Genomic DNA, 56,189 nt, shown 5'->3' with positions numbered 1-56,189 from the left:
CACACGTTCTCGATGTCGTCGGCGCTGCTCGGGCCGCACGACGTCGTCGTCGCGATCTCGAATACGGGCCGCACGCGCGACATCGTCGACGCCGCGCGCTCCGCGCTCGCGTGCGGCGCGAAAGTCGTCGCGATCACGCAGAGCCATTCGCCGCTCGCGAAGCTCGCGACGGTCAGCCTCGCGTCGAACGTCGCCGAGGAAACGGACGTGTTCTCGCCGATGACGTCGCGGATGTCGCATCTCGCGATCGGCGACATTCTCGCGGTCGGCGTCGCGCTGTCGCGCGGGCCGGCGCTGATGGAACGGGTCGGCCGCGCGAAGGAAGCGATCACGCGGCGCCGGATCGACGACGGCACGAAGGATTGAACCGGCGCCGCGCGGAACCGCCCGTAAACGCACAACGGCACCCCGTGGGGTGCCGTCGTTCATCGACCGCCGGCCGTGCTTGCCGCGCCGCTCAGAACGGCTTGATCACCACCAGCGCGACCGCCGCGAGCATGCCGAGCACCGGCAGTTCGTTGAACACGCGATACCACTTGTCGGTGCGGCGGTTCTCGCCGCGCTCGAACACCCGCAGCAGGTGCCCGCAATACGCGTGGTAGATCACGAGCAGCAGCACGACCGTCACCTTCGCATGGATCCAGCCCTGCCCCTGCCCGATGCCGATCACGAGCCAGAGCCAGAGCCCGCAGGCCAGCGCGGGCACCGCGATCATCGTCATGAAGCGGAACAGCTTGCGCGCCATCAGCAGCAGGCGCCGCACCGCGGCCGGATCGGTCTCCATGGCCAGGTTCACGTAGATACGCGGCAGGTAGAACAGCCCCGCGAACCACGCGGCGATCAGAACGATGTGGAACGTCTTGACCCAGAGCATTGCCATTGGTGTTGCGCCTCGCTGTTGACTTACTGACGGCCTTCGCCGTGCCCGAGCACCACGTACTTCAGCGACGTGAGCCCTTCCAGGCCGACCGGCCCGCGCGCGTGCAGCTTGTCGTTCGAGATGCCGATTTCCGCGCCGAGGCCGAATTCGAAACCGTCCGCGAAGCGCGTCGACGCGTTGACCATCACGCTCGCCGAATCGACTTCGCGCAGGAACCGCATCGCGCGGTCGTGATCCTCGGTGACGATCGCATCCGTGTGATGCGAGCCGTAATGGTTGATGTGCTCGATCGCGGCGTCGAGCCCGTCGACGACCTTGATCGCGAGCACCGGCGCGAGATACTCGGTGTGCCAGTCTGCTTCGGTCGCGTCGACGAGCGGGCCGACGCCCGCGTCGGCGAGCACCGCGCGCGCGGCCGCATCGACGCGCAGTTCGACCTGCTTGTCGCGATACAGCTTGCCGAGCGGCGGCAGCACCTTCGCGGCGATGCCGCTCGCGACGAGCAGCGTCTCCATCGTGTTGCAGGTGCCGTAGCGGTGCGTCTTCGCGTTGTCGCAGACGGTCAGCGCGCGGTCGAGATCGGCGCGATCGTCGACGTACACGTGGCAGATGCCGTCGAGGTGCTTGATCATCGGCACGCGCGCCTCGTCGATCAGCCGTTCGATCAGGCTCTTGCCGCCGCGCGGCACGATCACGTCGACGTATTCGGTCATCGTGATCAGCTTGCCGACCGCAGCACGATCGGCCGTCGCGACGACCTGCACCGCGTCCTGCGGCAGCCCGGCCGCTTCGAGCCCTTCGCCGATCAGCTTCGCGAGCGCCGTGTTCGATTCGAGCGCTTCGGAGCCGCCGCGCAGGATCGTCGCGTTGCCCGACTTCAGGCACAGCGCGGCCGCGTCGATCGTCACGTTCGGGCGCGACTCGTAGATGATGCCGATCACGCCGAGCGGCACGCGCATCTGGCCGACCTGGATCCCGCTCGGGCGGAACTTGAGGTTGCCGATCTCGCCGATCGGATCGGCCAGCGACGCGACCTGGCGCAGCCCTTCCACCATCGTTTTCAGCGCCTTGTCCGACAACGTCAGGCGGTCGACGAACGCCGCATCGAGCCCTTTTTCACGGGCGCGGGCGACGTCGCGCGCATTCGCGTCCTTCAGCGCCTGCGCGTCGCGTTCGATCGCGCGGGCCACGGCGTCGAGCGCCGCGTTCTTCGCGGCCGTGCTGGCGCGCGCCATCGCGCGGGAAGCGTGCCGGGCGCGGCGGCCCAGGTCGGTCATGTACTGATCGATATCCATCGTGTGACTCGAGAAGCGAGCCGCGCGGAGCGGCATGAATTCGTGGGGAAGCGTGGATCGGCCATCCGGGGCCGGCCATTCGGGGGCGACGATCCGCGGGACAGCCCTCCGTGCAGGGCAGCGGCCGATATGCCGCGCCAGCCGTCGAAGCATTGTAAGCGGGTTGCGCGGCGCGCGCTGAAGGCCCGAACGGGGCTCAGCGCCGCCCGCGACCCGCGGTCGGCGGTCGCTCGCCGCGGGCGCCCGCGACCGTCATCGCGAGCTGGAACAACCCGTCCCACGGGTCCGGCGGCGGTTCGTCCTGCGTGCGGCGGCCCGGCGCGACGGCCGTGAGCCCCTTGACCTGCCGGTCGAGCTTCGCGGCGAACGCGAGCGCCTTTTCGAGCACCGCTTCCGACACGCGGTTCAGCGCAGGCGCGATCAACCGCTCGCGCGGCCCCCACACGCGGTTCTCGCGCAGCAGCGTCGCGAGCGGCTTGCCCGCCGTCGTGCCGCGCTTGATCCGCAGCAGCGTGCGCAGTTCCTCGACGACGGCCCACATCACGAGCACGATCGCCTCGCCTTCGCCCTTCAACCCGTCGATCATCCGCGCGAGCCGCGCGGCGTCGCCGGCGAGCATCGCCTCGTTCAGCTTGAACACGTCGTAGCGCGCGACGTTCAGCACCGCGTCGTGCACCTGCTCGAACGACAGCGCGCCTTGCGGATACAGCAGCCCGAGCTTCTGGATTTCCTGGTGCGCGGCGAGCAGGTTGCCCTCGACGCGCTCCGCGATGAACTGCAGCGCGCGACGCCCGTCATCGCCCGGCGCGGCACGCTGGCCCTGCATCGCGAGTCGCTGGCCGATCCAGTTCGGCAGTTGCGCACGGTCGACCGGATCGATCTTCAGCGCGACACCGCCGTTCTGCAGCGCGGTAAACCATGCGGATTTCTGCGTGGCCGCGTCGAGGCGCGGCAACGTGACGAGCAGCAGCGCGTCCGGATTGGGCGTGGCCGCGAGCGTCTTCAGCGCATCGGCGCCTTCCTTGCCGGGCTTGCCCGACGGAATGCGCAGCTCGATCAGCTGGCGCTCGCCGAACAGCGACATCGCCTGGGTCGCGCCGAGCAGCACGCTCCAGTCGAAGCCGCGCTCGACCGTATGCACCGAACGCTCGGTAAAGCCGGCCGCGCGCGCGGCCGCACGAATGCGGTCGCACGCTTCCTGCGCGAGCAGCGGCTCGTCGCCGTAGACGGTGTAGAGCCCGGCCAACCCCTTCGCGAGGTGCGGCTCCAGCGCATCAAGTCGCAATTGCATCGCTGCGTGCGCCCGCGATCAGAGCGGCGGCGGCGGCAGCGGCGCGCGCGGCGCCACGCCCGGCACCACGTCCTCCGGCGCCGGCGTCAGCGTGTGGACGATCGCGAGACGCCGCATCAGCTGGTCGACCGCGTCGTTCTGCATGTCGCCGTACAGGATGTCGGCTTCCTGCGCCTTCGCGTTCGTGTACTGGTCGCTGTACGTCATCGCGCGGTTCAGCGCGATCGCGCTCGGCGGGATCAGCACGGTGCCGTCCTTGCTCGTCAGCGTGTAGTTCAGCGTGTAGAACAGCGCGTATTCCTGCGCGGAGCCGTACTTGTTGAGTGTCAGCGTGTTCTGGCCACGCGACTCCCACATGCGCAGCACGGCGTCGGCGTCGTCCGCCGACTTGACGATCTTCGTGTCGCTGCCGGCCTGGACGAGGCGCGTGAGCCGCGCCTGGACGGGCGCCGGCGCACCGGCCACGAACAGGTGCTTGAACGCGTAGTCCTGCTGGCCGCGCAACTGGAAGCCGCATGCCGACAGCGCGACCGCGCTGCCGACGAGCATCAAAAACGATCTGCGGATCACCTTCGCTCCTTCTGGGTACGTCCGACGGCCGGCGGCCGTCAGACGACGATGTTCACGAGGCGGCCCGGCACGACGACGATCTTCTTCGCCGGCTTGCCGTCGCTGAATTTCGCGAATGCCTCGTCGGCCACCGCTGCCGCTTCGATCGCGTCGCGGCTCGCGTCCTTCGCGACCTTCAGCGCACCGCGCACCTTGCCGTTCACCTGCAGCACGAGTTCGATCTCGGCCTGCTCGAGCGCGGCCTCGTCGACCTTCGGCCACGGCGCATCGAGCAGCGGGCCGAATTCGTCCGCGTAGCCGAGTGTCTTCCACAGCTCGAACGTGACGTGCGGCACGACCGGGTACAGCACGCGCAGCAGTACGCCGTACGTCTCGCGCAGCACGGCGGGCGTCGCGCCCTTCGCGCCGTCGATCGCGTTCAGCATCTTCATCGCGGCCGACACGACCGTGTTGTACTGCAGGCGCTGGTAGTCGAAATCGGCCTGCTTCAGCACGCTGTAGATCTCGCGGCGCAGCGCCTTGTCGGCGTCGCCGAGCGCGGCGGCATCGAAACCCGCGCGCGCGGCGAGCGCTTCGCGGTTGCCGTAGCCGAAGCTCCACACGCGGCGCAGGAAGCGGCTCGCGCCCTCGACGCCCGCGCCCGACCACTCGAGCTGCTGCTCGGGCGGCGCCGCGAACATCGTGAACAGGCGCGCGGTATCGGCGCCGTACTGGTCGATCAGCAGTTGCGGATCGACACCGTTGTTCTTTGACTTCGACATCTTTTCGATACCGCCGAGCACGACCGGCTGGCCGTCCGCATTCAGCGTCGCGCCGACCGGGCGACCCTTGTCGTCGTGCGTGACCGTCACGTCGAGCGGGTTGTACCAGGTCTTCTTGCCCGCGGCGTCCTCGCGGTAGTACGTCTCGTTCAGCACCATCCCCTGCGTGAGCAGGTTCTTCGCCGGCTCGCCGAACTTCACGAGGCCGAGGTCGCGCATCACCTTGGTCCAGAAGCGCGAATACAGCAGGTGCAGGATCGCGTGCTCGATGCCGCCGATGTACTGATCCATCGGCATCCAGTAATCGGTGCGCGCGTCGACCATCGTCTCGGCGTCCGGCGCCGTGTAGCGCGAGAAGTACCACGACGAATCGACGAAGGTGTCCATCGTGTCGGTTTCGCGCTTCGCCGCCGCGCCGCATGTCGGGCACGTGCAGTTCAGGAACGCCTCGGACTTCGCGAGCGGGTTGCCCGAGCCGTCCGGCACGAGGTCTTCCGGCAGCACGACGGGCAGATCCTGCTCCGGCACCGGCACGTCGCCGCACGACGGGCAGTGGATGATCGGGATCGGCGTGCCCCAGTAGCGCTGGCGCGACACGCCCCAGTCGCGCAGGCGCCACGTGACCTGCTTGTCGCCGAAGCCGCCGGCCTTCAGGTCGGTGGCGACCGCGTCGACCGCTTCCGTGTAGCGCAGGCCGTCGTACTTGCCGCTGTTCACGCAGACCGCGGTTTCCTTGTCGCCGTACCACTCCTGCCACGCGTCGAGCGAGTACGTCTGCCCTTCGCTCGCGATCACCTGCTTGATCGGCAGCGCGTATTTCTTCGCGAACGCGAAATCGCGCTCGTCGTGGCCCGGCACGCCCATCACCGCGCCTTCGCCATAGCTCATCAGCACGTAGTTGCCGATCCACACCTCGACCGGCTCGCCGGTCAGCGGGTGCTTGACCGAGAAGCCGGTCGCGACGCCCTTCTTCTCCATCGTCGCGACGTCGGCCTCGGCGACGCCGCCGCGCTTGCACTCGTCGATGAACGCGAGCAGTTCCGGCTTGTCCTGCGCGAGGCGCGTGGCGAGCGGGTGCTCGGCCGCGATCGCGCAGAACGTGACGCCCATGATCGTGTCGGCGCGCGTCGTGAACACGCGCAACAGCTTCTGCTCGCCGTCGAGTTCGTACGGGAAGCCGAAGTTCACGCCGAAGCTCTTGCCGATCCAGTTCTGCTGCATGATCTTCACGCGCTCGGGCCAGCCGAGGCCGTCGAGGTCGTTCAGCAGCTCATCCGCGTACTGCGTGATGCGCAGGTAGTACATCGGGATCTCGCGCTTCTCGACGAGCGCGCCCGAACGCCAGCCGCGGCCGTCGATCACCTGCTCGTTCGCGAGCACGGTCTGGTCGACCGGATCCCAGTTCACGGTGCCCGTCTTCTTGTACGCGATGCCCTTCTCGAGCATCTTCAGGAACAGCCACTGGTTCCACTTGTAGTAGTCGGGCTTGCACGTCGCGATCTCGCGCGACCAGTCGATCGCGAGGCCCATCGACTGCATCTGGCCCTTCATGTAGTCGATGTTGTCGTAGGTCCACTTCGCAGGCGGCACGCCGTTCGCCATCGCGGCGTTCTCGGCCGGCATCCCGAACGCATCCCAGCCCATCGGCATCAGCGTGTTGTAGCCGTTCATCCGCAGATAGCGGTACATCACGTCGTTGATCGTGTAGTTGCGCACGTGACCCATGTGCAGCTTGCCGGACGGGTACGGCAGCATCGATACGCAGTAGAACTTCGGCTTCTGCGAATCTTCCCTCGTCTTGTAGGCATCGGCTGCGCGCCAGTCGCCCTGGGCGGCGGCTTCGACGTCGGCGGGTACGTATCTCTCGTGCATGGTGTGGTTCGGGCTAGGCTTTAAGCGGCGCGACGGCGCGCGCAGGATTGGATCGAAATCGTGCGTGCCCGGCGCAGGAACGGCTGAGCGGTTCCGGGCCGGGAAAAACGTCGATTATACCGCCCGTGCGGGCCCGCACGGCCGGTCTCTCGGGCCGGAGGGCCCGCAACGACGACGAATCAGGGTTTCGCGCCGGCAGCGGCCGGCGCGGCGACGGCCGCCGGCACGTCGGTCACGAAACCGATCCGCGTGAGGCCCGCGGCCTGCGCGGCGCCCATCACCTGCGCGATCACGTCGTAGCGCGTCGCGCGCGACGCGCGCAGCCGCAACTCGGGCGGCGCGGCGCCCGCGGCAGCGGCCCGGAAGCGCGCGGGCAGCGCGTCGAGCGCCACGGGCGCGTCGTCCCAGTAGAGCTTGCCCGCGTCGTCGATCGACAGGGTGACGGATTGCGGCGTGTCGCGCGCGACGCTGGCCGCGACCTTCGGCAGGTCGAGCCGGATCGCGTGCGTCATCAGCGGCGCGGTGATGATGAAGATGACGAGCAGCACGAGCATCACGTCGATCAGCGGCGTCATGTTGATCTCCGCCATCGGCGCGGACGTCTTGTGGTGCTCGAGCCCGCCGAATGCCATGGTCGTTCCTCCGGAGCCGGCGCGTCAGGCGCCCTGTCCCTGTGCGCACACGAATACGTGCAGATCGCGCGCGAAGCCGTCGAGTTCCTCGCTGAGCTGCCGGACGAGCCGGCCGAGGATGTTGTACGCGAGCACCGCGGGAATCGCGACGACCAGCCCGAACGCGGTCATGATCAGCGCCTCGCCGACCGGCCCCGCGACGTTCTCGATCTGCGCCTGCCCGCTCGCGGCGATGCTGCCGAGCGCGTGATAGATGCCCCAGACGGTGCCGAGCAGCCCGACGAACGGCGCGGTGCTGCCGATCGACGCGAGCAGCACCTGGCCGAATTCGAGGCGCCGCTGCGAGCGCAGCATCGCATGACGCAACGCGCGCAACACGCGTTCGCCGCGCTCGACGCGCGCGGCCAGCGCGGCCGGGTCGTGGTCGTCGGCCGCGTCGCGCGCGGCTTCGGCGAGCGGCACGAATACGCGCTCGCGATCGGCGCCGGCGAGCGCGGCGATACCCGCGTCGAGCGACGGCGCGCGCCAGAACGCGGCGAGCGCAAGCGGCCCCTGCCGCTTCGCGCGGACCAGCAGCCAGGCTTTCATGAAGAGGAAGCACCAGCTGGCGACGGACATCGCCAGCAGCACGTAGGAGACGGCGTGCGTGATCGCATCGCCGCTTTCGAGGTAGTGGACAACGCCGGTGGGAATCGCCATCGGAGTTTCCTCGCGGGATCAGCGCAGGCCGAGCACGTCCTGCATGTCGAACAGGCCGGCGCCGCGCGCCGACAGGAAGCGGACCGCGCGCAACGCGCCCTGCGCATACGACACGCGGCTCGACGACTTGTGCGTGATCTCGATGCGCTCGCCGATCCCGGCGAACAGCACGGTGTGGTCGCCGACGATGTCGCCGCCGCGCACCGCGGCAAAGCCGATCGACGACGGATCGCGCTCGCCCGTCACGCCGTGGCGGCCGTACACCGCGCAATCGTCGAGCGAGCGGCCGAGCGCGCCGGCGACGGCTTCGCCCATCATCAGCGCGGTGCCCGACGGCGCGTCGACCTTGTGGCGGTGATGCGCCTCGATGATCTCGATGTCGTAGCCGTGCGAGAAATGCTTCGCCGCGAATTCGAGCAGCTTCAGCGTGACGTTCACGCCGACGCTCATGTTCGCCGCGAACACGATGCCGACCTTGGCCGCAGCGGCCTGCAGCTCGGCCTTCTGCTCGGCGGTGAAGCCGGTCGTGCCGATCACGAGCTTCACGTCGTGGCGCAGCGCGGCCTCGATGTGGGCCATCGTGCCTTCCGGACGCGTGAAATCGATCAGGTAGTCGGCCTGCGCGAACACGGCGTCGAGGTCGTCGGTCAGCTTGATCCCGGTGTCCTTGCCGAGGAACGCACCGGCGTCCTGGCCGAGGAACGGCGAACCGGCGCGGTCGAGCGCGCCGACGAGCTGCGCGTCGGCATCGTTGAGAACGGCTTCGATCAGCATCCGGCCCATTCGGCCCGATGCGCCGGCAATCGCAATCTTCATGGCTTTCTACACGACAGGTCTAAAGGCGGGCGGCGCATGCCGCCCCGTTTCCGCATGCCGGCCGCTTACTGGGCCGGTGCGGTGAGCGGCTGGTTCTGCAGGTTGTCCGAGCCTTGCGGGCCGACCGGCGGCGCAGCCTCGTTCGACAAGTTCGGCTGCGGCGGACGATGGAACTGGAACTGCGGCTGGATCGCCGGCGCGGCGCCCGGCGGCTGCCCGCCCGGCACCGGCGCGCCGCCCGATGCCTGCGCGGACGGCGTGAATCGGCGCGACGCCGAACCCTGCCCCGACACCTGGTTGGTCGCGCGGTTCGCCGCGCGTGCCGCCTGGGCGTTCGCATCCGCATCCTGCTCGACCACCGCGCCGGACGCCGGCACCGCGGCCGGACTCGCGGCAGCGGCGGCCTGCGCGGCGCTCGCGGCGGCGGCTTCGGACGCCTTCTTCGCCGCGGCGGCGGCCTTCGCCTTCTTGCCGCCGCGGTCGCCGTCGATGTCGGCCAGCAGGTCGAGCTCGGACGGCAGGTTGTCGGCGCCGCTCCAGCTCGCCACGCGATCGCCCGCGAAGATCACCACGAGGTCACGCTGCTGGACGATCGACGTCGAGCCGCGCTTGAAATAGAACAGGTAATCCCAGCGATCCGCGTGGAACATGTCCGCCAGCAGCGGTGTGCCGAGCAGCGCGCGGACCTGCTCGCGCGTCATGCCGACCTGCAACTGTGCGGCTTTCTCCTGCGACACGAAGTTGCCTTGCACGACGGTGATCCGATACGGCGTGATGCTCTGCGCAATGCGCTGCGTCACGCTGTCGTACGACGAACAACCCGCCAGCGCGACAACGGCGGCGGCAGCGATGATGGCACTCCGCATGCGACTCCTCTGAAAGTGCGAAAGCGATTCTGGGATCATTTCCTTCACCGTGCTGGCCCGCGTGCAGGCCGCGCGTATATCTGGAACGGCGAAAAGCCGGTAACATTGAAGCCCTGCATTGTACTCTAGGGATGCCTAGCCATGACCAATCCGACGGATCTCAAGAATATCGGGCTAAAGGCCACCCTACCGCGCCTCAAGATTCTCGAGATCTTCCAGCAGAGCCCCGTGCGTCACCTGACGGCCGAAGACGTCTACCGCAACCTGCTCAACGAGCAGCTCGACATCGGGCTCGCCACCGTCTACCGCGTGCTCACGCAGTTCGAGCAGGCCGGCCTGCTCACGCGCAGCAACTTCGAATCCGGCAAGGCGGTGTTCGAGCTGAACGAAGGTTCGCACCACGACCACCTCGTGTGCCTCGATTGCGGCCGCGTCGAGGAATTCTTCGACGCCGAGATCGAAGGCCGCCAGCAGGCGATCGCGAAGGAGCGCGGCTTCCGGCTCCAGGAGCATTCGCTCGCGATGTACGGCTCGTGCACGACCGAGAACTGCCCGCACCGCAAGCACTGAATCGCGCCTCCCGCGCACGCGGCACGGCCCGGCCGGCATCTCGCCGCCCGGGCCGTCTGCTTTTTCGGCGTGCCTGCCGCGCGCCCGGAATGCTTACGAAAGCCCTTCGGCGCCCGCGCAGGCCGGCTCGAAATCGAGCGCCCACGCGCGTTCCAGCGGGATCTCGTCGCAGTTCGGCTGCGGGCCGCCGCGATCGACGATCACGAAATCGCTGACCGCGTCGAGCGCGAGCAGCGGATGGTGCCAGACGCCCTTCGCATAATTGACGCCCTGCCAGCCTTCGGCCAGGAACGCGCGCATCGCGTCGGGCCGGAATTCGCCGGCCGGCGCGACGACGATCGCGTAGCGCGACACCGCCGCGAGCGGGATGAACACCTGGCTGCCGTGCGGATGACGCTCCATCAGCGTGATCGCGACCGGCAGCGCACGCGGCTGCGCGCGAAACACGCTGACGAGCGGCCGGCCGCCGTCCGCGCAGACGTCGATCGTCGCGAGATCGTGAAAGCGCTCGGTCGTGCCGCCGTTGATCGGGAAATGCCGCGCGCCTTCGAGCTCGATCACGTCGCCGAACGGCGCGAACGCTTCGCGGGTCAGGCGCTCGACGCGCAGGATGGGAGTTCCGCTCATGCCGTTGCCCTCCGTCAAGCCGGCTCGCCCCACAGACGCAGGCGCGACACGCCGCCGTCCGGGAAGATGTTGAACCGCACGTGCGTGACGGGGCCGAGCGCCGCGAGCGAGTCGAACGTGTGCACGTGGTCCATCTGCAGCTTCTGCTCACCGAGCAGTTCGGCCCAGAACATCGCCTGCGTGACGAGCGAATCGTCGGTGCCGCCCGTCACGTGCGCGGCCTGCAGCGAGCAGCGATCGGGGAAATTGCCCTTGAAGAACGCCGTATCGACCTCGACGCGCCGGATGATGCCCGGCCGCGCGAGCGCGACGATCGCCCAGTCGTTGCCGGGTTCGCGGCGGCGCCGCGTTTCCCAGCCGTCACCCATGTTCGCGCCGCGCCCCGGCATCAGCATCTGCGAGGCCGGGCCGAAGTGCTGGTTGTTCGCGGCCACCAGGTAGCCGCCGTTCTCGATCGCCGCGAGATCGACGAGTTCGCCGGCCGGCACGTGGCGCCAGTCGCGCTGCGGCTGGCCGTACACGCGCAGCCGCGCGAGCCCGCCGTCCGGATACAGGTTCACGCGCAGGTGCGTGACCGGCCGCGCATCGTCGACGCTCACGTAGTGATGCGAATTGCCCTGCAGCGTCGTCGCGGGAACGATCGTGCGCCATGCGGCGTCGTCGGGCGGCGTGTCGCCGTCCACCGCGCAGGCCTCGATCGACGCGGCCGGCGGAAAGTTGCCGGTGAAGTGGCTCGTATCGAGATCGACGCCGTGGATCACGCCCGGCCGCGCGAGCCGGACCACGCAGAAGTCGTGGCCGGTCGTGCGCTTGCGGCGGGTTTCCCAGCCGTCCATCCACTTGCCGTGGTCGTCGTACTTGCCGGGAATGAACACGGCCGGCTCGGGATCGAGCATGCGCTCCTTCGGCGCGAAGAATTCGTCGCTGGCGAAGAGCGCCTGCGCGCCCAAGCGCGGGTCGGCGAGGTTCATGTAGCGCCGCGTGAAAGCCGGCGCGTTCGGATCGAGGATGGGGGCTGCCATGTCGTCTCCACTTTTTTTGGCAAGCGCCGACGCGTCGGCGCGCCGGTCGCATGAAGTTCGCTCGCGCGGTGCGGCCGGGGAAGCCGCACCGCGCGAGCGTCGTGTTCAAAGCGCGTGAGCCTGGTCGCCGGCGACCGGCGCGGCGCTGCCCGGCACATCGGCCACGTAGCGCAGCTCGCGGTTCAGCACGCGCTTCGCGCGGGCACGGTCGATGTCGTTCTCCCACACCGCGACCACCACCGTCGCGACGCAGTTGCCGATCAGGTTGGTCAGCGCGCGGGCGATGCCGACGAACCAGTCGACCGGCAGGATCAGCACGAGGCCGAGCACCGGAATCGCGGGAATCGCCGACAGCGTCGCCGCGAGAATCACGATCGCCGAGCCGGGGATGCCGTGCGCGCCTTTCGACGTGACGAGCGACACGAGCAGCACGACGATCAGGTCGTGCGTGGACAGCGGCGTGTTGGTGGCCTGCGCGATGAACAGCACCGCGAGCGTCAGGTAGATCGAGAAGCCGTCGAGGTTGAACGAATAGCCGGTCGGAATCACGAGGCCGACGGTCGAATCCTTGATGCCCATGTATTCGAGCTTGCTCATCACCTGCGGCAGCACCGCGTCCGACGACGCCGTGCCGAGCACGATCGACAGTTCCTCGCGCAGGTAGCGGATCAGCTTGAACACCGAGAAGCCCGCGAGCCGCATCACCGTGCCGAGCACGACCGTGACGAACACGAAGCAGCTCAGGTAGAACACCGCGACCAGGTAGCCGAGCTGCTTGAGCGACGCGACGCCGTACTTGCCGGTCGTGAACGCGATCGCGCCGAGCACGCCGAGCGGCGCGAGCTTGATGATGAAGCCGATGATCCGGAAGAACACGTGCGACAGTTCCTCGATCAGCGAATTGACGCGCTGCGCCTTGTCGCCGAGCAGCGACAGCGCGGAGCCGAACAGCACCGCGAACACGAGGATCTGCAGGATGTCGCCCTTCGCGAACGCGTCGATCGCGGTCTCGGGGATGATCTTCATCAGGTAGCCGGCCGTGTCCTTCAGGCTTTCGGCGTTCTTCGCGTACGTCGACAGCGACGCCGCGTCGAGCGAGCGCAGGTCGATGTTCATCCCAACGCCCGGGCGCGTGACCCATGCGAGGACGAGCCCGATGCCGAGCGCGAGCGTCGTCATCACCTCGAAGTAGACGATGGCCTTCAGGCCGACCCGGCCGACCTTCTTCAGGTCGCCCGCATTGGCCATCCCGCTGACCACGACGCAGAACACGATCGGGCCGATGACCATCTTGATGAGCTTTAGGAAGCCGTCGCCGAGCGGACGCAGCGACTCGGCGAAGTGCGGGAAGAACGCGCCGAGCGCGACCCCCAGGATTAATGCGACGACTACCCGGCCAAACAGCGAATTGAGGAATTTCGACACGGCGCTCTCCCGATCCAACGGTTGCAGTTTCGTCTGTTCATACTGGTAAGACCAGTGATGTTATGGTGGATAGTAGGAAGCCGATATAGTGACGTCAAGGACGGACAAAATAGGGATTTCCCGCCCCTGCGCGTGTGCTGGCGGTGCCCCATAAGGGGGCGGATCGTGGCTTTCCCGTAGGCGGTCGTGCACCGGCTGCGTGCGGATTACAATGCCGGTCAGACCGGCCATCGTTCACATCATGAAAAATGTTCCGCATACCGTGACCGACACCGCCATCGCGACGATCCGCGACCGGATCGAGACGGGCGTGTACCCGGTCGGCAGCCTGCTGCCGGCCCAGCGCCAGCTCTCGGAGGAGCTGGAAATCAGCCGCGCGTCGCTGCGCGAGGCGCTGTCGACGCTCGAGGCGCTCGGGATGCTGCGCATCCGCGCGGGCAAGGGTGTATACGTCGAAAGCGCGCAGGCGTCGGCCGCGCATCCGTGGCAATTCGCCGAACAGTCGTCGCCGCCCGATACCTACCAGATGCGCTATGCGCTCGAAGGCTTCGCCGCGCAGATGGCCGCGCGCGTGGTCAGCGACGCCGACATCGCGTGGTTCGAGGACAACCTCGCCGACCTGCACGTCGCGCTGACGGAGAACGCGCTCGACGAAGCATCGCGGCTCGACTTCGACTTCCACATGCGGATCATCCATCTGGCCGGCAACGCGGCGATCGAGTCCATCCTGCGCAGCAGCGCGGACATCATGAAGGAAAGCCAGCGCATGCCGTTCTACCGGCGCGAACTGCTGCTGTCGACATGGCACGAGCATCGTGCGATCGTCGACGCGCTGATCGCGCGCGACGCGGGCGCCGCCGGCACCGCGATCGAAACGCACATCGCGAACGCCGCGCAGCGCGCGGGCGTCTTCTTCCCGACGCCTGGCGCGTAACCCTCCCGCGCCGCCTGGCCCTGCGTTCGGCCTTACCGGTCACCGTTCCGACGGAGCGCGATACGCGAGCACGCGCTCGATGAATGCACGCGCCGCGACGCTGCGGTACGCGCCCTTGCGCGTGAGCAGCGCGGCCGTGCGCGTCGGCAGCGGCGGATCGATCTCCAGCGCGCACAAGTCGGCGCTCTCGCGCGCGACAGCCTCGGGCAGCACCGTCGCGAGCCGGCCGCGCCGCACGAGCTCCAGCACCGCGCTGACCGTATTCGTCTCGATCGCGATCAACGGCTGCGCGCCGTGCTCGACGAAATACCGGTCGATGCGCTCGCGCGTCGCGAACGCACGGCTCAGCAGCACCAGCGGCTCGCCGCCGAGCTCGGCCGGCGTCAGCGCGCGGCGGCGGCGCGCGAGGCGGTGCGTGCGGCCCGTCACCAGTGCAAGCGGCTCGTCCCACAGCGGCAGCGCGTCGATCTCCGGCGCGCGCGGCGGCATGAAGGCGAAACCGGCGTCGAGCTGGTCGTCGGCGAGCAGCGCCTCGATGCGCGCCTGCGGCATCGCGTCGATCGTCAGTGCGATGTTCGGATGGTCGGCATGGAATGCGTCGATCAGCGAGCCGCTCAGGTAGGCCGCGAAAGTCGGCATCATCGCGAGCCGCAGCGAGCCGCTGCCGAGATCGGCGACGTCGTGCAGCGCGCGCTGCCCGGTCTCGAGCGCGTGCAGTGCGGCGCGCGCATGGCGCACATAGACCTCGCCGAATTCGGTGAGCTGCACCGTGCGGCCCGAACGGTCGAACAACTGCACGCCGAGCGTTTCCTCGAGCTGGCGCACCTGCTGCGACAGCGTCGGCTGCGACACGTGCAGCGCATCGGCCGCGCGCGTGAAACTGCGCTGCTCGGCGACGGCCAGGAAATAGCGGATGTGGCGGAGAAGCATCGCGACCAACGTATTGGTTTTTCCAATAGAGACCATAACGATCCAGTCTTGGACGCTATGGGTCGATTCCCGCATCATACGCACATCCGCTTCCGTGCAGTGCCGCTGTCGCCGCACCGGAGCGGCCCGCCCGGGCCCGCCCGGGCTCGGCCCGTCGCACGGCGGTCCGCCGCCCGCCCGATGCAGGCCGGGCGCGAACCGCCCGGCACGCATCGGCTCACCGCCGATCCGTCGACGCCGGCCCCGATTTCCGTCACCCCGCGCAACCGATGGCCCCGTGCCGCCGGCCGGCGCCGCTGTTTTTCGCGACCATGGAACCGCATCACGACAACCACCCTCCCCTTACCCGCGGCATGACGCTGCTGTTCGCCTGCGCGTGCGGCATCGTCATCGGCAACATCTATTACGCGCAGCCGCTCCTCGCCGCGATCGCGCACAGCTTCGGGCGCGCGCCGACCGAGCTCGGCTATCTCGTCACGCTGACGCAGCTCGGCTATGCGGCCAGCCTGCTGCTGATCGTCCCGCTGGGCGACGCGGTCAATCGCCATACGCTGATCGTGCGGCTGCTGATGCTCAACGTCGTCGCACTGATCGCGGTCACGTTCAGCACGAACTTCACGATGTTCGTCGTCGCGAACGTCGCGGTCGGCTTCGTCACCTGTTCGACACAGCTGCTCGTGCCGTTCGCGGCGTCGCTCGCCGACGCGCGCTCGCGCGGCCGCGCGGTCGGCACCGTGATGAGCGGGCTCCTGCTCGGTATCCTGCTCGCACGCGTCGCGGCCGGCGCGATCGCCGACTGGTTCGGCTGGCGCGCGGTGTACGGCATCGCCGCGGCGATGGTGCTCGCGCTGACCGGCGTGCTCGCCGTGAAGCTGCCGAAGGATCGCCGCGACGCGCGCGTCGACTATGCGGCGCTGATGAAGTCGCTCGTCGCGCTGGTGCGCGCGCAGCCGCCGATCGCGCTGCGCTCGACCTACGGCGCGCTCGTGTTCGCGTGCTTCAGCCTGCTGTGGACGGGTCTCACGTTTTTGCTGAGCCAACCGCCGTACAGCTATTCGGAAGGGCAGATCGGCCTGTTCGGGATCGTCGGCGCGGTCGGCGCGCTCGCGGCGACGTCGGCCGGCCGGCTCGTCGATCGCGGCCACGGCAATGCGGCCACCGGCCTGTTCGCGGCGGCCGTGCTCGCGTCGTTCGCGCTGATCGCGACCGGCTCGCATTCGCTCGCGGCGCTGATCGCGGGCATCCTGCTGCTTGACGTCGGCGTGCAGGGCATGCACATCTCGAACCAGAGCGTGATCTATGCGCTCGCGGGCAACGCACGCAGCCGCGTGACGACGATCTACCTGACGAGCTATTTCATCGGCGGCGCGTTCGGGTCGTTCGCGGCGAGCGTCGCGTACGGCCTCGACGGCTGGCGCGGCGTGTGCGTCGCGGGTGCCGCGCTGGCGGGCGCGCTGATCGCGCTGTGGCTCGCATCGCAACGTGTCGGCACGCGGCGGGTCACGCAGTGATGCCGCGGGCCGGCAATCCGTTTGCGCCGCACGACGAAAAAGGCACGCGCCGCGCATCGCGGGCGTGCCTTTTTGCCAAGGGTGCCGCGGCCGGCGCGACGCGCTGACGCCGCACCGTCACGCGGCCTCGTTCGCGAAATCGATCAGCACCTTCATCGCCCGCTGGCGATCGCCCGCCAGTTCGAACGCGAGGTTCGCATCGCGCATCGGGAACACGCGCGTGACGGCCGGCCGCAGGTCGACGCGCCCCGCGTTGATCAGCTGCACGGCCAGCGCGAATTCCGCATGAAAGCGGAACGAGCCGCAGATCGACAACTCCTTCGCGACCACGACGTTCTGCGGCAGGCTCACGTCGCCGCCGAGCCCGAGCTGCACGACGACACCGCGCGGCCGCATCACGTCCAGCCCGTCGCGCAGCGCGCGCGCATTGCCCGAACACTCGATCATCACGTCGAACGTGCCCTTGTCGGCGCCGTACCGTTCGACCCAACCGGCATCGGTCGCCGCGTTGATCGTGCGGTCCGCGCCGAGCGCGCGCGCCACTTCCAGCGGCGCGCCGACGACGTCGGTCGCGACGATCTCCGCCGCGCCGTGCACGCGCGCCGCCGCGACCGCCAGCACGCCGATCGGCCCGCAGCCCGACACGAGCACGCGCTTGCCGATCAGCGGGCCCGCGCGCGACACCGCATGCAGCCCGACCGCGAACGGCTCGGCAAGCGCTGCGAGCGACAGCGGCACGTGATCGGCGACCTTCACGCACTGCGCCGCGTCGCACACGAGCGCGTTGCGGAACGCACCCTGCACGTGCGGCATCCGCATCGCGCTGCCGTAGAAGCGCATGTCGAGACACTGGTTCGGCAGCCCTTCGAGACAGTAGCGGCACGCGCCGCACGGCCGGCTCGGATTGACCGCGACGCGATCGCCGGCCTTCACCGAGGTCACGTCCGGCGCCACTTCCGCGACCGTGCCGGCGACCTCGTGGCCGAGCACCATCGGCTGCTGCAGCCGGATCGCGCCGAAGCCGCCATGCCGGAAGTAATGCAGGTCGGAGCCGCAGATGCCGCCCATCGCGACGTCGACGCGCACCTGGCCCGGGCCGATCTCGCCCGCGTCCTGCTCCTCGACCCGCAGGTCGTTCGGCCCGTGGATCACGACACACATGCAACGCATACGCATGACACGCTCCTTGTCAGACGGCACTGGTCAGCCCGCCATCCACGAACAGCGTCTGGCCGTTCACGAAATCGGACGCGGCCGACGCGAGGAAGATCGCCGCGCCGCACAGCTCGTCGACCTGCCCCCAGCGGCCGGCCGGCGTGCGCTTGCACAGCCAGTCCGAAAACGCCGCATCGTCGACCAGCGCGCGATTCAGTTCGGTTTCGAAATAGCCGGGCGCGAGGCCGTTCGCCTGGATGCCGTGGCGCGCCCAGTCGGCGCACATCCCTTTGGTCAGCATCCGCACCGCGCCCTTGGTCGCCGCATACGGTGCGATCGTCGGCCGCGCGAGCTCGCTCTGCACCGAACAGATGTTGATGATTTTCCCGCGGCCGCGCGCGATCATGTGCCGCGCGACGGCCTGCGCGACGTTGAACACGCCGTCGAGATTCACGCGCATCAGTGCATGCCAGTCGTCCGGGTCGAATGCATCGAGCGGCGCGCGACGCTGGATGCCCGCGTTGTTCACGAGGATGTCGATCGCGCCGACGCGCGCCTCGACATCGTCGATCGCCGCGCGCACCTGCGCGTGCTCGGTCACGTCGAACAACGCGTGATCGGCCGCGAAGCCTTCGTCGCGGAAACGGCGCGCGAGCGTCGCGGCCTTCTCCTCATTGCGATCGTTGATGACGATTGCCGCACCGGCCTCCGCGAGTCCGCGGGCGAGCGTCAGCCCGATCCCGCGGCCGGAACCGGTAATCAGCGCGCGGCGGCCGTCGAGGCGGAACCGGTCAAGCGCGTTAGTCATGAATGTCTCCTCGTGCCGGTCGAGCCGGCTGCCCGTCGCGGCCGGTCTCGCATCGACGGTATCTTCCGCCGCAAGCGGGCGCCGCGCCAATGGTCTTTCTTGATCCGGTTATCATGAAAACTGATTACCGCCCTTTCGTGCCCGCCGCCCATGGAACTCAAGCAATTGCGCGCCTTCGTCACGCTCGCGGAAGATCTGCATTTCGGGCGCGCCGCGCAGCGCCTGTGCATCGTGCAGCCGGCGCTGAGCATGCAGATCAAGGCGCTCGAGGCGCAACTCGGCGCGCGCCTGTTCGAGCGCGACCGGCACAAGGTCGAACTGAGCGGCACGGGGCGCGTGTTCCTGCCCGAAGCGCGGGCGACGCTGCAGCAGGCCGCACGCGCGGAACAGATGGCACGGCTGTCGAGCCGCGGCGAAATCGGCACGCTGCGAATCGCGTTCGTGTCGTCGGTCTTGCCGGCGCTGCTGCCGGCCGTGCTGCGCACGATGCGCGAGCGCTATCCATTGATCGCGCTCGAACTGAAAGACATGCCGACGCCCGACCAGATCGCCGCGCTGCGCGAGCGCCGGATCGACTTCGGAATGATCCGGCTGCCGGCCGCGTATCCGGGCATCGACCTACGTGTGGTGCTCGAGGAAGGCTTCGTCGTCGCGCTGCCGCTCGACCATCCGCTCGCCGCGCACGATGCGATTTCGCCCGCCGCATTGCGCGGCCACCCCGCGTTCGTGCTCGCGCGCCGCTACGCGCCCGGCTTTCACGACGACATGCTGCTCGCATTGAGTCGCGCGGGCACGACGCTCGAGATCGCGCAGGAGTTCGGGGAATTCACGACGATGCTCGCGCTCGTCGCGGCGGGAATGGGGATCGGGCTGATCCCGGCGCAGGCGGCGAGCGCGCTGCCGCCGAACGTGCTCGCGCGGCCGCTCGATCTGGCCGGTCACCGCAGCGGCATCGGGCTCGCGTGGACCGATCTCGACAGCCCGCTGAAGCGGGCGTTCGTCGATGCGATCGAGCAGGTGACGGCCGATTCTCGGCCATAAAAAAGAGCATGCGCAAATTTCCGTAGACGTCGCGCACCGAGGCACATCAATCGTTCAAGTAAGCACAAGTGTCGCCTACGCACGAAAACGGCTAGGGTGCATAGAACTTCATGCGGTATCGGTACGGCGATCTCACCCGAAAACCATAGGTCGAACATGGCAACCAACGCAAACGTCACAGAGCGAAATTTTTACTCGGGCTCCAAATCCCAGTTACCGTATTTAGTTGAACAGTACAGTACGTTTCAACTTCCTCATCCCCCTAGCATCCCTGGCTTAATCAACGGCGTGCTGGTTGCAGTTGAAATCGAGAATCGCCTCCGACATCTGGCCATGTTAGTTGATGCGGCAACCGATGCCTATCAAGCCAAGGAAGTATTCAAATACTTTTTCACGGTCGAAGCGGTGCTCCTATCCATGCGGCGGGTAATCGACGATCTTGTCATGTCGCTTTACTGCAGATCCCGATCGGAAGAAGTAGTGAAAACTCGGCGCATTGAGGTTGACGGATATGGGATGCTATTTCGTTCCGGCAGGCCGACCGAGTTTGGCGCTGAAATTATCCGTGAGTACATTCAACCGAATGAAGAAATCGCCGAAATCCTCATAGAGTTATCGAATTCGTATAAGCATAGCTATCTACTGCCCGAAGCACGCGCATGGGGCGCCGATACTCCGACAGTAATTTCTATCTATGCCCATCGAAACGACTATTCAAAGTCCATAACCATTCACAATCACAGCTTGGGGCAACTGGTCATTGGTTTCAATTCACTCATTCAACGAATCGTACAAAACTCGCGCAAGCAAAATGTCTCGGGAAATGAAGGCAAGGAAGTTATCTAACGCCTAGCTTTTCAATCTATGCGGATGATTACCGGCAGACCTACGCCCAGTTCCTGTCCGCCGCTCACTTTGGCGTCAAATGTTCGTTCTTCTAGGCGACCACCATCAATTTTTGACCGAACGCGGCCAACCCGCCCCATGCTCTCCGAGAATTTGCGCCGGCCAATAAAAAACCCGGCCGGGAAGCCCCGGGCCGGGTTCGTTCGCCACGCCGGCTGCCTTCCAGCGGCCGCGCGACGTGCGGGATTACTTCGCGTTCGCGAATGCGACAGCCGTATCCAGCATGCGGTTCGAGAAACCCCACTCGTTGTCGTACCAGCTCGACACCTTCACGAGGCGGCCCGACACCTTGGTCAGCGTCGCGTCGAACGTCGACGAAGCCGGGTTGTGGTTGAAGTCGATCGACACCAGCGGTGCGTCGTTGTAGCCGAGGATGCCCTTCAGCGTGCCTTCCGACGCTTCCTTCATGATCGCGTTGACTTCCTCGACCGTCGTGTCGCGCTTCGCGATGAACGACAGATCGACGATCGACACGTTGATCGTCGGGACGCGGATCGCGTAGCCGTCGAGCTTGCCGTTCAGTTCCGGCAGCACCAGGCCGACGGCGGAAGCCGCGCCCGTCTTCGTCGGGATCTGGCTGTGCGTGGCCGAACGCGCGCGGCGCAGGTCTTCGTGATAGACGTCCGTCAGCACCTGGTCGTTCGTGTACGCGTGGATCGTCGTCATCAGGCCGGTTTCGAGGCCGATCCGGTCGTTCAGCGGCTTGACGAGCGGCGCGAGGCAGTTCGTCGTGCACGATGCGTTCGAGATGACCGTGTGCTCGGCCTTCAGCACGTTGTGGTTCACGCCGTAGACGATCGTCGCGTCGACGTCCTTGCCGCCCGGCGCCGAGATGATCACCTTCTTCGCGCCGCCCTTCAGGTGCGCGCTCGCCTTTTCCTTCGTCGTGAAGAAGCCCGTGCATTCCATCACGACGTCGACGCCCAGCTCGCCCCACGGCAGTTCGGCCGGGTTGCGGTTCGCCAGCACGCGGATCTTGTCGCCGTTCACGACGAGGTAGTCGCCGTCGACCGACACTTCGCCCGGGAACTTGCCGTGCGCGGTGTCGTACTGGGTCAGGTGCGCGTTGGTCTTCGCATCGCCCAGATCGTTGATCGCGACGATCTCGAGATCGTGCTTCTTGCCGTTTTCATAAAACGCGCGCAGCGTGTTGCGGCCGATACGGCCGTAGCCGTTGATTGCGACGCGAATCGTCATGGTCTATCTCCTGATGGCTGAAAAAATTCGGTTCGTGCAGCTTCACGGTGCGACGCGCGCAACGGGTGGCGCGCGTCGCGTATGCTTTCAGGCCAGCACGGCCTTCGCGGTTTCGACGACGTGCTCGACGGTGAAGCCGAAGTACTTGAACAGCACGCCGGCCGGCGCCGATTCGCCGAACGTGTCGATCCCGACGACGCCGCCGTCGAGGCCGACGTACTTGTGCCAGAAGCTCGTCACGCCCGCTTCGATCGCGACGCGGCGCACGCCGTGCGGCAGCACGCGTTCGCGGTATTCGGCGTCCTGGCGGTCGAACACGTTGGTCGACGGCATCGACACGACGCGTGCCGCGATGCCCTGCTGCGCGAGCGGCTCGACGGCCTTCATCGCGAGTTCGACTTCCGAGCCCGTCGCGATCAGGATGATCTTGCGCGCGACGATTTCCTCGTCCCAGTCCTTCAGCACGTAACCGCCCTTCTCGATGTTGGCGATCTGCGCATCGGTACGCGGGTTGAATGCGAGGTTCTGGCGGCTGAAGATCAGGCTCGACGGACGGTCTGCGGCAATCGCGTGGGTCCAGGCGACGGCCGTCTCGACCGTGTCGGCCGGGCGCCAGACGTCGTGGTTCGGGATCAGGCGCAGGCTCGACACGTGCTCGATCGACTGGTGCGTCGGGCCGTCTTCGCCGAGGCCGATCGAGTCGTGCGTGAACACGAAGATCGACGGCAGCTTCATCAGCGCGGCCACGCGCAGCGCGTTGCGGCTGTAGTCGGAGAACGTCAGGAACGTGCCGCCGAACGGCTTGTGGCCGCCGTGCAGCGCGAGGCCGTTGATCGCGGCGCTCATGCCGAATTCGCGCACGCCGTAGTTGATGTGGTTGCCGAGCAGCACGCCCGCGCCTTCCGGATTCGCGCGCACGGCCTTCGACGCCTTCCAGTTGGTCAGGTTCGAGCCGGTCAGGTCGGCCGAGCCGCCGAGCAGCTCGGGCAGCGCGGCGGCCAGCCCTTCGATCGCCTGCTGCGACGCCTTGCGGGTCGCGACCGTCTCGGCGCGCTCGTTCGCGCCGGCGATGATCGCGGCAGCCTTCTCGGCCCAGTCGGCCGGCAGCTTGTTGGCCATCCGGCGCTCGAATTCGGCGGCTTCTGCCGGGAACTTCGCGCGATAGGCCGCGAACGTCGCGTCCCATTCGGTTTCGGCGCGCTTGCCGGCTTCCTTCGCGTCCCATGCCGCATAGACTTCCTGCGGAATCACGAACGGCTCCCACTTCCAGCCGAGCGCTTCGCGCGTCTTCGCGATTTCTTCCGCGCCGAGCGCGGCGCCGTGCACGTCGTGGCCGCCGGCCTTGGTCGCCGCGCCCTTGCCGATCACCGTCTTGCAGCAGATCAGCGTCGGCTTGTCCGACAGCTTCGCCTTCGCGATGGCCGCGTCGACCGCGTCGACGTCATGGCCGTTCACGTTCGGGATCACGTTCCAGCCGTAGGCTTCGAAGCGCTTCGGGGTATCGTCGTGGAACCAGTTGACGACGTCGCCGTCGATCGAGATGCCGTTGTCGTCGTACAGCGCGATCAGCTTGTTCAGCTTCAGCGTGCCGGCGAGCGAGCAGGCTTCGTGCGAGATGCCTTCCATCAGGCAGCCGTCGCCGAGGAACACGTACGTGTGGTGATCGACGATCTTCGCGCCGTCACGGTTGAACTCGTCGGCCATCAGCGCTTCGCCGAGCGCCATGCCGACCGCGTTCGCCAGCCCCTGGCCGAGCGGGCCGGTGGTCGTCTCGACGCCCGGCGTGATCCCGTATTCCGGATGGCCCGGCGTCTTCGAGTGCAACTGGCGGAAGTTCTTCAGCTCTTCGATCGGCAGGTCGTAGCCGGTCAGGTGCAGCAGCGAGTACAGCAGCATCGAGCCATGGCCGTTCGACAGCACGAAACGGTCGCGGTCGGCCCAGTGCGGGTTCGTCGGATTGTGCTTCAGATGGCGCGACCAGAGCGCGACGCCGATTTCGGCCATGCCCATCGGCATGCCGGGGTGGCCGGAGTTCGCTTGCTGGACGGCGTCCATCGCGAGCGCACGGATCGCGTTGGCCATCAGGGTGGTGGAGGCGGGAGACGAAGTCGTCATGTCGAGTCCGGAGAACGAGTCGAGGAAACGGGAGCACGGCGGCATCCGGAAGCTCGAGCGTCAATCGTTCCCGGCGCGCGGTGCGGCGCCTGACGGACGCGAAGCGGACGGAGCCTACGGACGGGGCTGCAAAGCTCGTCATTTTAACAGATGGGCCGGCATTTCCCTTGTCGGCACGCACTGTTCCGGCACGGTTTTCCACGAAACCGCCCGCCTCCTATAATTCAGGCGTCGGAACTGCCTGCCCCAGCGGCCTGCCCGTGAGCACCACCCTTCTCTTTCACCCGACGCCCGACGCCACCTACGGCTTCCCGAATGCCCGGCGGCTCGCGCACGTCGCGTCCCCGCACCAGCGGATCGAAGTCTGGGAAACCCCGCAGCTCGGCCGCCTGTTCACGCTGGACGGCCGGCCGATGACGTCGGTCGGCGACGAATACGTCTATCACGAGTGCATGACGCACCCGGCCGCGCTCGCGCATCCGTCGCCGCGCAAGGCGCTCGTGCTCGGCGGCGGCGACGGCGGCGCGGCGCGCCAGTTGCTCAAGCACGCGTGCATCGAGCGGATCGTGATCGCCGAACTCGACGACGAGGTGGTCGGGATGGCGCGCCGCTATCTCGACGACGTGCACCAGGGCGCGCTCGACGACCCGCGTGTCGAGGTCGTGATCGGCGACGCCGCGCATTTCGTCGATTCGACGGTCGAACATTTCGATCTCGTCGTGTTCGACCTCACGCCGCCCGATTCGCCGGCGGCCGGCCTCTACACGCGCGCGTTCTACACGCGACTCAAGCGGATCCTCACGCGCTGCGGCGCGATCTCGATGCATCTCGGCTCGCCGGTGTTCCATGCCGCGCGCATCGCCGCGCTGCTCAGCGACCTGCGCGCGAGCTTCGCGGTCGTCGATCCGCTGTCCGCGCACGTGCCGCTGTACGGCTCGCAGTGGCTGATGGCGATCGCGAGCGACACGCTCGATGCGGCCGCACTGTTCTCGCACGACGTCGACGAACGGCTCGCGGCCCGCCGGGTCGACGGCTTGCGCTACTACGATGCACGGCTGCATGCGTCCCTCTTTGCCCTGCCGCGCGCGCTGCGCGATACACTGGGCGTTCGCCGCTGAACCTCCGGACGGCCGCAACGTTCCGTTGTTCCAGCATGAGACCGGCGCAGGCGCCGACGCGCCGACACTGCAACAGGAGATTTCATGACCGATCCACGTCCGGCCAACGTGCCTTGGTTGACACCCTACCTGGCCGTACGCAACGCGCGCGCGGCCATCGATTTCTTCCAGGCCGCATTCGGCTTCACCGTGCGCGACATGCACGACGAGGACGGCGCGATCATGCACGTCGAGATGGCCTATCGCGGCCAGCTGATCGTGATGTTCGCGCCCGAAGGCGCGTTCGGCTCGCCCGCGCTCACGCCGAAGCGCGCGAACGCCACCGCGCCGCAATCGTTCTATTTGTATGTCGACGACGTCGACGCCACCTGGCAGCGCGCGCTCGACGCGGGCGCGAAATCGCTGAGCGCGCCGCAGGATCAGTTCTGGGGCGACCGGTTCGCGCAGATCGAGGATCTCGACGGCTACCGCTGGGCGCTCGGGTGCCGTCTCGACGCATGACCGAAACCCCCACACGCATGAACGAAGCCACCACCACCGCGGCCGTGCCGCGCTTTTTCGTCGACGCCGCGCTGTGCGCCGACGCCACGCTCGCGTTGCCGGCCGACGTCGCGCGCCACGTGCAGGTGCTGCGCCTGCAGCCCGGCGACGTGCTCGCGCTGTTCGACGGCACGGGCGGCCAGTACCGCGCACGGCTCGTCGAAGTCGACAAGCGCAACGCGCTCGCGCAGGTCGAGACGTTCGAGCCCGCCGAGGCCGAGCCGCCCTATCGCGTGACGCTCGCGCAGGGGATCGCCGGCGGCGACAAGATGGACTGGGTGATCGAGAAGGCCGTCGAGCTCGGCGTCGCGGCGGTCGTGCCGCTGTCGACCGCGCGCGGCGTCGTGAAGCTCGCCGGCGAACGGGCGGACAAACGCGTCGCGCACTGGCGCGGTGTCGTACGCGCGTCGTGCGAGCAGTGCGGGCGCAACCGTGTGCCCGAGGTCGCGCCGGTATGCGGCTTCGGCGCGTGGCTCGATATGCTGCCGGCGGGGCCGGCCGACGGCGAGCTGCGGCTGCTGCTGTCGCCGCGCGCGAGCGTTCCGTTTTCGTCGCTGCCCGATGCGCCACCGACTGCGAACGTCACATTGCTGATCGGGCCTGAAGGCGGGTTGTCGCCCGACGAGGAAAACGCGGCGCGCGCACGCGGGTTCACCGCGCTGTCGCTCGGGCCGCGTGTGCTGCGCACGGAGACTGCGGGCGCGGCGGTGCTGGCGGCGTTGGCGGCGCGCTGGGGCGGGTGGTGACAAGCAAAAAGCTGCGTGGTGCTATTGCGTCGATGTGCTTGTCGCCGGCACGGCCGCGATGACGCGAAGCATGGTCCGTGGGTGCCGGCGTGCCCGCGGATTTTGTCGCCAAGCGTAAAAAAACCCGCACGAAGGCGGGTTTTGGAGAAGTTGCGGACCTGATTCCGGTGCCGGCGGCGTACGCGACCGGAAGCTGCGATGACGCTGCGTGCCGGGCCGTCGATGCAAACTTACGCGAACGAGTAGAACACGCGGAACGCGACCTTGCGCTCGGCCCAGAACTCGGCTGCCTCACGGAACACGTCGAGCAGCGTCTCGCGCCCTTCCTTGTCGAACTTCTGCGCGATCGGCAGCCCTTCGAGGACGATCACGAAACCGGGCTGCGCGCCGGCCTTCGCGACGAGGTCGGTCAGGCAGTCGTACAGCGCATCGTAGTTCTTCCCGAAATGCTTCGGGAACAGGAACGACGTCGCGATCGTTTCCATTACTTCCTGCTTCGACTGCGCGGCGCCGCAATACGCGTACAGAAAGTGCTGGCCGAGCCGACCGGCTTCGTCGGCGAGATCCTGCACGCGGAACGCGCGGATCGACTGCACGAGATTGGGTCGCACGGTCGTGAAAAGGCTCATAGGCTCCTCGTTCGATGAAAGCCCGGGCTCGGCTTCCTGTTGTTCCGGCGCGCCGACGGCCTGTGCCGCCGCGTTCAGTTGAATCACGCGCTGAAACAGATTGCCGTCGCCGGCCGCGAACAGTTCCGCCGCCGCCGAATCGTGCGCGTAGATGGAGTCGCTCATGCCATTCGTCCCGAAGTCATTCAACAATACGTTTAAAACTGTTGTAGTGGTCGCCCGTGTAATAACAGTTGTCGATCCGGCGCAACGGCCCGCCACAGACGATCCGGCGCGCGCCGCGATTGCGCGCACGCGGCGTCGGTACCGTGTACTCATGGTAGTAGCCGCGCTTCGCCTTCGGCAAAATCCGCTCGCGGTTGCCGAACACGACGCCGTCTTTCTCGTACGGATAGGGGCCGCCGGCGCCGATCAGTCCCAGCGTGGTCACGGCCTCGCGCGGAAGACGGGCGGTCGGGATCGTATCGAGCCCGCTCGCGGCCACGTCGGCCGGAACGGCCTCCCGTGCGTAAGCGGCGGAAACCAGACTGCCCATCGGCGTGCCGACGATACCCATCGCGAACATCGCGAAGACGGACGCGAGCGCGCCGTTGCGGAGCCACTTGCGTGCCATGAACCAGGGTTCCCGCTGTTAAATCAAGTAGTTGACGACCAACAAAGGCGTTAGCGTAGCGTTATTGGCCGCGCGAATCAATGTCCGTTTGGGAATCGAAAGCCCGACGACACGCGGATATGCGTATTTCTTACCGAATTTGCACTACATTTAACTTACATAGGATAAAATACGGCCGGCATCTTTCGTATGGCGAGTCCCTGCCTCCTCGCCACACTCGCTGCCTGGAGTGGAGAGATGCTGCTGTTGCTTTGAGGGAAGCGCGTTTGCGCCCTGCCCGCGGCGTGCCCATTGCGGGCACGCCTCTTTTTGCTTTTGTTTACAATTTCGCCCGACGTGCGGCACCGGTCCGACCGGCGCCGCGCGTTCGTTCTCGCTCAGCGGGCGGCGTTGACGTCGGCGACCAGCAGCGCCGCCATGTTGACGATGCGACGAACGGTCGCCGATTCGGTCAGCACGTGCACCGGCTCCGCGGCGCCCAACAGGATCGGCCCGATCGCGATGTTGTTGCCGGCGGCCGTCTTCAGCAGGTTGTACGCAATGTTCGCGGCGTCGATGTTCGGGAGGACCAGCAGGTTCGCGTCGCCTTCCAGCGTCGATTCCGGCAGGATCTCCTTGCGCAGCGCCGCGTCGAGCGCGACGTCGCCGTGCATCTCGCCGTCGACCTTCAGCTCCGGCGCGGTTTCCTGCAGGATCGCGAGCGTATCGCGCATCTTCTTCGCCGAAGGGGCATTGCTCGTGCCGAAATTCGAGTGCGACAGCAGCGCGACCTTCGGCTCGATGCCGAAGCGGCGCACTTCTTCCGCGGCCATGATCGTGATCTCGGCCAGCTCCTCCGGGGTCGGATCGACGTTCACGTGCGTATCGACGAGGAAAATCTGGCGACCCGGCAGCACGAGGCCGTTCATCGCCGCGTACACGCTGCAACCCGGGCGCTTGCCGATCACCTGGTCGATGAAGTGCAGGTGGCGATGCGTGGTGCTGATCGTGCCGCAGATCATCCCGTCCGCCTCGCCCTTCTTCACCAGCATCGAGCCGATCAGCGTCGTGCGCCGGCGCATTTCGACGCGCGCGAGCTGCTCGCTGATACCCTTGCGCGCCATCATCTTGTGGTACGTCTGCCAAAAGTCGCGGTAGCGCTCGTCGTGCTCGGTGTTGACGACCGTGAAATCGGTGCCGGGCGTGAGGCGCAGGCCGTAGCGCTGGATCCGGTGCTCGATCACCGACGGGCGGCCGATCAGGATCGGCTTCGCGAGTTTTTCGTCGACGATGATCTGAACGGCGCGCAACACGCGCTCTTCTTCACCTTCCGCGAACACGACGCGCTTCTTCGCTTCCGGCGCGGCGCGCGCGATCTGGAAGATCGGCTTCATCGTCGTGCCGCTGTGATACACGAACTGCTGCAGATGGACGCGATACGCCTCCATGTCCTCGATCGGGCGCGTCGCGACGCCGCCGTCCATCGCGGCCTGCGCGACGGCCGGTGCGATCTTCACGATCAGGCGAGGATCGAACGGCTTCGGAATCAGGTATTCGGGCCCGAACGACAGGTCCTGAATGCCGTATGCGGTCGCGACGATGTCGCTCTGCTCGTGCTGCGCGAGTTCGGCGATCGCATTGACGGCCGCGATCTCCATTTCGCGCGTGATCGTCGTCGCGCCGACGTCGAGCGCGCCGCGGAAGATGAACGGGAAGCACAGGACGTTGTTGACCTGGTTCGGATAGTCGGTGCGGCCGGTCGCGAGAATCGCGTCGGGGCGGACTTCGAGCGCCGCTTCCGGCAGGATTTCCGGCGTCGGGTTCGCGAGCGCGAGGATCAGCGGGCGCTCGGCCATGCCCTTCACCATCTCCTGCTTCAGCACGCCCGCGGCCGACAGGCCGAGGAAGATGTCCGCGCCGTCGATCACCTCGGCCAGCGTGCGGGCGTCGGTTTCGCGCGCGAAACGCTCCTTGTCCGGATCCATCAGCTCGGTGCGGCCCTTGTAGACCACGCCGGCCAGGTCGGTCACCGTGATGTTCTCGAGCGGCAGGCCGATGTCGACCAGCAGGTCGAGACACGCGAGCGCGGCCGCGCCCGCGCCCGACGCGACGAGCTTGACCTTCTTGATGTCCTTGTTGACGACCTTCAGGCCGTTCGTGACCGCCGCGGCCACGACGATCGCGGTGCCGTGCTGGTCGTCGTGGAACACCGGAATCTTCATCCGCTTGCGCGCTTCGCGCTCGACGATGAAGCAGTCCGGCGCCTTGATGTCTTCGAGGTTGATCCCGCCGAAGGTCGGCTCCAGCGCGGCGATCACGTCGACGAGCTTGTGCGGGTCCGATTCGTTCAGCTCGATGTCGAACACGTCGATGCCCGCGAACTTCTTGAACAGCACCGCCTTGCCTTCCATCACCGGCTTCGACGCGAGCGGGCCGATGTTGCCGAGACCGAGCACCGCCGTGCCGTTCGTCACGACGCCGACCAGGTTGCTGCGGGCGGTGAAACGCGCCGCGTTCAGCGGGTTCTCGACGATCTCCTCGCACGCGTACGCGACACCCGGCGAATACGCGAGCGCGAGGTCGCGCTGGTTGATCATCTGCTTGGTCGGGGCGATCGCGATTTTGCCGGGGGTCGGAAATTCGTGATAGTCGAGCGCGGCTTCGCGGAGCTTGGCTTTGGAGGAGGCTTGGGTGGACATGTGTCTCGTGACGTGCGGATTAGAATAACTGTTCGACGGCATTGTAGCGCCAATCATCGGCCGCCAGACCGGCGATTCGGGTGCGACAGCCGCGACCAAAATGTACTGGATGGTGCAGGCGCGCCGCCGCTCGCCTCGTACAATGCCGTTCCTTCAACCGTTTCGGATCGCCCGCCGTGCCAGCCGCCCTCTCCGAGTTTTCGCTGATCGAACGCTTCTTCACGCGCCGCGCCGCGCAGGGTGCCCGCGCGTCGACGCTCGGCATCGGCGACGATTGCGCACTGATTGCGCCCCGATCCGGGAAATTGCTGGCCATTTCGACGGACATGCTGGTGGAAGGCCGCCACTTCTTCCCCGATGTCGCGCCCGACGCGCTCGGCCACAAGACGCTCGCGGTCAACCTGTCGGACCTCGCGGCGATGGGCGCCGAGCCGCGCGCCTTCACGCTCGCGTGCGCGCTGCCGCGTGCCGACGCGGCGTGGCTCGAGGCGTTCAGCGACGGTCTCTTCGCGCTGGCCGAGCGATACGGCTGCGAGCTGATCGGCGGCGACACGACGAGCGGGCCGCTGAACCTGTGCGTGACCGTGTTCGGCGAAGTCGCGCCCGACACGGCGCTGCGGCGCGATGCCGCGCGCGACGGCGACGACGTGTGGGTGTCCGGCACGCTCGGCGATGCGCGCGCGGGCCTCGGCGTCGCCCGCGGCGAATGGGCGGCCGGCGCGGATGAAGCCGCCGCGTTCCGGCGCGCGCTCGAGCGGCCCGAACCGCGCGTCGCGCTCGGCCTGGCGCTCGCGGGCGTCGCGCACGCGGCGCTCGATCTTTCGGACGGCCTCGCCGGCGACCTCCAGCACATCCTGACGCGCTCGAACGTGCGCGCCGAGATCGACGCCGACGCGGTGCCGCGCTCGGCCGCGCTCGCGACGCTGCCGGCCGACGTGCAGCGCCGCTGCGCGCTGGCCGGCGGCGACGACTACGAACTCTGCTTCACGGCGCCGGTTGCGGCGCGCGCGGCGGTCGCCGCAGCGGGCGCCACGGCCGGCGTGCCGGTCACGCGAATCGGTACAATACGCGCGTTGTCCGCGCCGTCGGCGCAACCCGCCATCGCGTGGCGCGACGCCGCCGGCGCGCCCCTCGCTCTCACGTTGCACGGCTTCGACCACTTCCATGCAGACTGATCCGACGCCCGCGCACGCCGCGGCCGAGCCCGGCGCCGCGCAGCCCGCGCCGACACGCATGACGGCCCGCTTCATGCTGTCGCATCCGGCGCATATCGTGTCGCTCGGCTTCGGCAGCGGGCTCGCGCCGATCATGCCCGGCACCTTCGGCTCGCTGTTCGGCTGGCTCGCGTTCGTCGTGCTCAACCGCTACCTGACGGTGCCCGAATGGTGGGCGCTGATCGCCGTCGGCTTCGTGGCGGGCACGTGGGTCACCGGTTTCACCGCGAAGAAGGCCGGGATGGCCGATCCGGGCGCCGTCGTCTGGGACGAGATCGTCGCGATCTGGCTCGTGATGCTGTTCGTCACGCCCGCGACCTTCGTCGGCCAGCTGTGGGCGTTCGTCGCGTTCCGCTTCTTCGACATGCTCAAGCCGCCGCCGATCCGCTACTTCGAGCGCCGCCTGAAAGGCGGGCTCGGCATCATGGTCGACGACCTGGTCGCCGCGTTCATGACGCTGCTCGTGATCGCCCTGTGGCGCTCCGTCGCCGGCTGACCGATTTCCCGACTGTTTCCCCGACTGTTTCCCGACGCGCATGCCAACCGATTCCGTCGTTCACCAGCTTGCGATCCGCGCAGGCAACAAGCTGCGTGACGAGCACCTCACGCTCGCCACCGCCGAATCCTGCACCGGCGGCATGATCGCCGCGGCGATCACCGACATCTCCGGCAGCAGCCAGTGGTTCGAGCGCGGCTTCGTCACGTACTCGAACCAGGCCAAGATCGAGATGATCGGCGTGCCGGCCGACCTGATCGACAAGCACGGCGCGGTCAGCGAGCCCGTCGCGCGGGCAATGGCCGAAGGCGCGCTGCGCAACAGCCGCGCGCAGGTCGCGCTGTCCGTCACCGGCATCGCGGGGCCGGCCGGCGGCAGCGAGAAGAAGCCGGTCGGCACCGTGTCGTTCGGCTGGAGCAACCGGCTGCATACCGACGTCGAAACGCTCGTGTTCAAGGGCGATCGCGAACAGATCCGCACGCAGGCGGCCGCGCATGCGCTGCGCGGGCTGCTGAAGCTGCTCGACGAGCGCGAACGCTGAGCGGGCCGGCGGCGTGCCGCGCCCGCCGCGCGCTTACTGAATCGCGTCGGGCTTCACGACGATCCAGTTCTTGTCCGCCGTCACCGGCAGGCCGAGCGACTTCTGCTTCGCGGCCGATTCGTCCGACCACGCGCGGATCTGCGCCATCTGCTTGTCCTTCTTGTTGACCCACACGCGCACGCCGCCGCGCGCGACATCGGTCGCGTTCAGCAGCATGTAGCCGTCGGACGTCGGCGTGTCGCCGGCGACGAGCACCGGCTTCTTCCACTGGTCGATCCAGCCGACGATCGAACCGAGCTTGCCTTCGTACCACGTCATCGGGTTCATCAGGAACGGCGTGATCACGAGGTTGCGGTTCGCGGCCTCGTCGTACTTGCCGGCCTTGATCTGCAGCCGCGACGTCGTCAGCGCGCCGGTCGCCGGGTTGCGCAGCAGCGTCGTCACGCCGATCACGTTCTGCGGCTTCACGTTGTAGCCGTACTTCGGGTCGGACAGCACGAGCCGCGCGAGCTCCTCGTGCGCGGCCGTCATCACGTAGACATCGATGCCGTTCTCGCGCAGCGCGTTGTACAGCTCCTGCATCCCGCGGAAGAAGCGCGGCGGGTTCACCGTGCCGTCGACGACCTTGTCGCCCTGCCAGTAGCGGATCGGGATCGGCTTGCCGTCGGCGAGCATCGCGTCGACGTGGCGCTTCAGGTCGGCGAGCGACTGCCCGGCGAACGCCTGCGCGATCCACGGATAGCAGACCAGATCGTCGATCTCGCACAGCCGGTAGTAGTAGCTCGTCAGCGATTCCTTGTAGTCGGCGGAATCCTTGAACGGGATCAGCTTCAGCGAAGGGTCGAGCGAATCGCGCGTCAGCACGCCGCGGTTCTCGAGATACGGCAGCAGCGATTCCTCGAGGTCGTAGCGGTAGGTCGTGTTGTCGGCGTCGAACACCGCGTAGTCGCCGCGGTTCGCATGCGCGGCGATCATCGCGTTCAGCGCCTTCGCGCTATCGGCCGGCCAGTGCGAGAGATCCGCCGCATGGGCGAACGTCACGCACAGCGACGCGGCGAACGCGCTCAGAAGACGGCGGGACAGCTTGGGCATGGCGTCGCTCCTATTCTTGACATTTTCGTGACGGATCGATGACAAGAGGCAGGATCGCGCGAATAAATTGCCGACATGCAATGCGGAAGCGACGGGAAGTTGTCGGCGCGCGCCAGGGAGGATCGAGGAAAGCGAAGGGGGACGGGAGGATGCAGCGCCGGCGCGGGGCCGGCACCACACCGCCCAGCGTGCCGGCTGGGCGGTGTGGTGAGAGACAGCGTGGTGCGAGACGGTGTCGTGCGAGTCGATCAGCGATGCGCGTTGATCGTGTCGCGCGTCTTCTGCGCGGCGAGCGCCGCGGCCTCGGCGAAATCCTCGCCCTTGCTCGCGTACAGGATCGCGCGCGACGAGTTGATCATCATCCCGGTGCCGCCGGCCGTGCGGCCCGCGTTGACGGTCGCCTGCACGTCGCCGCCCTGTGCGCCGATGCCGGGGATCAGCAGCGGCATGTCGCCGACGATCCCGCGCACGACCTCGATTTCCTTCGGGAACGTCGCGCCGACCACGAGGCCGAGCTGGCCGTTCCTCGCGTTCCACTTGTTCGCCGCGAGATCGGCGACGACCTGGTACAGCGGCCGGCCTGGCTGGCCGGCCCCGTTCGTTTCGAGGAACTGCAGGTCCGAGCCGCCCGGGTTCGACGTGCGGCACAGCACGATCACACCCTTGCCTTCATGCTCGAAGTACGGCTCGACCGAGTCGTAGCCCATGTACGGGTTCACCGTGACGGCGTCCGCGCGATAGCGCTCGAACGCTTCGCGCGCGTACTGCTCGGCGGTGCTGCCGATGTCGCCGCGCTTCGCGTCGAGGATCACGGGCAGGCCCGGATGCTGCAGATGGATGTGCGCGATCAGGCGCTCGAGCTGGTCTTCCGCGCGATGCGCGGCGAAGTACGCGATCTGCGGCTTGAACGCGCTCGCGTACTGCGCGGTCGCGTCGACGATCTGCCGGCAGAACTCGAAGATCGCGTCGGGCTGGCCGTCGAACTGCACGGGAAAGCGCGACGGCTCGGGATCGAGGCCGACGCACAGCAGCGAATTCGTGCGCAGCCACGCGGCGCGCAGCGATTCAATGAAAGTAAGCGGGGAAGACATGGCGGGTACTCGCGGCAAACCGTTGGTAGACCGCGTATTTTACCCGCGTCGCGGGCGGCCCTCGCGTGCCGCGGCGTTGCCGCGCGCATCGGCGCGCTCGACGGTGAACGCGAAACGCCGCGTGAGCCGCTCGCCGGGCGCAAGCAGCGTCATCCCGTGCGCGGTCGCGCCGCCCGGCAGGTTCATCGCATTGATCGGATGATCGACCGGCTCGAAGCAGAAGAAATCCTCGCCCGGCGGCGTATAGAGCACGTACGCGTCGGCGTCGGCCGCGACGGTCAGCGACAGCCGGCGGCGCGGCCAGCTCACCGTCGCGTGGCCGCCCCAGCCGGTGAACGCGTGATTGACGAGCGTGGCCGGCAGCGGATACGCGACGCCGAACTGCCAGGCCGGCGGCACGCTGACGTGCCGTACCGGCAGGAAATCGGCGCCCGACAGCCACAGGCCGCCCGCCGCCGCGGCCAGCTCGGTCACCGCATCGCGCACGAGGAACGGATGCACGCCGAGCCCGAACGGCAGCCGCGCGCGCCCCGCGTTCTCGATCGTCAGCGCGATCGACAGCGTCGCGTCGTCGAGTTCGAACGACTGGATCGCGCGGAACGCGTACGGCGCGCCGGCGGCACGGTCGAGCGACAGTTGCAGCGACGTGTCGGTCGCATCGTCCACCTGCCACGGCGCGAGCCAGCCGTCGCCGTGGATCGGCAGCGGCTCGTCGCGGCGGTTGCGCGGCACCGCGACCTTGCGCCCGTCGCATTCGAAGCGCCCGTCGCCGATCCGGTTCGAGTACGGCAGCAGCGGATAGCACGCGAGCTCGTTCGGGTCCGTCGCCGTCTCCGGGTGCTCGCAACGGCGGAACACCGGCATCAGCACGCCGTTGTCGCCGCGCCAGTCGAAGCGCGCGATGCCGCCGCCGAGGTGCGGCAGCACGTCGAGCCGCAGCGAAGCGTTCGACAGCGTGACGGCCGCCGCATGCGCGGCGCCGACGCCCTGCGCGAACGCGGCCGTCTGCGGGCCGGGGCTGACCGGCTGGGCGGCGGCGGCCAGGCGCGCGCGGCGCGACTGGCTGGTGGACGACGATGCGCGCGAGGACGTGGCGGTCATGGTGAGCTCCTTTCCTTCGTCGAAGAAACGATGCAGGTCGTGCGAACGGTCAGGCCCAGCCGCCGTCGACGATCACGTCCTGCGCGGTGATCATCCGGCTGTCGTCGGCCGCGAGAAACAGCGCCATCCGTGCAAGATCGGCCGGCAGCAGTTCGGCATCGATGCACTGGCCGGCCTTGATCGCCGCGCGGCCCGCGTCGTCGAGCCACAGCCGGCGCTGCTTGTCGGTCAGCACCCAGCCGGGCACCAGCGAATTCACGCGGATGCCGAACGGGCCGAGATCGCGCGCGAGGCCGCGCGTCAGGCCCTGCACGGCCGCCTTCGCCATCACGTAGACGGGATAGCCGCCGTTCTTCAGCATCCAGCTGATCGAGCCGAGATTGATGATCGCGCCGGCGCCCTGCCGCTTCATGTCGTCGATCACCGCCTGCGCGGCGAAGAACTGATGACGCAGGTTCACCGCGATGCCCGCGTCGAACGACGCGGGCGTCACGTCGCCGATCGCATGGCGCGTGTCGTTCGCCGCGTTGTTCACGAGCACCGCGATCGCGCCGATGCGTGCGCGGATCGCGTCGATCGCCCGGCGCAGCGCCTCGACGTCGGTCAGGTCGCACGACAGGAACAACGGCGCATGTCGTGCATGCGCGAGGCGCTCCGCGAGTGCGGCGCCGGCCGCCGCGTCGAGATCGACGAACGCGACGCGCGCGCCCTGTTCGACGAAGTGCTCGACGAACGACGCGCCGATGCCGGTCGCGCCGCCCGTGATCAGCACCGCGCGATCCTCGAGGCTCGGGTAGCGCGCGAAGCGCGCGTCGCTCGCGGCGTGCGGATCGGGCGCGGAAGTGTCGATGGTCATGCGGATCGTCTCCGTGTCAACAGGTCGGTCAGTCGCGTACGCCGCGGTTCTTGAGCTGGTCGAGCAGCACGGCCGCGAGCAGGATCGCGCCGCGCACGAGGTACTGGTAGAACGCGTCGATGTTCAGCAGGTTCATCACGTTCTCGACGGTGCCCATGATCAGCACGCCGATCACGACGCCCGAGATCGTCGCGCGACCGCCCATCAGCGACACGCCACCCAGCACGCACGCGGAGATCACGTTCAGCTCGAAACCCTGCGCGGCGTTCGGCTGGCCCGACGTGATGCGCGACGCGAGAATCACGCCCGCGAGCGCCGTCACCGCGCCCTGGATCAGGAAGATGTATACGCGCGTGCGTTCGACGTTGATCCCCGCGAGCCGCGACGCTTCCGGATTGCCGCCGATCGCGAGCGTGTTGCGGCCGTAGACGGTCTGGTTCAGCAGCACGCCGAACCCGATGAAGCACACCAGCGTGACCCAGATCGGCAGCGACACGCCGAACATCGACATCCCGCCGAGCGCGATGAACGTGTCCGACGACACGCCGACCGCCTGCCCCTTCGACACGATGAAGCCGAGCCCGCGCACGATCTCCATCGTCGCGAGCGTCGTGATCAGCGCGTTGATGCGCAGGTACGCGATCACCGCGCCGTTCACGAAGCCGATCGCGGCACCGGCCGCGACCGCCGCGATGATCGCGACGAACGTGTTGTCGGTCGCGTTCAGCACCATCGCGCACAGCACGCCTGAGAACGCGACGGTCGAGCCGATCGACAGGTCGAAGTCGCGCGACGCGAGACAGAACATCATCGTGCACGCGACCATGCCGATCTGCGAGATCGACAGCGCCAGGCCGAGCATGTTGTCGATCGAGAAGAAGTGATCGACGGTCAGCGACATCGTGATGAACATCACCGCGAAGATCGCGATCAGGCTGTATTCGGTCAGATGCTGCCACCACTTCTGGCGGTCGCTCTGCTGTGGAACCAGCGCGTCGGCCGACGGCTTCACGGCGGCGCTGCCAAGGTTTTCGTTGACTTGCATGGTGTATCTCCTGCTCCTGCATCGCGCGACCCGCGCCGCGCGTGTTCGATTCGAATGTCGTATGTCGCGTCAGGCCGCCTCGACCGCGCTCGTCTGCGGCAGCGCGAGGTTCAGCACCGCGTGCTCGTTCGCCTCGGCGCGCGGCAGCTCGCCGGCGATCCGGCCTTCGCGCATCACGACGATGCGGTCGGACACGCCGAGCACTTCCGGCAGTTCCGACGACACCATCACGATCGCGCAGCCGCGCTCCGCGAGCCGGTAGATCACGTCGTAGATCTCGTGCTTCGCGCCGACGTCGATCCCGCGCGTCGGTTCGTCGAGGATCACGACCTTCAGATCGGGTTCCGCGAGCCAGCGCGACAGGATCGCCTTCTGCTGGTTGCCGCCCGACAGGAAGCGGATCTTCTGGCGCCGGTTCGGCGTCTTGATCTTCAGCCGCTGGATGAAGCGGTCGGCCGTTTCGCTTTCGGTCTTGCCGTTGATGAAGAGCCCCGCGCGCAGCGAATGGCGGCGGCAGCTGATGTTGATGTTCTCGGCGACCGACGCGATCGCGATGATCCCTTCTTCCTTGCGGTCCTCGGGGCACAGCACGATGCCGTGACGAATCGCGTCGCCGGTGCGCTTCACGTCGATGCGCGCGCCGTCGAGCGTCAGCACGCCCGCGCGCCGGCGGTCCGCGCCGTACACGAGCCGCATCAGCTCGCTGCGACCCGCGCCGACGAGCCCGAAGAAGCCGACGATCTCGCCCGCGCGCACCGAGAAGCTCGCCGGTTCGCGCAATGCCGGGCCTTCGACGCCGTCGGCGGAAAACCGCACGTCGCCGAGCGCACGCGGCGCGTAATGGTAGATGTCCGAAATCTCGCGCCCGACCATCTCGGCGACGAGCCGCTCGCGCGGCACGTCGGCCAGCGATTGGTGCGACGCGATCTTGCGCCCGTCGCGAAAGATCGTGCACGCATCGCACAGCCGGTAGATCTCGTCCATCCGGTGCGAGATGTAGATCAGCGCGCGGCCTTGCGCACGCAGATCGTCGACCAGTTTGAACAGCACCTCGGTCTCGCGATGCGACAGCGAGCTCGTCGGTTCGTCGAGCGCGATCACGCGCGCGTTGCGCATCAGCGCCTTGCAGATCTCGACCATCTGCCGCTGCGCGATCGACAACCGCCCGAGCCGCGCATCCGGATCGAGATCGACGCCCATCTCGGCGAGCCGCTCGCGCACGTAACGCTTCGCCTCGCGCTTTCTCACCCAGCCGAACGCGTTCGGCAGGCGGCCGAGCAACAGGTTTTCCGCGACCGTCAGGTCGGGCACGTACTGCAATTCCTGGTGAATCACCGCGATGCCGGCCGCGATCGACGCGGCCGCACTCGCGAACTGCACGGGCTGGCCGTCGACCTGCACGCTGCCCGCATCGGGCTGGTATTCGCCGCCGAGAATCTTCAACAGCGTCGACTTGCCCGCGCCGTTCTCGCCCATCAGGCCATGCACCTCGCCCGCATGCACGTCGAACGAAATGCCGTCGAGTGCGCGCACGCCGGGAAATACCTTGCCGATATTGTCAAAACGCAGTGCCGCTGACACGTCGTCTCCCCACTTCCAGATCGATCGACCGCCGGCCGCCGCGTCGCCGCGGCAGCCGGCGGGCCGCTTACTTCGACGCGAGCCCCATCTCCTCGCGCACCTTCGCCACGTTGTCGCGCGTGGCGAGCATGCCCGTCGTCAGCGTCAGCGGCGGCGGCGCCTTGCCCTGCGTGATCCACGTGTACATCAGGTCCGAGGTTTCCTCGCCGTGGCGCTTCGGGCTGATGATCACGGTGCCGTAGAAGCCCGTCGGCTGCGGCTTCTTGAACTCGTTGAGCGCCGAATCGGAACCGCCGATGCCGATGCCGATCATGTTGTCGGCCTTGAAGCCGCGCCCTTCGGCCGCGCGCACCGCGCCGAGCACGGCCTCGTCGTTCAGGCCGTAGGCGACCCAGTGCTTGAACTGCGGGTTCTTCGTGAGCGCGATGTTCGCCGCGTTGAACGCGTTTTCCGTATCGGTCTTCGCCTGCGGCGCCGCGATCACGTTCGCCTTCGGGAAGCCGGCGGCGACCAGCGCGTCGGTCGCGCCGCTCGTGCGGTCGTGCGCGGTCGGCAACTGCTCGTAGGTGATGTCGATCGCGCCGACGTCCTTCATGTCCCAGCCGCGCTTCTTGATCTCGGCCGCGATGCCGTCGCCGACCTGCTTGCCGATGTTGTACGCGGAGATCCCCATGTGCGGCACCGCCTCGATCGGCTTGCCCGCGCCGTCGACGAGGCGATCGTCGACCGTCATCATCTTCAGGTTGTGCGACTTCGCCTTCGCGACGATGCCCGGCCCGAGCTTCACGTCGGGCGTGCAGATGATGAAGCCCTGCGCCTTCTGTGCGGACAGGTTGTCGATCGCGCTCATCACCTTCTCGCCGGACGGCGCACCGATCTTCACGAGCGTGAAGCCCTTCTGCTTCGCGGCGATCTCGGCGAATTTCCATTCGTCCTGGAACCACGGTTCCTCAGGCTGCTTCACCAGGAAGCCGATCTTGACCGGGTCGGCCGCGTGCGCGACCGGGCTGCCCATCACCACCGCGGCCGCAGCGGCCAGCGTTACGAACGTTCTGCGTTTCATCTCCAGAGTCTCCTTGTTTTCATCGAACAGGATGCAGCCGCTTGTTGGTTTCGACGCAGCGTGCGCGCGGCCGTCGCACGTGCGGTCTTTCGAATCGCTACGTCAATCGTGTCAGTCGTGATACAGCGCCGCGCGCCCGCCATCGACGGTGATGCACGCGGCATTGATGAACGGCGCCTCGTCGGACGCCAGGAACACGGCCGTCATCGCGACCTCCTCGGGGCGGCCGATCCGCTTCATCGGCTGCAGCGCGAGCGTCTCGGCGCGCGCGGCGGCCGGATCGGGCTGCGCGTCCCACCAGTCGCGCGTGAGCTGCGTCTCGATGTAGCCCGGCGCGATCGCGTTCACGCGCACGTTGCGCGCCGCGTATTCGATGCCGAGCGCACGCGTGAGGCCGAGCACGCCGTGCTTCGCGACCGGGTACGGAAAGCAGCCCGGGATGATCCTGAATGCATGCGTCGACGCGATGTTCACGATGCTGCCGCGCCCGCGCTCGACCATACCCTCCAGCGCCGCGCGGCAGCCATGCCACACGCCGTCGAGATCGACCGCGAAGCAGCGCCGCCAGTCGTCGTCGGTCATCGTCAGCGGATCGGCGAACACGTTGATGCCCGCGTTGTTCACGAGCACGTCGAGCGGGCCGAACGCCGCTTCAGTCTGCGCGAGCGCATCGCGCACCGCCTGCTGCCGCGCGACATCCGCCTGCAGCGGCAGCACGCGCGCGCCGTCGCAATCTTGTGCAATCGCGGCGGCCGTGTGCTGCGCCTGCGGGAAGTCGAGATCGACGAGCGCGACGGCCGCGCCTTCGCGCACGAACGCGCGCGCGATCGCGGCGCCGATGCCGCGGCCCGCGCCCGTCACCATCGCGACCTTGCCCGCGAGGCGGCCCATCATGCGGCTCCGCCGCGCGCGACGCGCAAGCCGGCCTGGAACGCGCGCGCATTCGCCGCGGTCGTGTCGGCCGACTGGCCGGGGCGGTACAGCGCCGAACCGAGCCCGAAGCCGTTCGCGCCGGCGTCGAGGAACGGCCGCATGTTGTCCGGCGCGATCCCGCCGACCGGAATCAGCGGCACCGCGCGGTCGATCACCGCGCGCCATGCCTTCACGACCGTCACGCCGAGTTGCTCGGCCGGGAACATCTTCAGCACGTCGGCGCCGTTCGTCAGCGCCGCGAACGCTTCGGTCGGCGTCGCGACGCCCGGCGCGCTCGCCAGCCCGCGCTCGCGCGCGCGGCGAATCACGGCCGCGTCGCTGTGCGGCATCACGATCAGTGCGCCGCCCGCGTCCTGCACGCGGTCGACGTACTCGGCGCGCAGCACGGTGCCCGCTCCGACGATCGCGTCGTCAGGCAACGCGCGCCGCAGCGCCGCGATGCTGTCGAACGGGTCCGGCGAGTTGAGCGGCACCTCGACGATCCGGAAGCCGGCTTCGTAGAGCGCGCGGCCGTGATCGGCCGCTTCGGCGGGCGCGATGCCGCGCATGATCGCGATCAGCGGACACGCGTCGAACGCGCGCATCAGTGCGGCGTGGGGCGTGTACGGTGCGGGCAATGTCAGGTCGGTCGGCATCGAGGGTTCCTCTACAAGCAGTTCAGTGGTCGGCGCAGACGGGCTCGCCGTCCGCGCGCACGAGCCCGGCGCGCGACGCGATCCGCCACAGGCCAAGCTCGGTCGCATGCGCGGCCACACGCGCGTGCGCATGGCCGAATACCTGGAGCGCATCGACGTAGCGCGAACACAAGCCGCCGTCGCCGATCAGCAGCAGCGGCTGGTCCGCGAGCGCGATGCCGCGCTCCGCGAGCATCGCGTCGAGCGCATTGAGCTCGTGGCCGATCAGCAGGCCGGACAGGTAGTCGCCCTGCGCGTCGGGTGCGAGCCGGTCGGTCAGCCCCAGCGTGCGCGTGCTGAAAATCGTCGCGAGCAGCCCCGTGTGCTGCGCGCCGCGTGCGACCGCTACGCCGCGGACGAACGCGGCGCGGTCGGGCGACGCACCCGTTCGCATCGTGCGGCCGAGGATCGTGTGATCGCGCAGCACCGCGAACAGCTCGCCGGTCATGAAGGTCTGGAAACGCTCGATCAGCCCGTCCTTCACCCACGCCCATTTCGCATGCGTGCCCGGCAAGCCGATCAGTACCCCTGAACGATCGGCGCCAAGCGTCGGATCGCTCGCGAGTGCGCCGACGATCTGCGTTTCTTCGCCGCGCATCACGTCGGGCAATTCGCCCGTCGCGATCACGCCCGGCACGATCGAGACAGTCGCGCCGCGCGACGTCGTCACCGTGATGAGGCCCGCGACGAGCGCGTCGGCCCCGGCCGGCACCGCGACGTACGGCGCCTCGCGCCAGCCCTGCGCGCTGCCGACCATTCCGGCGGCGAGCACCGGCAGGCCGGGCGCACGGTCGAGCCAGTCGCCGCACGCTTCCTCGAACACCGCGTCGAACGCACGCGCGCCGCCGCCCGGCACGTGCATCACGCCGGCTGCCCGGCTGCGCGTGTCGATCGGCACGCCGTGCGCGTCGTACAAATATGCGCGCAGCGACGTGGTGCCCCAGTCGAGCGCGATCAGCGACGGGGAAGCGGAACTGGCATCCGGAACGGGCCGGGTCGAAGTCGTCATCGTTTGATCCTGCGGGTACCCTGCGGCGGGCTCCAGCCCAGTTCCGCGGAAATGGCTCGCGCTTCGCGCTGCACGAGCGGAATCAGTTCGTCCATGCGGTCGTGCGGCATGTACGGAATCGTGCTCGCCACCGACACCGCCGCGACGACCGCGCCCGACGCGTCGCGGATCGGCGCGGCCACGCAGCGGATCGACGCCTCGTTTTCCTCGAGATCGAACGTATAGCCGCCGGCCGCGTAATGGGCCATGCGCTGCAGGAACGCGCTCGTCTCGGGCCGGTTGTCGGGCTTGAAATTGACGCCGGCCAGCGCGCGCCGCGCGGCTTCGAACAGCGAGCGCCACAGGTCGGGATCGAGGTCGAGCATCATCGCCTTGCCGATGCCGGTCGACGCGAGCGGCATCCGGTGGCCGACGCGCGAGCGCATCTCGAGGCCGCGCGTGCCGGGAATCTTGTCGATGTACAACACGTCGTCGCCGTCGCGCACGCCGAGATGGATCGTGTCGAGCGTCGCTTCCGCGAGCGCCTCGAGATGCGGACGCGCCACCGCGGTGAGCGGCATCTGCTCGAGCGCGATCGTGCCGAGCTCGATCAGCTTCGGGCCGAGCAGGTAGCCGCCCTGCACCTGGCGCAGATAGCGCGCCTGGACGAGGCTGCTGACGAGCCGGTGCGTCGTGCTGCGCGTCGTGCCGAGCGCGGCGCCGATCGCGCGCATGTCGCGCGCGCCGTTGGCGATCGCTTCGAGAATCGCGAGGCCGCGCAGCAGCGTCTGCGTGCCGGCCTGTTGCGCGGCGAGGTCGAGCGGCGTGCTGGTCGCGCCGATGCTGTCGGTCAGCGACGCATTGACCGGCATCGCGCGCCGGGCGTCGAGGGCAAGGGAATCTGGCATCTTGGTCATGGGGCGGGGCTTCTTCAACGGAATCGGTGAAGCCGCTCGCGCGGCGCCGGAACTGCGTCCGGTGCCGCGGCGTGGCGGCGGTCGATGCACCGAGTAAAGCGCCCGGCAAACTTCATGGAAGGTGTCTCCGTGTGCGACGGGCGCCGCGCGATGCGTGGGTCCGAAGCTGTCGATGTGCTTCGGATTGTAGGAGCGCACGCACTCGTCTCCAATATTTGAATGCGTTGTCCAGATAATGAGAATGGCGGCGAAATCGCCCGCGGGCTCGACGCAACGGCCGCGTCATGCGCACGGGGGCGGAACCCGCCGTGTCGCAGGTTCCGCCCCCGTTTGTTCAACGCGTCCCGCGCTTACTGCTGGCTCGTGCTGCGCGCCTGCATGTAGCGCTGGACGTCGGCGAACGACACGCGGCCGTTGCCGCCCGCGTCGATCTGCCGGAAGTGGTTCGCGACATAGCCGAGGCCGGCCGCGCGCGCCTGCGACTCGGTGATCGAACCCGTGTTCTGCGTGTCGGCCGCACTGAACTGCCGCGCGAGCTTGCGCACCACCTGCGCGTGCAGCGCGGCGCCGGTCGTTTGCGTGCCGGCGGTCGCGTGGCGCGCGGCCGGCGGCACGTACGGGTCGCCGAGCTGCGCCTGGCGCGCACGCGCCGGCGCGACGGCGTCGCTCGCCTGCGCGGAAAGGGATGCTGCGGCGCCGACGCATGCGAGCGCCGCGGCAACGACGATGAAACGATTCTTCATGTCAGGCTCCAGTCTGGAATGGGATCGACGGCCGGCGAGCGGCGCCGGGGGGCGCCTGTCGCCGGCGTGGCGCAATCAATGCGCGGCCGCGCCGTAGAAGGTCACGAGGTCGGCTTTCTCCTGCGGACGCGACGTATCGTCGAGATAGACCATGTGCCCGCCCTGATAGTCCTTGATCGTCAGGTTCGGTTGTGTCCCGAGCCGCGCGAGGTCGAGTTCGGTCTGGTAGAACGGCGTCGCGATGTCGTGATACCCGTTCAGCGACAGCACCTTCAGCGCCGGGTTCAGCGTCAGCGCCGCGGCCAGATCGGGGATCGTGTCGGGCATCGCCAGGCCGTCGTGCGTCCAGTCCCACGTGTTGATCGCGTTGCTGCTCACCGAGTAGGCCGACTGCGCGGTGTACTTCAGTTCGTTCGGCAGGTAGCTGCCGATCGTGTCGGTGAACGGCTTCGTGATGAACGAGCTGGACGGATCGCCGTCGGCCGCGAGCGGGCTCGACACGGGCACGTTCACGCGTGCGTCGTAGCGGCCGATCAGCGTGCCCGGGACCAGCGACAGCTGGAAGCTGTTGTCGAAGAAAGTCGGGACCACGTTGAAGTCGGCATTCCACAGCGCCTGCTTCACGCCGGTCGAATTCGCCATCGTCGTGACGAGATTCGGCGGCGGCGGCGTGTGGCTCGCCAGATACGCGTTCACGGCGGGCGCATAGCTGCCGGCCGTCAGCAGGCGCATCTGGTCCGCATACTGCGGCAGGTTCGACGGGTTGGGGTTGTCGAGCTGGTAATACGCGCCGACCGTGCCGTACGACGGCACGAAGCCGGCGCAGCTCACCGGGCTCGCCCCGTTGTTCGAGTTGCCGACATAGTCGCTCGCCATGTCGCAGTTCGTGTTGTAGTTCAGGATCGACGATTGCAGCACGATGCCGTCGAGCTTCACGCCGGCCGTCTCGAGCAGGTTCGCGAGCACGTCGGTGCGCGGCGTGCCGTACGATTCGCCGAACAGGTATTTCGGCGAATCGTTGCGCTGGTTCACGCTCAGGTAGCGCGTCACGAAATCGCGGAACGCGCCGGCGTCCTGGTCGACGCCCCAGAACGTCTGGTTCGTGTTCGGCGCGACCGCTTCCGAGAAGCCGGTGCCGATCGCATCGACGAACACGAGGTCGGTCGTGTCGAGCAGCGTTTCCTGGTTGTCGACGAACGGGAACGTCGACGTGTTCGCGTTCGGGTCGCCGGTCTGGATCCGGCGCGGGCCGAACGAACCGAGGTGCAGCCACACCGAGGCCGAGCCCGGGCCGCCGTTGTACAGGAACGTGACGGGCCGCTTCGCCGCGGGCTGGTTGTCGGCCGTGTACGCGACATAGAAGAACGATGCTTCGGGCGCGCCCGTCTGCGGATTGCGTGCGACGAGGTGGCCGGCGGTGGCCGTGTACCGGATCGTCTTGCCGTTCAGCGTGATCTGGTGGTGCGTGACGGCGGCTTTTTCGACCGCGGCGGACGCGTCGAGCGACGCGGTCGCGCTCGACGAATAACTGTTGGGATCGTTGTACGCACGGTCGACCTGACCGGCGGGATCGGCTGAATCGGCGGCGCTCGCAGCGGCGGACGACGTCACGTCGTCGTTGCAGGCCGTCAAAATCAGCGAAGAACACACCACCCCCAACAACAGCTTCGCTTTGCTCGCTGGCATCGTTGCGTTCCTTCTCTCGGATGTTTTTCGTGTCGAGCAGCCGGATAAGCCACCCCCCGCCTCGATTGCGGCCGATAAGCCGAGGCGCTGGCCAATATACGCGAGCCCGTCAGCTTTGAAAAATTTGGAAATATTTGGCGCGCCGGCGGTGCAGCGCACACCTTTCAGAAATGCTTCGATTCGCGAAACGTTGCATTTCACGTCGCTTTCATCGGCTTTCGCGTTTAGCCGTGCGGACTAAAAAAGCACGGATTTCACGCGCTGCCCACCAACAAAATCGCGCGGTCGCCGGCATTGCTCAGCAAAGCGAAATAGACGGATTCGTCTAAGGGATGTGGCCCGAAATGGCGGCGACACGAATCCGCTGCAGCGCGTCAATCGCGCGTCGACGGCGCAACGGACAATGCAGCGGCGCGGGCGCGCCGCTTACTCGGATTGCGGAAGCTCGGCCGCGCCCATCCGGCGCGCGATGACTGCCGCACGCTGCGCCTGGTAGGCCGAGCCGCGATGCGCATCGAACCAGCGCGGCTTCGGCAGCATCACCGCGAGACGCGCCGACTGCCACGCGCCGAGCCGGCTCGCGGGAATCCTGTAGTAATAGCGTGCGGCCGCTTCGGCGCCGTACACGCCGCGCCCCCATTCGACCGAATTCAGGTAGATCTCGAAGATGCGCTCCTTGTCGAGCACCGTTTCGAGCATCCACGTGATGATCAGCTCCTGCCCCTTGCGGATGTAGCTCTTCTCGCGCGACAGGAACAGGTTGCGCGCGAGCTGTTGCGTGATCGTCGAGCCGCCCGCGACGATCCTGCCGCGCGCCTTGTTCTTCTCCCACGCCTGCAGGATCGCGTCGACGTCGTAGCCGTTGTTGGTCGCGAAGGTCGAATCTTCGGAGGCGATCAGCGCACGCTTCAGGTTGCGCGAGATCTGGTCGTACGGCACCCACTGGTGCCGGATCTGCGCGGGCGGCGTGTCGCGCGACAGCCACCACGCGTCGGTGCGCATGAACGCGGTCGAGCCCGGGTTCACGAACGACCACAGCGCGATCTGCCCGAGATAGAACAGTTGCGTCGCGAGCCATGCGCCCGCGAACACCGATCCCGCGTAGACGATCCAGCGAGCGAGGCTCGTCGTCCGCGTGCGCTGCGTGCCGCTCACCGCCACCACGTGCCGCGCTCCGTTCAGCTCGCCGCGAGCGCCTGGCGCAGCGCGGCCAGCACCGGTGCACCGTCCGGCCGCACGCCGCGCCAGATGAAGAACGATTCGGCCGCCTGCTCGACCAGCATCCCGAGCCCGTCGGCCGTGCGCGCGCCGAGCGACGCCGCGTGCTGCATGAACACGGTCGGCTGCGCGCCGTACATCATGTCGTACGCGAGCGTGCCGGCGCCGAACGCGGCAGCGTCGCATTCCGGCAGCGCGGCGTCGAGGCTGCCGGCCGTCGCATTGATCACCACGTCGTACGGTTCGGCCCGCACGACGCCGGGGCCGCCCCCCGCGAACGTGCAGCCCGCATCGTGCGCGGCCTGCATGAACTGGCCGACGAGCGCCTCGGCCTTGCTCGCGGTGCGGTTCACGATCGTGATCGACAGCGGCGCGCGGTCGAGCAGCGGCAGCACGACGCCGCGCGCGGCGCCGCCCGCGCCGAGCAGCAGGATGCGCGCACCCGCCAGCGACACGCCGAGATTCGCTTCGATGTCGCGCACGAGGCCGACGCCGTCGGTGTTGTCGCCGTGGAGGCGGCCGTCGGCGTCGATACGCAACGTGTTCACCGCGCCTGCCGCCGCCGCGCGCGGCGACAGCGTGTCGGCGAGCGCATGCGCGTCGAGCTTGAACGGCACGGTCACGTTCGCGCCGCGACCGCCTTCGGCGACGAACGCGCGCACGGCGGCCTCGAAACCGTCGACCGGCGCGAGCCGGTGCGTGTACTCGATCGGCTCGCCGGTCTGCGCGGCGAATTGCGCGTGGATGAACGGCGACTTGCTGTGCGCCACCGGGTTGCCGAACACGACATAGCGGTCGGCGCCGCTCGTCGACGCAACTGCGTTCATGATGCGCGCCCCTCTTCGCCGTCGTTGCCGCTCGCGGCTTCGCCGCCTTCTGCCGCCGCGTCCGCCGCGTCGCCCGATTCGGCCAGCGCCTCGGCCTCGGCCTGCGCCGACGCGTCTTGCGCGTCGACCAGCGTATCGTCGCCGCCTTCGGCGTCGTCCTCTTCGTCGGCCGCGTCGCCGCTCGTCACGGTCGGCGCGTCGAGCACGTTGAGCAGGCGCACCGACGCCTCGATCGTCAGCTCGTCGAGCGACATCACGTCGAGCAGCACGCGCGTGCCGCGCGCATGCACGCCGAGCCCCGGCACGTGCAGCAGCAGCGGAATGTCCTCGAGGCGCACGAGATCACCCTTCACGACGCTCGCGACGACCTGCTTCTTCTGTTCCTGCTTGAGCCAGCGCAGGCACCAGAAGTACTCCATCCGGCGCTGGTAGTCGGCGTAGGCCGTATACGTATCGTCGAAGCCTTGCACGACCGCGTACAGGTCGGCGTCCTTCGGCTTGAACGGCGCGGCGAGCTTCGCGGTGACGCCGTGCTGCACGCACGCGAGCAGTTGCCACTGGTTCACGAGGTCGACGTAGCGGCGCAGCGGCGACGTGCTCCACGCGTACTGCGCGACGCCGAGGCCTTCGTGCGGCGCGGCCGTCGTCTGCATCCGCGTGCGCTTCGGGCCCGGCGCGCCGAAGCCGCGCTGCGAGCGGTAGATGCCCGGCACCGTGTGGTCGTGCAGGAACGCGCCCCAGGTCGAGTTCGCGAGAATCGCGAGCTCCGACACGATCAGATCGAGCGGCGAGCCGCGGCGGCGCGGCGTGATCGTCACGTGCTCGCCTTCGACGTAGAAGTTGTAGTCGGTGTTGCGCTGCACCTCGCGCTTCAGGCCGTAGCCCGCGCGCGCGACCTGGCGCTTCTCGAAAAGCGCCTGCGCGAGCGGCCACAGCACGGCGATGTCGTCCTTGTGCGGATAGTCGCCGGTGCCGGCCGCGAGCGTCTCTTCGTTGACGAGCTCGTCGAGCGTGTTGTGGCGCAGGTTGTTCTTCACGAACACGAGCTCGGCGCGCGTCTCGTTCGCGACGATGTCCTGCGTCTCGCGGTTGACGATGATGTACAGCGACAGCGCCGGGCGGTAATCGCCCTCTTTCAGCGTGAACACGTCGACGACGTCGTCCGGCAGCATCGTGATCTTGTCGCCCGGCATGTAGACGGTCGACAGGCGCGCGCGCGCGATCGCATCGACCGCGTCGCCGCGCACGATGCCGAGCGCCGGCGCCGCGATGTGCACGCCGATCCGCACCCGGCCGTCGGACAGGTGCTCGACCGAAAATGCGTCGTCGATTTCGGTGGTCGTGATGTCGTCGATCGAGAACGCCTCGACGTTCGCGCGCGGCAGGTCGTCCGGCAGCGGGCCGACCGTGACGGGCGGGAAGCCCGTGCCGTGCGGGAAGAATTCCGAGAGGAAGCGCGCCTCGTGCAGCGCGCGCGGCGACTCGATGCCGCCGCAGTCGAGCATCAGCCGCGCCGGCGACACGCCGCGCGCGCCGGCCGCCGCTTCCATCGCCTTGTACTCGATCGAATTCTTGTCCGGGCGCGTCAGCAGCCCGAGCACCTTGCCCGCGAACGCTTCCGGCAACTTGCCGGCCTTCAGTTCCTCTTCATACTGCGCCTGCACGAGCGCCTGCTGGCGCTTGCGCTCGAGCGACGCGAGCGCCATCTTGAGCTGGTCTTCCGGCGCGCGCTGGTACTGGCCGCGCCCCTTGCGGCGGAAATAGACGGGCGAGCCGTGCAGCCGCAACACGAGCGCCGCGCGCTCGACCGGGCCATACGTCGCGCCGAAGTATTCGGCGGCGAGCGCCGTGTACGCGAACTCGTCGGCCGGCGCGCATTCCCACAGGAAGTCCAGATCGATCTGCTGCGCGGCCGTATCGGCCTCATGCATCAGCTCGCCGGCGGCCGGCTTGTCGAATTCGATCAGCACGTCTTTCGCGCGTACCTTCGCGCGCCGCCCGCCGGGCAACTCGACCTGAAACGCGTCGCCCTGGCGCGACAGCACGCTGCCCGCCTTGAAACTGCCCGATTCCTCGAAGAAAACGTTCACTCAGTACTCTCGTTCAGACTGCCGGGCGCCGCATCGGCGGCGCCGCATGATGATGGGAATTCGATCGGCACGTGGCCGGTTTATGACGTCTTTCCGTCGCAAAACGCGAGAACGTCGTCGACATAGTCGGCAAATTCGCTGATTCCGTGATCGCTGCCGTCGATCACGCGGGTTTTCGCGCCCGGGTAATGGGCGAGCATCTCGCGATAGTCGAGCACTTCGTCGCCGGTCGCCGCGAACAGATAGTAGCGGTCGGCGCGCGTGATCGCCGGCACGCGCAGCGCGTCGAGCTCGTGCAGGTGACGGCGCTCGACGACGATCGTGCCGCCGCCGTGCCACAGCGGCTGTTCGCCCAGATGCTGCTCGAGATCGCGCTGCGGCACGATCGCCGGATTCAGCAGCACGGCCTTCCAGCCATGCTTTTCGGCGAGCCACGTCGCGTAATAACCGCCGAGCGAGCTGCCGATCACGGTGACGTCGCGGGCGCCCGCGACCTCCGACTCCGCGACGGCGATCGCCTCGAGCGGCGACACCGACAGCGACGGGCACCGCCACTCGTCGGTGCGGCCGAGTTCGGCCATGCGCGCGGCGAGCAGCCGCGACTTCTGCGATTCCGGCGACGACCGGAAGCCGTGCAGATACAGGATCACGTGCGGCTCCCGAGCGCGTCGAGCAGCTTCTGGTGCACGCCGCCGAAGCCGCCGTTGCTCATCACGAGCACGTGGTCGCCCGGACGTGCGGCCTCGACCACCGCCTTCACCAGCAGATGCAGATCGTCGAATGCGCGCGCGCGCGCGCCGAGCGGCGCGAGCGCTTCGGCGAGATTCCAGCCGAGCGCGTCGCGCCCGGCGGGCGCGCCGTAGCCGAACACGAGATCGGCATCGGCGAGGCTTGCCGGCAATTGCGACTTCATCACGCCAAGCTTCATCGTGTTCGAACGCGGCTCGAGTACGGCGAGGATGCGGGCATTCTCGCGGCCGATGCGCGCACGAAGGCCGGCGATCGTGGTGTCGATCGCGGTCGGATGGTGCGCGAAATCGTCATAGACGGTCACGCCGTCCACGCTGCCGCGCACTTCCATGCGGCGCTTCACGTTGCGGAACGATGCGAGCGACTCGGCGGCCTGCGCGGGCGGCACGCCGACGTGGCGCGCGGCGGCGATCGCCGCGAGCGCGTTCATCCGGTTGTGGTCGCCCTGCACCTGCCAGGCGACTTCGCCGACGCGCTCGGCGTGCGAATACACCGCGAAGCGTTCGTCGACCGGCACGCCGTCCTCCGCCGGCAGCGCCTGCCAGCCGCCGTCGACGCCGAAGCGCTCGACCTCGCTCCAGCAGCCGCGCGCCAGCACGCGCTCGAGCGCGTCCGCGCGACCGTTCGTGACGATCCGCCCGACGCCGGGCACGGTGCGCACGAGATGATGGAATTGCGTTTCGATCGCGGCGAGATTGGGGAAGATATCGGCGTGATCGAATTCGAGGTTGTTCAGCACCGCGGTGCGCGGCCGGTAGTGCACGAACTTCGAGCGCTTGTCGAAGAATGCCGTGTCGTATTCGTCGGCCTCGATCACGAAGAAGCTCGAATCGGTGAGCCGCGCGGACACGCCGAAGTTCAGCGGCACGCCGCCGATCAGGAAGCCCGGGTTCAGCCCCGCGTCTTCCAGCAGCCACGCGAGCATCGACGACGTGGTCGTCTTGCCGTGCGTGCCCGCGACCGCAAGCACCCATTTGCCGGCGAGTACGTGCTCGCCCAGCCACTGCGGGCCGGACACGTAAGGCAGGCCGCGATCGAGGATCGCCTCCATCAACGGATTGCCGCGCGTGACGACGTTGCCGATCACGAACAGGTCCGGTTTCAGGTCGATCTGCTCGGCGCCGTAGCCCTCGGTCAGCGTGATGCCCTGCGCCTCGAGCTGCGTGCTCATCGGCGGATAGACGCCCGCGTCGCAACCCGTCACCGTGTGGCCGGCCTCGCGGGCGAGTACGGCGAGACCGCCCATGAAGGTGCCGCAGATGCCAAGAATATGGATGTGCATAGATGAATGCTTTCGCGCCGCCGGGGCGCCGTCGATTCGGAAAGGATGCGTGTGCGGCGCACCGGCGAGGCCGTGCGGCCGGCGCCCGGCCAACGACCTGGCCGCGACACAAAGGACAGTATTGTAACTGACGGCCTGCGATGCCCGGCGGCCCGAACGATGCGCGCGAACGGCGCCGGCACCCTCGGGCGGCAGGCCGCCGCACCCGTGCTCGGGCGCCGCGACGATCGAGTATGATTGCCGGATCATGTCTCGCAAACCTCTTGTCGACCCGCGGCGCGTCCGCGAGGAAATCGCCCAATCCGCCGCCCGTCTGATCGCGGAGGATGGTCAGGACTATGCCGGCGCGAAGCGCAAGGCCGCGCGCCAGCTGCTGGGCGATTCGCGCGTTGCCGGCGAATGGCTGCCGGATAACGACCAGATCGAGGAAGAACTGCGCGAGTATCTCGCACTGTTCCAGAGCGACACGCAGCCGGACGAACTGCGCCGCCTGCGCGAGATCGCGCTCGACTGGATGCGCCGGCTCGCCGAGTTCCATCCTTATGTGACGGGCGCCGTGCTGAACGGCACCGCGAACGCGCATTCGGATATCCATTTGCAGGCATTCACCGACAACCCGAAGGACGTCGCGATCTATCTGCTGAACCAGAACGTCCAGTACGACGTGTCGGAGACGCGGCATTTCGCGGGCCGCGGCGACGTCGAGACGCTCAGTTTCCTGTGGCGCCCGCGGCGCGACGTGGACGCCATCGGCATTCATCTCGCGCTCTATGCGAGCGACGACCTGCGCGGCGCGGTGAAGGCCGACGCGCGCGGTCGCGTCGCCCGCGCGGACGCCGCCGCGCTGCGCGCGCTCGTCGACGCAAGCCAGGCCCCTTCCGAACCCAAATGATTCAACGATGATGATGAAACGCATGTTGGCGCTCGCGGTGGTCGCGGCCGCCGCCGTCGCCGGCGGAGTCGCCGCCGGTCACTGGTTCCGCGGCACGGACGGCGACGGCGTCGCCGTTGCCGCGCCGGCCACCCACGGCAACCCGGTCGACCAGCTATGGGCGTCGTCGCTCACTGGCGTCGACGGCAAGCCGGCCACGCTGGCCGCCTTCAAGGGCCAGAAGGTCGTCGTCAATTTCTGGGCGTCGTGGTGCGGCCCGTGCGTCGAGGAGATGCCCGAGCTCGTCGCGTTGTCGCATCAATACAAACAGAAAGGCATCCGATTCATCGGGATCGGCGTCGATTCCGGGCAGAACGTGAAGAACTTCCTCCAAAAAGTGAAGGTCGACTATCCGGTTTTCGTCAGCGGTTATGCGGGCGCGGATCTGGCCCGTAATTTCGGAAATACCGCTGGCGCGCTGCCGTTTACGGTCGTCATCGACGAAACCGGCAAGATTCGCGAGACAAAATTGGGACAAATCCAGCCGACCGAGCTGAAAAAGACGCTCGACGCGCTGTAAGCTCCCCGAACGCCGGCCCGCACGTTCGCAGCAATTTGTCCGTCGATCGCCGCGATTTCGCGTGAATTCGCCGATACTTTGCATCCGCACCGGTAATTCTTGCAGGTCCGACGAACCTGGCCGTTCGGCAAAACTAGACAAATTTCTCTAAATAGCGCTAAAGTTCGCGCAATTCCGCAGAAATAGAAGCGACCATGACACGATTGCTGGTGTTGCACGGCCCCAACCTGAACCTTCTCGGCACCCGGGAACCGGAGGTGTATGGCCGCGTCACGCTCGCGCAGATCGATCAGGCGCTTGCCGCGCGCGCCCGGGAAGCCGGCGCCGAACTGTCGTCGTTCCAGAGCAACCATGAAGGCGCGCTGGTCGACCGCATCCAGGCCGCGCGGGAGGAACAGACCGATTTCATCCTGATCAATCCGGCCGCGTACACGCATACGAGCGTTGCGATCCGGGACGCGATCGCCGGCGTTGGCATCCCGTTCGTCGAGGTTCACTTGTCGAACGTGCATCGCCGCGAAGCGTTCAGGCACCACTCCTACTTTTCCGACCAGGCCGAAGGCGTGATCTGCGGGCTCGGCTGGAAAGGTTATCTGTACGCGCTCGAGTACGCGCTGGACAAGCTGCAAGGCGCGTCGCGCGGCTGATTTCGCGATCTAGATTCAGCGCCGGCCCCTAACCGGCGCTTTCACGTATTGAAAGGGGAATTCCCGATGGATCTTCGTAAGCTGAAAACTCTGATCGACCTCGTTTCCGAATCCGGCATCTCCGAGCTGGAAGTGACGGAAGGCGAAGGCAAGGTGCGCATCGTCAAGAACGCGCCGCCGGTCTACGTGCAGCCGACGGCTGGGTATGCCCCGCAAGTCAGCGCGCCGCCTCCGTCGGCCGCGCTGCCGACCGACGGCGCCGCGCCGGCAGCCGGCGCCGCAGCCGCACCGGCCGTCCCGCAAGGCCACGTCGTGACGTCGCCGATGGTCGGCACGTTCTACCGCGCGCCGTCGCCGGGCGCCGACCCGTTCGTGCAGGCCGGCGACACGGTCAAGGAAGGCCAGACGATCTGCATCATCGAAGCGATGAAGCTGCTCAACGAGATCGAGTCGGACAAGGCCGGCGTGATCAAGGAAGTCCTCGTCGAGAACGGCCAGGCCGTCGAATACGGCCAGCCGCTTTTCGTGATCGGCTAAGCCCGCCGCGCGGCCCTGTCGGCCGCGCGCCGCCGATGCTCGCCAGGCGCCGTTCGCGCGCCCCTCGAAGAGACGAATACTCGCTATGTTTGAAAAAATCCTCATTGCCAACCGCGGTGAAATCGCGCTGCGCATCCAGCGCGCGTGCCGCGAACTCGGCGTCAAGACGGTGGTCGTCTACTCGGAAGCCGACAAGGAAGCCAAGTACGTGCGCCTCGCGGACGAAGCCGTCTGTATCGGCCCGGCCCCGTCGAACCTCAGCTACCTGAACATGCCTGCGCTGATCAGCGCCGCGGAAGTCACCGATGCCGAGGCGATCCACCCCGGCTACGGCTTCCTGTCGGAGAACGCCGATTTCGCGGAGCGCGTCGAGCAGTCGGGCTTCACGTTCATCGGCCCGCGCCCGGAAACGATCCGCATGATGGGTGACAAGGTCACCGCGAAGCAGACGATGATCAAGACCGGCGTGCCATGCGTGCCGGGTTCGGAAGGCGCGTTGCCGGACGATCCGAAGGAGATCGTCAAGATTGCGCGCGCGATCGGCTATCCGGTCATCATCAAGGCGGCGGGCGGCGGCGGCGGGCGCGGGATGCGCGTCGTGCACACCGAGGCCGCGCTCGTCAACGCGGTCAACATGACCCGCGAGGAAGCCGGCCGCGCGTTCGGCAACCCGCAGGTGTACATGGAGAAGTTCCTCGAGAACCCGCGCCACATCGAGATCCAGGTGCTGTCGGACGCGTACAAGAACGCCATCTGGCTCGGCGAGCGCGACTGCTCGATGCAGCGCCGCCACCAGAAGGTGATCGAGGAAGCGCCGGCGCCCGGCATTCCGCGCCGCCTGATCGACCGCATCGGCGACCGCTGCGCGGACGCGTGCAAGAAAATGGGCTACCTCGGCGCAGGTACCTTCGAATTCCTGTACGAAAACGGCGAGTTCTACTTCATCGAGATGAACACGCGCGTGCAGGTCGAGCACCCGGTATCGGAACTGATCACCGGCGTCGACATCGTGCAGGAACAGATCCGCATCGCAGCCGGCGAGAAGCTCGCGCTGCGCCAGCGCGACATCCAGTTCCGCGGACATGCGATCGAGTGCCGGATCAACGCCGAGGATCCGTT

General features: G+C 67.8%; 55 protein-coding genes (2 of these 55 only partly in view). 17 read left to right on the top strand and 38 right to left on the bottom strand.

Going from position 1 to position 56,189, the window contains the following annotated elements:
* On the top strand, positions 1-366 hold the 3' end of the coding sequence (locus C4B30_RS18740) for a MurR/RpiR family transcriptional regulator (protein WP_027783542.1). The gene continues 483 nt to the left of window position 1, outside the view; the window shows 366 of its 849 coding nt (coding positions 484-849); its start codon lies beyond the left edge, outside the window; the stop codon is at positions 364-366.
* Between the two features lie 91 nt (positions 367-457).
* On the opposite strand, the gene C4B30_RS18735 is transcribed toward C4B30_RS18740, so the two are convergent.
* The 9 genes from C4B30_RS18735 to C4B30_RS18695 form a co-directional block, all read right to left on the bottom strand.
* Positions 458-880: a CopD family protein gene (locus C4B30_RS18735; protein ID WP_006760213.1), complete on the bottom strand. Its 423-nt coding sequence runs from the start codon at positions 878-880 to the stop codon at positions 458-460.
* Positions 881-903: 23 nt separating this feature from the next.
* Complete coding sequence (locus C4B30_RS18730; RefSeq protein ID WP_027783541.1) at positions 904-2,175, bottom strand: glutamate-5-semialdehyde dehydrogenase; 1,272 nt, start codon at positions 2,173-2,175, stop codon at positions 904-906.
* 196 nt (positions 2,176-2,371) lie between these two features.
* Positions 2,372-3,466, bottom strand: coding sequence for a DNA polymerase III subunit delta (gene holA / locus C4B30_RS18725; RefSeq protein WP_027783540.1), 1,095 nt, complete (start codon positions 3,464-3,466; stop codon positions 2,372-2,374).
* 18 nt (positions 3,467-3,484) lie between these two features.
* Positions 3,485-4,036: an LPS-assembly lipoprotein LptE gene (locus tag C4B30_RS18720; RefSeq protein WP_027783539.1), complete on the bottom strand. Its 552-nt coding sequence runs from the start codon at positions 4,034-4,036 to the stop codon at positions 3,485-3,487.
* Between the two features lie 38 nt (positions 4,037-4,074).
* Positions 4,075-6,669, bottom strand: a complete 2,595-nt coding sequence (gene leuS, locus C4B30_RS18715; RefSeq protein WP_027783538.1) for a leucine--tRNA ligase — start codon at positions 6,667-6,669, stop codon at positions 4,075-4,077.
* A 179-nt stretch (positions 6,670-6,848) separates the two neighbouring features.
* The gene (locus C4B30_RS18710) at positions 6,849-7,301 is read right to left on the bottom strand and encodes an ExbD/TolR family protein (protein ID WP_027783537.1); all 453 of its coding nucleotides are present in this window, start codon (positions 7,299-7,301) and stop codon (positions 6,849-6,851) included.
* Positions 7,302-7,325: 24 nt separating this feature from the next.
* Positions 7,326-8,000, bottom strand: coding sequence for a MotA/TolQ/ExbB proton channel family protein (locus tag C4B30_RS18705; RefSeq protein WP_027783536.1), 675 nt, complete (start codon positions 7,998-8,000; stop codon positions 7,326-7,328).
* Between the two features lie 18 nt (positions 8,001-8,018).
* Entirely contained in the window at positions 8,019-8,816 is a 798-nt protein-coding gene (dapB, locus tag C4B30_RS18700; protein ID WP_027783535.1) for a 4-hydroxy-tetrahydrodipicolinate reductase, read from the bottom strand.
* Positions 8,817-8,881: 65 nt separating this feature from the next.
* Positions 8,882-9,682 (bottom strand): outer membrane protein assembly factor BamE, encoded by an 801-nt coding sequence (locus C4B30_RS18695; protein ID WP_027783534.1) that lies wholly within the window; start codon positions 9,680-9,682, stop codon positions 8,882-8,884.
* Between the two features lie 141 nt (positions 9,683-9,823).
* Here C4B30_RS18695 and fur point away from each other — a divergent pair, with 141 nt between their 5' ends.
* Positions 9,824-10,252, top strand: a complete 429-nt coding sequence (gene fur, locus C4B30_RS18690; protein WP_011350926.1) for a ferric iron uptake transcriptional regulator — start codon at positions 9,824-9,826, stop codon at positions 10,250-10,252.
* 93 nt (positions 10,253-10,345) lie between these two features.
* Here fur and C4B30_RS18685 read toward each other — a convergent pair whose 3' ends face one another.
* From C4B30_RS18685 to C4B30_RS18675, 3 genes are all read right to left on the bottom strand, one after another.
* Positions 10,346-10,879, bottom strand: a complete 534-nt coding sequence (locus tag C4B30_RS18685) for an ureidoglycolate lyase (RefSeq protein WP_105132802.1) — start codon at positions 10,877-10,879, stop codon at positions 10,346-10,348.
* Between the two features lie 14 nt (positions 10,880-10,893).
* Complete coding sequence (gene alc, locus C4B30_RS18680; RefSeq protein WP_027783532.1) at positions 10,894-11,901, bottom strand: allantoicase; 1,008 nt, start codon at positions 11,899-11,901, stop codon at positions 10,894-10,896.
* Positions 11,902-12,006: 105 nt separating this feature from the next.
* A complete protein-coding gene (locus tag C4B30_RS18675) occupies positions 12,007-13,326 on the bottom strand; it encodes a C4-dicarboxylate transporter DctA (RefSeq protein WP_027783531.1) in 1,320 nt (439 codons plus the stop codon).
* A gap of 211 nt (positions 13,327-13,537) precedes the next feature.
* Between C4B30_RS18675 and C4B30_RS18670 the strand changes: the two genes are divergently transcribed.
* Entirely contained in the window at positions 13,538-14,260 is a 723-nt protein-coding gene (locus C4B30_RS18670) for a FadR/GntR family transcriptional regulator (protein WP_027783530.1), read from the top strand.
* Positions 14,261-14,299: 39 nt separating this feature from the next.
* Here the strand turns inward: C4B30_RS18670 and cynR are convergent, their stop codons facing one another.
* Entirely contained in the window at positions 14,300-15,190 is an 891-nt protein-coding gene (gene cynR, locus C4B30_RS18665) for a transcriptional regulator CynR (RefSeq protein WP_027783529.1), read from the bottom strand.
* Between the two features lie 311 nt (positions 15,191-15,501).
* On the opposite strand from cynR, the gene C4B30_RS18660 reads away from it, so the two are divergent.
* Positions 15,502-16,701 carry an MFS transporter gene (locus C4B30_RS18660; protein WP_027783528.1) on the top strand — a complete coding sequence of 400 codons (1,200 nt, stop codon included), beginning with the start codon at positions 15,502-15,504 and terminating at the stop codon, positions 16,699-16,701.
* A 117-nt stretch (positions 16,702-16,818) separates the two neighbouring features.
* On the opposite strand, the gene C4B30_RS18655 is transcribed toward C4B30_RS18660, so the two are convergent.
* Complete coding sequence (locus C4B30_RS18655; RefSeq protein WP_105132792.1) at positions 16,819-17,877, bottom strand: L-idonate 5-dehydrogenase; 1,059 nt, start codon at positions 17,875-17,877, stop codon at positions 16,819-16,821.
* A 13-nt stretch (positions 17,878-17,890) separates the two neighbouring features.
* Positions 17,891-18,664 carry an SDR family NAD(P)-dependent oxidoreductase gene (locus tag C4B30_RS18650; protein ID WP_027783526.1) on the bottom strand — a complete coding sequence of 258 codons (774 nt, stop codon included), beginning with the start codon at positions 18,662-18,664 and terminating at the stop codon, positions 17,891-17,893.
* 150 nt (positions 18,665-18,814) lie between these two features.
* Here C4B30_RS18650 and C4B30_RS18645 point away from each other — a divergent pair, with 150 nt between their 5' ends.
* Together C4B30_RS18645 and C4B30_RS35370 are read left to right on the top strand one after the other, a co-directional pair.
* On the top strand, positions 18,815-19,705 hold the full coding sequence (locus C4B30_RS18645; RefSeq protein WP_027783525.1) for a LysR family transcriptional regulator: 891 nt from the start codon (positions 18,815-18,817) through the stop codon (positions 19,703-19,705).
* Between the two features lie 156 nt (positions 19,706-19,861).
* Positions 19,862-20,551 (top strand): hypothetical protein, encoded by a 690-nt coding sequence (locus C4B30_RS35370; RefSeq protein WP_155257340.1) that lies wholly within the window; start codon positions 19,862-19,864, stop codon positions 20,549-20,551.
* A 246-nt stretch (positions 20,552-20,797) separates the two neighbouring features.
* Here the strand turns inward: C4B30_RS35370 and gap are convergent, their stop codons facing one another.
* A complete protein-coding gene (gap, locus tag C4B30_RS18640) occupies positions 20,798-21,808 on the bottom strand; it encodes a type I glyceraldehyde-3-phosphate dehydrogenase (RefSeq protein ID WP_027783524.1) in 1,011 nt (336 codons plus the stop codon).
* An 87-nt stretch (positions 21,809-21,895) separates the two neighbouring features.
* On the bottom strand, positions 21,896-23,968 hold the full coding sequence (tkt, locus tag C4B30_RS18635; RefSeq protein WP_027783523.1) for a transketolase: 2,073 nt from the start codon (positions 23,966-23,968) through the stop codon (positions 21,896-21,898).
* A 215-nt stretch (positions 23,969-24,183) separates the two neighbouring features.
* Between tkt and speE the strand changes: the two genes are divergently transcribed.
* The 3 genes from speE to C4B30_RS18620 all read left to right on the top strand — a co-directional run bounded on the left by speE (position 24,184) and on the right by C4B30_RS18620 (position 26,327).
* Complete coding sequence (gene speE / locus C4B30_RS18630) at positions 24,184-25,041, top strand: polyamine aminopropyltransferase (protein ID WP_027783522.1); 858 nt, start codon at positions 24,184-24,186, stop codon at positions 25,039-25,041.
* Positions 25,042-25,125: 84 nt separating this feature from the next.
* Positions 25,126-25,542 carry a VOC family protein gene (locus C4B30_RS18625; RefSeq protein ID WP_027783521.1) on the top strand — a complete coding sequence of 139 codons (417 nt, stop codon included), beginning with the start codon at positions 25,126-25,128 and terminating at the stop codon, positions 25,540-25,542.
* 17 nt (positions 25,543-25,559) lie between these two features.
* Complete coding sequence (locus C4B30_RS18620; protein ID WP_027783520.1) at positions 25,560-26,327, top strand: 16S rRNA (uracil(1498)-N(3))-methyltransferase; 768 nt, start codon at positions 25,560-25,562, stop codon at positions 26,325-26,327.
* A 230-nt stretch (positions 26,328-26,557) separates the two neighbouring features.
* Here the strand turns inward: C4B30_RS18620 and C4B30_RS18615 are convergent, their stop codons facing one another.
* From C4B30_RS18615 to C4B30_RS18605, 3 genes are all read right to left on the bottom strand, one after another.
* Positions 26,558-27,121, bottom strand: a complete 564-nt coding sequence (locus tag C4B30_RS18615) for a barstar family protein (RefSeq protein WP_027783519.1) — start codon at positions 27,119-27,121, stop codon at positions 26,558-26,560.
* 16 nt (positions 27,122-27,137) lie between these two features.
* Positions 27,138-27,569 (bottom strand): ribonuclease domain-containing protein, encoded by a 432-nt coding sequence (locus tag C4B30_RS18610; RefSeq protein WP_027783518.1) that lies wholly within the window; start codon positions 27,567-27,569, stop codon positions 27,138-27,140.
* A 377-nt stretch (positions 27,570-27,946) separates the two neighbouring features.
* The gene (locus C4B30_RS18605) at positions 27,947-30,289 is read right to left on the bottom strand and encodes an NADP-dependent malic enzyme (protein WP_027783517.1); all 2,343 of its coding nucleotides are present in this window, start codon (positions 30,287-30,289) and stop codon (positions 27,947-27,949) included.
* A 134-nt stretch (positions 30,290-30,423) separates the two neighbouring features.
* On the opposite strand from C4B30_RS18605, the gene thiL reads away from it, so the two are divergent.
* Genes thiL through C4B30_RS18585 form a run of 3 tightly spaced genes read left to right on the top strand, consistent with a single transcriptional unit; the run spans position 30,424 to position 32,498 of the window.
* Positions 30,424-31,422, top strand: coding sequence for a thiamine-phosphate kinase (gene thiL, locus C4B30_RS18595; RefSeq protein ID WP_027783516.1), 999 nt, complete (start codon positions 30,424-30,426; stop codon positions 31,420-31,422).
* Entirely contained in the window at positions 31,412-31,957 is a 546-nt protein-coding gene (locus C4B30_RS18590; protein WP_027783515.1) for a phosphatidylglycerophosphatase A family protein, read from the top strand. Before thiL ends, C4B30_RS18590 begins: the two co-directional genes overlap by 11 nt.
* Before the next feature lie 40 nt (positions 31,958-31,997).
* On the top strand, positions 31,998-32,498 hold the full coding sequence (locus C4B30_RS18585; RefSeq protein ID WP_027783514.1) for a CinA family protein: 501 nt from the start codon (positions 31,998-32,000) through the stop codon (positions 32,496-32,498).
* 33 nt (positions 32,499-32,531) lie between these two features.
* Here the strand turns inward: C4B30_RS18585 and C4B30_RS18580 are convergent, their stop codons facing one another.
* From C4B30_RS18580 to mpl, 18 genes are all read right to left on the bottom strand, one after another.
* Entirely contained in the window at positions 32,532-33,590 is a 1,059-nt protein-coding gene (locus C4B30_RS18580) for a hypothetical protein (protein WP_027783513.1), read from the bottom strand.
* Between the two features lie 248 nt (positions 33,591-33,838).
* On the bottom strand, positions 33,839-34,681 hold the full coding sequence (gene pyrF / locus C4B30_RS18575) for an orotidine-5'-phosphate decarboxylase (RefSeq protein WP_027783512.1): 843 nt from the start codon (positions 34,679-34,681) through the stop codon (positions 33,839-33,841).
* Positions 34,682-34,720: 39 nt separating this feature from the next.
* Positions 34,721-35,782 carry an aldose 1-epimerase gene (locus C4B30_RS18570; RefSeq protein ID WP_027783511.1) on the bottom strand — a complete coding sequence of 354 codons (1,062 nt, stop codon included), beginning with the start codon at positions 35,780-35,782 and terminating at the stop codon, positions 34,721-34,723.
* A gap of 49 nt (positions 35,783-35,831) precedes the next feature.
* Positions 35,832-36,638 (bottom strand): SDR family NAD(P)-dependent oxidoreductase, encoded by an 807-nt coding sequence (locus C4B30_RS18565; RefSeq protein WP_027783510.1) that lies wholly within the window; start codon positions 36,636-36,638, stop codon positions 35,832-35,834.
* 28 nt (positions 36,639-36,666) lie between these two features.
* Positions 36,667-37,683 carry an L-arabinose ABC transporter permease AraH gene (araH, locus tag C4B30_RS18560; RefSeq protein ID WP_027783509.1) on the bottom strand — a complete coding sequence of 339 codons (1,017 nt, stop codon included), beginning with the start codon at positions 37,681-37,683 and terminating at the stop codon, positions 36,667-36,669.
* Positions 37,684-37,752: 69 nt separating this feature from the next.
* Positions 37,753-39,264: an L-arabinose ABC transporter ATP-binding protein AraG gene (gene araG / locus C4B30_RS18555; protein ID WP_027783508.1), complete on the bottom strand. Its 1,512-nt coding sequence runs from the start codon at positions 39,262-39,264 to the stop codon at positions 37,753-37,755.
* A gap of 67 nt (positions 39,265-39,331) precedes the next feature.
* On the bottom strand, positions 39,332-40,327 hold the full coding sequence (locus C4B30_RS18550; RefSeq protein ID WP_027783507.1) for an arabinose ABC transporter substrate-binding protein: 996 nt from the start codon (positions 40,325-40,327) through the stop codon (positions 39,332-39,334).
* Positions 40,328-40,438: 111 nt separating this feature from the next.
* Positions 40,439-41,218 (bottom strand): SDR family oxidoreductase, encoded by a 780-nt coding sequence (locus tag C4B30_RS18545; protein WP_027783506.1) that lies wholly within the window; start codon positions 41,216-41,218, stop codon positions 40,439-40,441.
* Positions 41,218-41,895, bottom strand: coding sequence for a 2-dehydro-3-deoxy-6-phosphogalactonate aldolase (locus tag C4B30_RS18540; protein WP_027783505.1), 678 nt, complete (start codon positions 41,893-41,895; stop codon positions 41,218-41,220). The genes C4B30_RS18545 and C4B30_RS18540 overlap by 1 nt, the downstream gene beginning before the upstream one ends.
* 22 nt (positions 41,896-41,917) lie before the next feature.
* Positions 41,918-42,943, bottom strand: a complete 1,026-nt coding sequence (locus C4B30_RS18535; protein WP_027783504.1) for a 2-dehydro-3-deoxygalactonokinase — start codon at positions 42,941-42,943, stop codon at positions 41,918-41,920.
* Entirely contained in the window at positions 42,940-43,839 is a 900-nt protein-coding gene (locus tag C4B30_RS18530; RefSeq protein WP_027783503.1) for an IclR family transcriptional regulator, read from the bottom strand. Before C4B30_RS18530 ends, C4B30_RS18535 begins: the two co-directional genes overlap by 4 nt.
* A 350-nt stretch (positions 43,840-44,189) precedes the next feature.
* Complete coding sequence (locus C4B30_RS18520; RefSeq protein ID WP_027783502.1) at positions 44,190-44,582, bottom strand: EF-hand domain-containing protein; 393 nt, start codon at positions 44,580-44,582, stop codon at positions 44,190-44,192.
* 75 nt (positions 44,583-44,657) lie between these two features.
* A complete protein-coding gene (locus C4B30_RS18515; protein ID WP_027783501.1) occupies positions 44,658-46,268 on the bottom strand; it encodes a S10 family peptidase in 1,611 nt (536 codons plus the stop codon).
* 426 nt (positions 46,269-46,694) lie between these two features.
* Complete coding sequence (mtgA, locus tag C4B30_RS18510; protein WP_027783500.1) at positions 46,695-47,432, bottom strand: monofunctional biosynthetic peptidoglycan transglycosylase; 738 nt, start codon at positions 47,430-47,432, stop codon at positions 46,695-46,697.
* A gap of 14 nt (positions 47,433-47,446) precedes the next feature.
* Positions 47,447-48,313 (bottom strand): shikimate dehydrogenase, encoded by an 867-nt coding sequence (gene aroE / locus C4B30_RS18505; RefSeq protein WP_027783499.1) that lies wholly within the window; start codon positions 48,311-48,313, stop codon positions 47,447-47,449.
* Positions 48,310-50,403 (bottom strand): RNB domain-containing ribonuclease, encoded by a 2,094-nt coding sequence (locus tag C4B30_RS18500; RefSeq protein ID WP_027783498.1) that lies wholly within the window; start codon positions 50,401-50,403, stop codon positions 48,310-48,312. Before C4B30_RS18500 ends, aroE begins: the two co-directional genes overlap by 4 nt.
* Positions 50,404-50,483: 80 nt before the next feature.
* The gene (locus tag C4B30_RS18495; RefSeq protein WP_027783497.1) at positions 50,484-51,053 is read right to left on the bottom strand and encodes a YqiA/YcfP family alpha/beta fold hydrolase; all 570 of its coding nucleotides are present in this window, start codon (positions 51,051-51,053) and stop codon (positions 50,484-50,486) included.
* Positions 51,050-52,435, bottom strand: a complete 1,386-nt coding sequence (gene mpl, locus C4B30_RS18490; protein ID WP_105132791.1) for a UDP-N-acetylmuramate:L-alanyl-gamma-D-glutamyl-meso-diaminopimelate ligase — start codon at positions 52,433-52,435, stop codon at positions 51,050-51,052. The genes C4B30_RS18495 and mpl overlap by 4 nt, the downstream gene beginning before the upstream one ends.
* 247 nt (positions 52,436-52,682) lie before the next feature.
* Between mpl and C4B30_RS18485 the strand changes: the two genes are divergently transcribed.
* From C4B30_RS18485 to accC, 5 genes are all read left to right on the top strand, one after another.
* Positions 52,683-53,327 carry a UDP-N-acetylmuramate--alanine ligase gene (locus C4B30_RS18485; protein WP_027783495.1) on the top strand — a complete coding sequence of 215 codons (645 nt, stop codon included), beginning with the start codon at positions 52,683-52,685 and terminating at the stop codon, positions 53,325-53,327.
* 7 nt (positions 53,328-53,334) lie between these two features.
* Positions 53,335-53,886: a TlpA family protein disulfide reductase gene (locus C4B30_RS18480; RefSeq protein ID WP_027783494.1), complete on the top strand. Its 552-nt coding sequence runs from the start codon at positions 53,335-53,337 to the stop codon at positions 53,884-53,886.
* Between the two features lie 194 nt (positions 53,887-54,080).
* A complete protein-coding gene (aroQ, locus tag C4B30_RS18475; protein WP_027783493.1) occupies positions 54,081-54,533 on the top strand; it encodes a type II 3-dehydroquinate dehydratase in 453 nt (150 codons plus the stop codon).
* A 66-nt stretch (positions 54,534-54,599) separates the two neighbouring features.
* The gene (gene accB, locus C4B30_RS18470) at positions 54,600-55,070 is read left to right on the top strand and encodes an acetyl-CoA carboxylase biotin carboxyl carrier protein (protein ID WP_027783492.1); all 471 of its coding nucleotides are present in this window, start codon (positions 54,600-54,602) and stop codon (positions 55,068-55,070) included.
* Between the two features lie 85 nt (positions 55,071-55,155).
* A protein-coding gene (gene accC / locus C4B30_RS18465; RefSeq protein WP_027783491.1) for an acetyl-CoA carboxylase biotin carboxylase subunit crosses the window boundary here: on the top strand, positions 55,156-56,189 show its 5' portion. Its footprint extends 334 nt past the window's final position; the window shows 1,034 of its 1,368 coding nt (coding positions 1-1,034); its start codon is at positions 55,156-55,158; its stop codon lies off the right edge, out of view.

The organism is Burkholderia sp. BE12, from assembly GCF_002959955.1.
In the GTDB taxonomy this organism is placed as follows: Bacteria; Pseudomonadota; Gammaproteobacteria; order Burkholderiales; family Burkholderiaceae; genus Burkholderia.
This window is presented reverse-complemented; position numbering and strand designations above follow the sequence as displayed.

Excerpts from the sequence above, each read along its gene's own strand:
- C4B30_RS18735 (WP_006760213.1), bottom strand. The coding sequence starts at position 880 with ATGGCAATGCTCTGGGTCAAGACGTTCCACATCGTTCTGATCGCCGCG.
- C4B30_RS18730 (WP_027783541.1), bottom strand. The coding sequence starts at position 2,175 with ATGGATATCGATCAGTACATGACCGACCTGGGCCGCCGCGCCCGGCAC.
- holA (WP_027783540.1), bottom strand. The coding sequence starts at position 3,466 with ATGCAATTGCGACTTGATGCGCTGGAGCCGCACCTCGCGAAGGGGTTG.
- leuS (WP_027783538.1), bottom strand. The coding sequence starts at position 6,669 with ATGCACGAGAGATACGTACCCGCCGACGTCGAAGCCGCCGCCCAGGGC.
- C4B30_RS18710 (WP_027783537.1), bottom strand. The coding sequence starts at position 7,301 with ATGGCATTCGGCGGGCTCGAGCACCACAAGACGTCCGCGCCGATGGCG.
- C4B30_RS18705 (WP_027783536.1), bottom strand. The coding sequence starts at position 8,000 with ATGGCGATTCCCACCGGCGTTGTCCACTACCTCGAAAGCGGCGATGCG.
- dapB (WP_027783535.1), bottom strand. The coding sequence starts at position 8,816 with ATGAAGATTGCGATTGCCGGCGCATCGGGCCGAATGGGCCGGATGCTG.
- C4B30_RS18695 (WP_027783534.1), bottom strand. The coding sequence starts at position 9,682 with ATGCGGAGTGCCATCATCGCTGCCGCCGCCGTTGTCGCGCTGGCGGGT.
- fur (WP_011350926.1), top strand. The coding sequence starts at position 9,824 with ATGACCAATCCGACGGATCTCAAGAATATCGGGCTAAAGGCCACCCTA.
- C4B30_RS18685 (WP_105132802.1), bottom strand. The coding sequence starts at position 10,879 with ATGAGCGGAACTCCCATCCTGCGCGTCGAGCGCCTGACCCGCGAAGCG.
- alc (WP_027783532.1), bottom strand. The coding sequence starts at position 11,901 with ATGGCAGCCCCCATCCTCGATCCGAACGCGCCGGCTTTCACGCGGCGC.
- C4B30_RS18670 (WP_027783530.1), top strand. The coding sequence starts at position 13,538 with ATGCCGGTCAGACCGGCCATCGTTCACATCATGAAAAATGTTCCGCAT.
- cynR (WP_027783529.1), bottom strand. The coding sequence starts at position 15,190 with ATGCTTCTCCGCCACATCCGCTATTTCCTGGCCGTCGCCGAGCAGCGC.
- C4B30_RS18660 (WP_027783528.1), top strand. The coding sequence starts at position 15,502 with ATGGAACCGCATCACGACAACCACCCTCCCCTTACCCGCGGCATGACG.
- C4B30_RS18655 (WP_105132792.1), bottom strand. The coding sequence starts at position 17,877 with ATGCGTATGCGTTGCATGTGTGTCGTGATCCACGGGCCGAACGACCTG.
- C4B30_RS18650 (WP_027783526.1), bottom strand. The coding sequence starts at position 18,664 with ATGACTAACGCGCTTGACCGGTTCCGCCTCGACGGCCGCCGCGCGCTG.
- C4B30_RS18645 (WP_027783525.1), top strand. The coding sequence starts at position 18,815 with ATGGAACTCAAGCAATTGCGCGCCTTCGTCACGCTCGCGGAAGATCTG.
- C4B30_RS35370 (WP_155257340.1), top strand. The coding sequence starts at position 19,862 with ATGGCAACCAACGCAAACGTCACAGAGCGAAATTTTTACTCGGGCTCC.
- gap (WP_027783524.1), bottom strand. The coding sequence starts at position 21,808 with ATGACGATTCGCGTCGCAATCAACGGCTACGGCCGTATCGGCCGCAAC.
- tkt (WP_027783523.1), bottom strand. The coding sequence starts at position 23,968 with ATGCCGCCGTGCTCCCGTTTCCTCGACTCGTTCTCCGGACTCGACATG.
- C4B30_RS18625 (WP_027783521.1), top strand. The coding sequence starts at position 25,126 with ATGACCGATCCACGTCCGGCCAACGTGCCTTGGTTGACACCCTACCTG.
- C4B30_RS18620 (WP_027783520.1), top strand. The coding sequence starts at position 25,560 with ATGAACGAAGCCACCACCACCGCGGCCGTGCCGCGCTTTTTCGTCGAC.
- C4B30_RS18615 (WP_027783519.1), bottom strand. The coding sequence starts at position 27,121 with ATGAGCGACTCCATCTACGCGCACGATTCGGCGGCGGCGGAACTGTTC.
- C4B30_RS18610 (WP_027783518.1), bottom strand. The coding sequence starts at position 27,569 with ATGGCACGCAAGTGGCTCCGCAACGGCGCGCTCGCGTCCGTCTTCGCG.
- C4B30_RS18605 (WP_027783517.1), bottom strand. The coding sequence starts at position 30,289 with ATGCCGTCGAACAGTTATTCTAATCCGCACGTCACGAGACACATGTCC.
- C4B30_RS18590 (WP_027783515.1), top strand. The coding sequence starts at position 31,412 with ATGCAGACTGATCCGACGCCCGCGCACGCCGCGGCCGAGCCCGGCGCC.
- C4B30_RS18585 (WP_027783514.1), top strand. The coding sequence starts at position 31,998 with ATGCCAACCGATTCCGTCGTTCACCAGCTTGCGATCCGCGCAGGCAAC.
- C4B30_RS18580 (WP_027783513.1), bottom strand. The coding sequence starts at position 33,590 with ATGCCCAAGCTGTCCCGCCGTCTTCTGAGCGCGTTCGCCGCGTCGCTG.
- pyrF (WP_027783512.1), bottom strand. The coding sequence starts at position 34,681 with ATGTCTTCCCCGCTTACTTTCATTGAATCGCTGCGCGCCGCGTGGCTG.
- C4B30_RS18570 (WP_027783511.1), bottom strand. The coding sequence starts at position 35,782 with ATGACCGCCACGTCCTCGCGCGCATCGTCGTCCACCAGCCAGTCGCGC.
- C4B30_RS18565 (WP_027783510.1), bottom strand. The coding sequence starts at position 36,638 with ATGACCATCGACACTTCCGCGCCCGATCCGCACGCCGCGAGCGACGCG.
- araH (WP_027783509.1), bottom strand. The coding sequence starts at position 37,683 with ATGCAAGTCAACGAAAACCTTGGCAGCGCCGCCGTGAAGCCGTCGGCC.
- C4B30_RS18550 (WP_027783507.1), bottom strand. The coding sequence starts at position 40,327 with ATGAAACGCAGAACGTTCGTAACGCTGGCCGCTGCGGCCGCGGTGGTG.
- C4B30_RS18545 (WP_027783506.1), bottom strand. The coding sequence starts at position 41,218 with ATGGGCCGCCTCGCGGGCAAGGTCGCGATGGTGACGGGCGCGGGCCGC.
- C4B30_RS18540 (WP_027783505.1), bottom strand. The coding sequence starts at position 41,895 with ATGCCGACCGACCTGACATTGCCCGCACCGTACACGCCCCACGCCGCA.
- C4B30_RS18535 (WP_027783504.1), bottom strand. The coding sequence starts at position 42,943 with ATGACGACTTCGACCCGGCCCGTTCCGGATGCCAGTTCCGCTTCCCCG.
- C4B30_RS18530 (WP_027783503.1), bottom strand. The coding sequence starts at position 43,839 with ATGACCAAGATGCCAGATTCCCTTGCCCTCGACGCCCGGCGCGCGATG.
- C4B30_RS18520 (WP_027783502.1), bottom strand. The coding sequence starts at position 44,582 with ATGAAGAATCGTTTCATCGTCGTTGCCGCGGCGCTCGCATGCGTCGGC.
- C4B30_RS18515 (WP_027783501.1), bottom strand. The coding sequence starts at position 46,268 with ATGCCAGCGAGCAAAGCGAAGCTGTTGTTGGGGGTGGTGTGTTCTTCG.
- aroE (WP_027783499.1), bottom strand. The coding sequence starts at position 48,313 with ATGAACGCAGTTGCGTCGACGAGCGGCGCCGACCGCTATGTCGTGTTC.
- mpl (WP_105132791.1), bottom strand. The coding sequence starts at position 52,435 with ATGCACATCCATATTCTTGGCATCTGCGGCACCTTCATGGGCGGTCTC.
- C4B30_RS18485 (WP_027783495.1), top strand. The coding sequence starts at position 52,683 with ATGTCTCGCAAACCTCTTGTCGACCCGCGGCGCGTCCGCGAGGAAATC.
- C4B30_RS18480 (WP_027783494.1), top strand. The coding sequence starts at position 53,335 with ATGATGATGAAACGCATGTTGGCGCTCGCGGTGGTCGCGGCCGCCGCC.
- aroQ (WP_027783493.1), top strand. The coding sequence starts at position 54,081 with ATGACACGATTGCTGGTGTTGCACGGCCCCAACCTGAACCTTCTCGGC.
- accB (WP_027783492.1), top strand. The coding sequence starts at position 54,600 with ATGGATCTTCGTAAGCTGAAAACTCTGATCGACCTCGTTTCCGAATCC.